Annotated in this window: 43 protein-coding genes, 1 tRNA gene and 1 pseudogene (1 of these 45 running past the window's edge); 17 read left to right on the plus strand and 28 right to left on the minus strand. The window is 61.3% G+C overall.

Features of this window, described 5'->3' with window-relative positions; all coding sequences use genetic code 11:
• Together HU762_RS24680 and HU762_RS24685 are read left to right on the plus strand one after the other, a co-directional pair.
• Positions 1-7,984 (plus strand): annotated as a pseudogene (locus tag HU762_RS24680) (LapA family giant adhesin); the annotation flags it as partial.
• A 117-nt stretch (positions 7,985-8,101) separates the two neighbouring features.
• Positions 8,102-8,440, plus strand: a complete 339-nt coding sequence (locus HU762_RS24685) for a tryptophan synthase subunit beta (RefSeq protein WP_186614004.1) — start codon at positions 8,102-8,104, stop codon at positions 8,438-8,440.
• A 174-nt stretch (positions 8,441-8,614) separates the two neighbouring features.
• On the opposite strand, the gene HU762_RS24690 is transcribed toward HU762_RS24685, so the two are convergent.
• From HU762_RS24690 to lapG, 3 genes are all read right to left on the minus strand, one after another.
• Positions 8,615-8,986: a DUF6124 family protein gene (locus tag HU762_RS24690; RefSeq protein WP_186641335.1), complete on the minus strand. Its 372-nt coding sequence runs from the start codon at positions 8,984-8,986 to the stop codon at positions 8,615-8,617.
• Positions 8,987-9,453: 467 nt separating this feature from the next.
• On the minus strand, positions 9,454-11,400 hold the full coding sequence (gene lapD / locus HU762_RS24695) for a cyclic di-GMP receptor LapD (protein WP_186641336.1): 1,947 nt from the start codon (positions 11,398-11,400) through the stop codon (positions 9,454-9,456).
• Positions 11,401-11,414: 14 nt separating this feature from the next.
• Complete coding sequence (gene lapG, locus HU762_RS24700; RefSeq protein ID WP_186613998.1) at positions 11,415-12,107, minus strand: cysteine protease LapG; 693 nt, start codon at positions 12,105-12,107, stop codon at positions 11,415-11,417.
• Positions 12,108-12,309: 202 nt separating this feature from the next.
• On the opposite strand from lapG, the gene HU762_RS24705 reads away from it, so the two are divergent.
• From HU762_RS24705 to HU762_RS24725, 5 genes are all read left to right on the plus strand, one after another.
• Positions 12,310-12,990 (plus strand): GntR family transcriptional regulator, encoded by a 681-nt coding sequence (locus HU762_RS24705; RefSeq protein ID WP_186641337.1) that lies wholly within the window; start codon positions 12,310-12,312, stop codon positions 12,988-12,990.
• 689 nt (positions 12,991-13,679) lie between these two features.
• Positions 13,680-14,456 carry a DUF3050 domain-containing protein gene (locus HU762_RS24710; RefSeq protein WP_186641339.1) on the plus strand — a complete coding sequence of 259 codons (777 nt, stop codon included), beginning with the start codon at positions 13,680-13,682 and terminating at the stop codon, positions 14,454-14,456.
• On the plus strand, positions 14,453-15,385 hold the full coding sequence (locus tag HU762_RS24715) for a diiron oxygenase (RefSeq protein ID WP_186641341.1): 933 nt from the start codon (positions 14,453-14,455) through the stop codon (positions 15,383-15,385). Before HU762_RS24710 ends, HU762_RS24715 begins: the two co-directional genes overlap by 4 nt.
• A 10-nt stretch (positions 15,386-15,395) precedes the next feature.
• The gene (locus HU762_RS24720) at positions 15,396-18,821 is read left to right on the plus strand and encodes a non-ribosomal peptide synthetase (protein WP_186641343.1); all 3,426 of its coding nucleotides are present in this window, start codon (positions 15,396-15,398) and stop codon (positions 18,819-18,821) included.
• A gap of 31 nt (positions 18,822-18,852) precedes the next feature.
• Complete coding sequence (locus tag HU762_RS24725) at positions 18,853-19,317, plus strand: SRPBCC family protein (RefSeq protein WP_186641344.1); 465 nt, start codon at positions 18,853-18,855, stop codon at positions 19,315-19,317.
• A 156-nt stretch (positions 19,318-19,473) separates the two neighbouring features.
• Here the strand turns inward: HU762_RS24725 and HU762_RS24730 are convergent, their stop codons facing one another.
• Positions 19,474-21,354, minus strand: coding sequence for a methyl-accepting chemotaxis protein (locus HU762_RS24730; protein ID WP_186641346.1), 1,881 nt, complete (start codon positions 21,352-21,354; stop codon positions 19,474-19,476).
• A gap of 265 nt (positions 21,355-21,619) precedes the next feature.
• Here HU762_RS24730 and HU762_RS24735 point away from each other — a divergent pair, with 265 nt between their 5' ends.
• The 3 genes from HU762_RS24735 (at position 21,620) to HU762_RS24745 (ending at position 25,703) form a co-directional block, all read left to right on the plus strand.
• On the plus strand, positions 21,620-22,120 hold the full coding sequence (locus HU762_RS24735; protein WP_186641348.1) for a sigma-70 family RNA polymerase sigma factor: 501 nt from the start codon (positions 21,620-21,622) through the stop codon (positions 22,118-22,120).
• Positions 22,110-23,111, plus strand: a complete 1,002-nt coding sequence (locus HU762_RS24740) for a FecR family protein (RefSeq protein ID WP_186641350.1) — start codon at positions 22,110-22,112, stop codon at positions 23,109-23,111. Before HU762_RS24735 ends, HU762_RS24740 begins: the two co-directional genes overlap by 11 nt.
• Positions 23,112-23,198: 87 nt before the next feature.
• The gene (locus HU762_RS24745) at positions 23,199-25,703 is read left to right on the plus strand and encodes a TonB-dependent siderophore receptor (RefSeq protein ID WP_186641351.1); all 2,505 of its coding nucleotides are present in this window, start codon (positions 23,199-23,201) and stop codon (positions 25,701-25,703) included.
• A gap of 136 nt (positions 25,704-25,839) precedes the next feature.
• On the opposite strand, the gene HU762_RS24750 is transcribed toward HU762_RS24745, so the two are convergent.
• The gene (locus HU762_RS24750; RefSeq protein WP_186641352.1) at positions 25,840-26,913 is read right to left on the minus strand and encodes a fatty acid desaturase; all 1,074 of its coding nucleotides are present in this window, start codon (positions 26,911-26,913) and stop codon (positions 25,840-25,842) included.
• A gap of 100 nt (positions 26,914-27,013) precedes the next feature.
• Here HU762_RS24750 and HU762_RS24755 point away from each other — a divergent pair, with 100 nt between their 5' ends.
• The gene (locus HU762_RS24755; RefSeq protein ID WP_186641353.1) at positions 27,014-28,018 is read left to right on the plus strand and encodes an AraC family transcriptional regulator; all 1,005 of its coding nucleotides are present in this window, start codon (positions 27,014-27,016) and stop codon (positions 28,016-28,018) included.
• A gap of 223 nt (positions 28,019-28,241) precedes the next feature.
• Here the strand turns inward: HU762_RS24755 and HU762_RS24760 are convergent, their stop codons facing one another.
• Positions 28,242-28,490 (minus strand): helix-turn-helix transcriptional regulator, encoded by a 249-nt coding sequence (locus tag HU762_RS24760; protein ID WP_186641354.1) that lies wholly within the window; start codon positions 28,488-28,490, stop codon positions 28,242-28,244.
• 176 nt (positions 28,491-28,666) lie between these two features.
• The gene (locus HU762_RS24765; RefSeq protein ID WP_186641355.1) at positions 28,667-29,353 is read right to left on the minus strand and encodes a Crp/Fnr family transcriptional regulator; all 687 of its coding nucleotides are present in this window, start codon (positions 29,351-29,353) and stop codon (positions 28,667-28,669) included.
• A gap of 87 nt (positions 29,354-29,440) precedes the next feature.
• On the opposite strand from HU762_RS24765, the gene HU762_RS24770 reads away from it, so the two are divergent.
• Positions 29,441-29,965, plus strand: a complete 525-nt coding sequence (locus HU762_RS24770; RefSeq protein ID WP_186641356.1) for an Mpo1-like protein — start codon at positions 29,441-29,443, stop codon at positions 29,963-29,965.
• 37 nt (positions 29,966-30,002) lie between these two features.
• Here the strand turns inward: HU762_RS24770 and HU762_RS24775 are convergent, their stop codons facing one another.
• From HU762_RS24775 to oscA, 5 genes are all read right to left on the minus strand, one after another.
• Positions 30,003-30,992: a sulfate ABC transporter ATP-binding protein gene (locus HU762_RS24775; RefSeq protein ID WP_186641358.1), complete on the minus strand. Its 990-nt coding sequence runs from the start codon at positions 30,990-30,992 to the stop codon at positions 30,003-30,005.
• Positions 30,993-30,995: 3 nt separating this feature from the next.
• On the minus strand, positions 30,996-31,865 hold the full coding sequence (gene cysW, locus HU762_RS24780; RefSeq protein ID WP_186613959.1) for a sulfate ABC transporter permease subunit CysW: 870 nt from the start codon (positions 31,863-31,865) through the stop codon (positions 30,996-30,998).
• 13 nt (positions 31,866-31,878) lie between these two features.
• Positions 31,879-32,697, minus strand: coding sequence for a sulfate ABC transporter permease subunit CysT (gene cysT, locus HU762_RS24785; RefSeq protein ID WP_186641360.1), 819 nt, complete (start codon positions 32,695-32,697; stop codon positions 31,879-31,881).
• A gap of 80 nt (positions 32,698-32,777) precedes the next feature.
• A complete protein-coding gene (locus tag HU762_RS24790; RefSeq protein ID WP_186641361.1) occupies positions 32,778-33,791 on the minus strand; it encodes a sulfate ABC transporter substrate-binding protein in 1,014 nt (337 codons plus the stop codon).
• Positions 33,792-33,914: 123 nt separating this feature from the next.
• Positions 33,915-34,097 carry a sulfur starvation response protein OscA gene (oscA, locus tag HU762_RS24795; protein ID WP_003186967.1) on the minus strand — a complete coding sequence of 61 codons (183 nt, stop codon included), beginning with the start codon at positions 34,095-34,097 and terminating at the stop codon, positions 33,915-33,917.
• 490 nt (positions 34,098-34,587) lie between these two features.
• Between oscA and HU762_RS24800 the strand changes: the two genes are divergently transcribed.
• Positions 34,588-34,971: a DUF6124 family protein gene (locus tag HU762_RS24800; RefSeq protein ID WP_186641362.1), complete on the plus strand. Its 384-nt coding sequence runs from the start codon at positions 34,588-34,590 to the stop codon at positions 34,969-34,971.
• Between the two features lie 436 nt (positions 34,972-35,407).
• On the opposite strand, the gene dibA is transcribed toward HU762_RS24800, so the two are convergent.
• A complete protein-coding gene (dibA, locus tag HU762_RS24805) occupies positions 35,408-37,315 on the minus strand; it encodes a phosphodiesterase DibA (protein WP_186641363.1) in 1,908 nt (635 codons plus the stop codon).
• A 145-nt stretch (positions 37,316-37,460) separates the two neighbouring features.
• On the opposite strand from dibA, the gene desA reads away from it, so the two are divergent.
• Both desA and HU762_RS24815 read left to right on the plus strand, forming a co-directional pair.
• On the plus strand, positions 37,461-38,645 hold the full coding sequence (desA, locus tag HU762_RS24810) for a delta-9 fatty acid desaturase DesA (RefSeq protein WP_186613951.1): 1,185 nt from the start codon (positions 37,461-37,463) through the stop codon (positions 38,643-38,645).
• Between the two features lie 290 nt (positions 38,646-38,935).
• Positions 38,936-39,925, plus strand: coding sequence for a sensor domain-containing diguanylate cyclase (locus HU762_RS24815; RefSeq protein ID WP_186641395.1), 990 nt, complete (start codon positions 38,936-38,938; stop codon positions 39,923-39,925).
• Positions 39,926-39,960: 35 nt separating this feature from the next.
• Here the strand turns inward: HU762_RS24815 and HU762_RS24820 are convergent, their stop codons facing one another.
• The 3 genes from HU762_RS24820 to gabD all read right to left on the minus strand — a co-directional run bounded on the left by HU762_RS24820 (position 39,961) and on the right by gabD (position 44,232).
• Positions 39,961-41,175 (minus strand): HDOD domain-containing protein, encoded by a 1,215-nt coding sequence (locus HU762_RS24820; protein ID WP_186641364.1) that lies wholly within the window; start codon positions 41,173-41,175, stop codon positions 39,961-39,963.
• 165 nt (positions 41,176-41,340) lie between these two features.
• Complete coding sequence (gene gabT, locus HU762_RS24825) at positions 41,341-42,618, minus strand: 4-aminobutyrate--2-oxoglutarate transaminase (RefSeq protein ID WP_186641365.1); 1,278 nt, start codon at positions 42,616-42,618, stop codon at positions 41,341-41,343.
• A gap of 171 nt (positions 42,619-42,789) precedes the next feature.
• Entirely contained in the window at positions 42,790-44,232 is a 1,443-nt protein-coding gene (gene gabD / locus HU762_RS24830) for an NADP-dependent succinate-semialdehyde dehydrogenase (RefSeq protein WP_186641367.1), read from the minus strand.
• Positions 44,233-44,581: 349 nt separating this feature from the next.
• Here gabD and HU762_RS24835 point away from each other — a divergent pair.
• Positions 44,582-44,658 (plus strand) — tRNA-Arg (locus tag HU762_RS24835).
• A gap of 62 nt (positions 44,659-44,720) precedes the next feature.
• Here the strand turns inward: HU762_RS24835 and HU762_RS24840 are convergent.
• From HU762_RS24840 to HU762_RS24875, 8 genes are all read right to left on the minus strand, one after another.
• Positions 44,721-45,314 carry a hypothetical protein gene (locus HU762_RS24840; RefSeq protein ID WP_186641369.1) on the minus strand — a complete coding sequence of 198 codons (594 nt, stop codon included), beginning with the start codon at positions 45,312-45,314 and terminating at the stop codon, positions 44,721-44,723.
• Positions 45,311-45,883, minus strand: a complete 573-nt coding sequence (locus HU762_RS24845) for an RNA polymerase sigma factor (protein ID WP_186641370.1) — start codon at positions 45,881-45,883, stop codon at positions 45,311-45,313. The genes HU762_RS24840 and HU762_RS24845 overlap by 4 nt, the downstream gene beginning before the upstream one ends.
• A gap of 25 nt (positions 45,884-45,908) precedes the next feature.
• Complete coding sequence (locus tag HU762_RS24850) at positions 45,909-47,570, minus strand: VWA domain-containing protein (RefSeq protein ID WP_186641372.1); 1,662 nt, start codon at positions 47,568-47,570, stop codon at positions 45,909-45,911.
• 157 nt (positions 47,571-47,727) lie between these two features.
• A complete protein-coding gene (locus tag HU762_RS24855) occupies positions 47,728-48,309 on the minus strand; it encodes a hypothetical protein (protein WP_186641374.1) in 582 nt (193 codons plus the stop codon).
• 199 nt (positions 48,310-48,508) lie between these two features.
• On the minus strand, positions 48,509-48,802 hold the full coding sequence (locus tag HU762_RS24860; RefSeq protein WP_202883650.1) for a death-on-curing protein: 294 nt from the start codon (positions 48,800-48,802) through the stop codon (positions 48,509-48,511).
• Positions 48,803-49,029: 227 nt separating this feature from the next.
• The gene (locus HU762_RS24865; protein ID WP_186641376.1) at positions 49,030-50,343 is read right to left on the minus strand and encodes an MFS transporter; all 1,314 of its coding nucleotides are present in this window, start codon (positions 50,341-50,343) and stop codon (positions 49,030-49,032) included.
• 31 nt (positions 50,344-50,374) lie between these two features.
• The gene (locus HU762_RS24870) at positions 50,375-50,548 is read right to left on the minus strand and encodes a hypothetical protein (RefSeq protein WP_186641377.1); all 174 of its coding nucleotides are present in this window, start codon (positions 50,546-50,548) and stop codon (positions 50,375-50,377) included.
• A gap of 138 nt (positions 50,549-50,686) precedes the next feature.
• Positions 50,687-51,247, minus strand: a complete 561-nt coding sequence (locus HU762_RS24875) for a YbhB/YbcL family Raf kinase inhibitor-like protein (protein ID WP_186641379.1) — start codon at positions 51,245-51,247, stop codon at positions 50,687-50,689.
• 140 nt (positions 51,248-51,387) lie between these two features.
• Between HU762_RS24875 and HU762_RS24880 the strand changes: the two genes are divergently transcribed.
• Complete coding sequence (locus HU762_RS24880) at positions 51,388-52,920, plus strand: apoptosis inducing factor family protein (RefSeq protein WP_186641381.1); 1,533 nt, start codon at positions 51,388-51,390, stop codon at positions 52,918-52,920.
• A gap of 19 nt (positions 52,921-52,939) precedes the next feature.
• On the opposite strand, the gene pgaD is transcribed toward HU762_RS24880, so the two are convergent.
• The 4 genes in view from pgaD to pgaA are tightly spaced (at most 12 nt apart) and all read right to left on the minus strand, a layout consistent with a single transcriptional unit that may run on beyond the window.
• On the minus strand, positions 52,940-53,443 hold the full coding sequence (gene pgaD, locus HU762_RS24885; protein ID WP_186641383.1) for a poly-beta-1,6-N-acetyl-D-glucosamine biosynthesis protein PgaD: 504 nt from the start codon (positions 53,441-53,443) through the stop codon (positions 52,940-52,942).
• The gene (gene pgaC, locus HU762_RS24890) at positions 53,440-54,795 is read right to left on the minus strand and encodes a poly-beta-1,6-N-acetyl-D-glucosamine synthase (protein ID WP_186641385.1); all 1,356 of its coding nucleotides are present in this window, start codon (positions 54,793-54,795) and stop codon (positions 53,440-53,442) included. The genes pgaD and pgaC overlap by 4 nt, the downstream gene beginning before the upstream one ends.
• A 1-nt stretch (position 54,796) precedes the next feature.
• On the minus strand, positions 54,797-56,794 hold the full coding sequence (pgaB, locus tag HU762_RS24895; RefSeq protein ID WP_186641387.1) for a poly-beta-1,6-N-acetyl-D-glucosamine N-deacetylase PgaB: 1,998 nt from the start codon (positions 56,792-56,794) through the stop codon (positions 54,797-54,799).
• 12 nt (positions 56,795-56,806) lie between these two features.
• On the minus strand, positions 56,807-57,671 hold the 3' portion of the coding sequence (pgaA, locus tag HU762_RS24900; protein WP_186641389.1) for a poly-beta-1,6 N-acetyl-D-glucosamine export porin PgaA. Its footprint extends 1,619 nt past the window's final position; the window shows 865 of its 2,484 coding nt (coding positions 1,620-2,484); the start codon falls outside the window, past its right edge; it ends in the stop codon at positions 56,807-56,809.

Below are 57,671 nucleotides of genomic sequence, written 5' to 3' on the forward strand. Positions count from 1 at the left end.
CGCGGTCGGCAACGATGTGTACCAAGGCCCAACCACCGTCACCGAAAGCATCAGTACCGCCACTGGTGGCAACCTCGAGGCTATCGCTCCGAACACGACTCCGGTCAGCACTATCGTCAGCGATGTCGACGACACCACTACCGTGACGTTGACCGCCACACCGACCGTGAACGAAAACGGCACCATCACCTACACCGCAACCCTGACCGGTGCCGACGGCAAACCCGTCACCGCACAAAACGGTCCGGTCACCGTGACGCTGGAAAGCGGTAAAACCATCACCATCGCAGCCGGTGCAAGCTCGGGTGCGTTGGATGTCGCGGTCGGCAACGATGTGTACCAAGGCCCAACCACCGTCACCGAAAGCATCAGTACCGCCACTGGTGGCAACCTCGAGGCTATCGCTCCGAACACGACTCCGGTCAGCACTATCGTCAGCGATGTCGACGACACCACTACCGTGACGTTGACCGCCACACCGACCGTGAACGAAAACGGCACCATCACCTACACCGCGACCCTGACCGGTGCCGACGGCAAACCCGTCACCGCACAAAACGGTCCGGTGACCGTTACCCTGGACAGCGGCAAGACCATCACCATCGCAGCCGGTGCAAGTTCCGGCGTCTTGGACGTAGCCGTCGGCAACGACGTGTACCAAGGCCCGACGACAGTTACCGAGTCGATCAAAGATGCATCCGGTGGCAACCTCGAAGCCATCGCACCGAACACCGCTCCGGTCAGCACCGTCGTTAGTGATGTCGATGACACCACCACGGTGACCTTGACTGCGACTCCGACCGTGAATGAAAACGGCACCATTACCTACACTGCGACCCTGACCGGTGCCGACGGCAAACCCGTCACCGCGCAAAACGGTCCGGTGACCGTGACGCTGGAAAGCGGCAAGACCATCACCATCGCCGCCGGTGCAAGCTCGGGGGCGTTGGATGTCGCGGTCGGCAACGATGTGTACCAAGGCCCAACCACCGTCACTGAGTCGATTGCCTCGGCATCGGGCGGTAATTTGGAAGCCATCGCTCCAAACACCGCGCCAGTCAGCACCGTGGTCAGCGATGTCGATGACACCACCACGGTGACGTTGACCGCCACTCCGACCGTGAACGAAAACGGCACCATCACTTACACCGCCACCCTGACCGGTGCCGACGGCAAACCGGTCACCGCACAGAACGGTCCGGTGACTGTGACGCTGGACAGCGGCAAGACCATCACCATCGCTGCCGGCGCAAGCTCGGGCGTGCTGGATGTGGCTGTCGGCAACGACGTATACCAAGGCCCAACGACGGTTACCGAATCGATTGCCTCGGCATCAGGCGGCAACCTCGAAGCCATCGCACCAAACACCGCTCCGGTCAGCACCATCGTCAGCGATGTCGACGACACCACTACCGTGACGTTGACCGCTACACCGACCGTGAACGAAAACGGCACCATCACCTACACCGCAACCCTGACCGGTGCCGATGGCAAACCGGTCACCGCGCAAAACGGTCCGGTTACCGTCACGCTCGAAAGCGGCAAGACCATCACCATCGCCGCCGGTGCAAGCTCGGGTGCGTTGGATGTCGCGGTCGGCAACGATGTTTACCAAGGCCCAACCACCGTCACTGAGTCGATTGCCTCGGCATCGGGCGGTAATTTGGAAGCCATCGCTCCAAACACCGCTCCGGTCAGCACTGTTGTTAGCGATGTCGATGACACCACCACGGTGACATTGACCGCCACTCCGACCGTGAACGAAAACGGCACCATCACCTACACCGCCACCCTGACCGGTGCCGACGGCAAACCGGTCACCGCACAGAACGGTCCGGTGACTGTGACGCTGGACAGCGGCAAGACCATCACCATCGCTGCCGGCGCAAGCTCGGGCGTGCTGGATGTGGCTGTCGGCAACGACGTATACCAAGGCCCAACGACGGTTACCGAATCGATTGCCTCGGCATCAGGCGGCAACCTCGAAGCCATCGCACCAAACACCGCTCCGGTCAGCACCATCGTCAGCGATGTCGACGACACCACTACCGTGACGTTGACCGCCACACCGACCGTGAACGAAAACGGCACCATCACCTACACCGCGACCCTGACCGGTGCCGACGGCAAACCCGTCACCGCACAAAACGGTCCGGTGACCGTTACCCTGGACAGCGGCAAGACCATCACCATCGCAGCCGGTGCAAGTTCCGGCGTCTTGGACGTAGCCGTCGGCAACGACGTGTACCAAGGCCCGACGACAGTTACCGAGTCGATCAAAGATGCATCCGGTGGCAACCTCGAAGCCATCGCACCGAACACCGCTCCGGTCAGCACCGTCGTTAGTGATGTCGATGACACCACCACGGTGACCTTGACTGCGACTCCGACCGTGAATGAAAACGGCACCATTACCTACACCGCCACCCTGACCGGTGCCGGCGGCAAGCCGGTCACCGCACAAAACGGTCCGGTCACCGTGACGCTGGAAAGCGGTAAAACCATCACCATCGCAGCCGGTGCAAGCTCGGGTGCGTTGGATGTCGCGGTCGGCAACGACGTGTACCAAGGCCCAACCACCGTCACCGAAAGCATCAGTACCGCCACTGGTGGCAACCTCGAGGCTATCGCTCCGAACACGACTCCGGTCAGCACTATCGTCAGCGATGTCGACGACACCACTACCGTGACGTTGACCGCCACACCGACCGTGAACGAAAACGGCACCATCACCTACACCGCGACCCTGACCGGTGCCGACGGCAAACCCGTCACCGCACAAAACGGTCCGGTGACCGTTACCCTGGACAGCGGCAAGACCATCACCATCGCAGCCGGTGCAAGTTCCGGCGTCTTGGACGTAGCCGTCGGCAACGACGTGTACCAAGGCCCGACGACAGTTACCGAGTCGATCAAAGATGCATCCGGTGGCAACCTCGAGGCTATCGCTCCGAACACCGCGCCAGTCAGCACCGTGGTCAGCGATGTTGACGACACCACTACCGTGACGTTGACCGCTACGCCGACCGTGAATGAAAACGGCACCATTACCTACACCGCGACCCTGACCGGTGCCGACGGCAAACCCGTCACCGCGCAGAATGGTCCGGTGACCGTCACGCTCGACAGCGGCAAAACGATCACCATTGCTGCGGGCGCAAGCTCGGGGGCGTTGGATGTCGCGGTCGGCAACGATGCTTACCAAGGCCCAACCACCGTCACTGAGTCGATCAAAGATGCATCCGGTGGCAACCTCGAAGCCATCGCGCCAAACACCGCTCCGGTCAGCACTGTGGTTAGCGATGTCGACGACACCACCACGGTAACGTTGACCGCTACGCCAACTGTGAATGAAAACGGCACCATCACCTACACCGCAACCCTGACCGGTGCCGACGGCAAGCCCGTCACCGCACAAAACGGTCCGGTGACCGTTACCCTGGACAGCGGCAAGACCATCACCATCGCTGCCGGCGCAAGCTCGGGTGTGTTGGATGTCGCGGTTGGCAATGACGTGTACCAAGGCCCAACCACCGTCACCGAGTCGATCAAAGATGCATCCGGTGGCAACCTCGAAGCCATTGCTTCGAACACCGCCCCAGTTAGCACCATCGTCAGCGATGTCGACGACACCACTACCGTGACGTTGACCGCTACACCGACCGTGAACGAAAACGGCACCATCACCTACACCGCAACCCTGACCGGTGCCGACGGCAAACCCGTCACCGCGCAAAACGGTCCGGTGACGGTCACGCTCGAAAGCGGCAAGACGATCACCATCGCCGCCGGTGCAAGCTCGGGTGCGTTGGATGTCGCGGTCGGCAACGATGTTTACCAAGGCCCAACCACCGTCACTGAGTCGATTGCCTCGGCATCGGGCGGTAATTTGGAAGCCATCGCACCAAACACCGCTCCGGTCAGCACTGTCGTCAGCGATGTCGACGACACCACCAGCGTGACGCTGACCGCCACACCGACCGTGAACGAAAACGGCACCATCACTTACACTGCCACCCTAACCGGTGCCGACGGGAAACCCGTCACCGCACAGAACGGCCCGGTGACCGTGACGCTGGACAGCGGCAAGACCATCATCATCGCAGCCGGCGCAAGCTCGGGGGCGTTGGATGTCGCGGTTGGCAACGATGTCTACACCGGCGCGCCGTCCATCACCGAGACGATCAAATCGGCATCCGGCGGCAATCTCGAAGCCATCGGTATCGACAAGACCGGCGCGTCGACGGCCGTGGGTGACACGGTCGACAACACCACCGTCAGCATCACCGGCAGCACGTCGGTCACCGAAGGCCAGGCGGCCACGTACACCGTCAGCCTGACGAACCCGGCGCAAACCGAGGTGACGCTCAAGATCGTCTACAGCGGCACCGCCGCCGACGGCACGGACTTCACCGGCGTCTACACCGTGAAGATCCCGGCCAGCGCCACCAGCGCGACCTTCAACGTGGCGACGCTGGACGACAAGATCACCGAAGGCACGGAAAACTTCGTGGTCAAGATTGACTCGGCTACCGGTGGCAACTTCGAGCACTTGGCGGTCAGCGGCACCAACGGCAGCGTCAGCACCTCGATCATCGACAACGATGCGCCGCCGGTACTCGACCTGGACGCCAACAACTCCAGCGGCAAGACCGGCGCCGATTATCAAGTGACGTTCACTGAAGGCACCACCGGCCCGGGCGTATCGATTGCCGACACCGACCTGAAAATCACCGACCCGGACAGCACCATGCTGACCGGCGCCACCATCGTGCTGACCAACCGTCAGCCTGGCGATCATCTGAACCTGGGCAATAGCGTCAACGGCATCAGCATCAACGCCAACAGCACCGACGGCAAAGTCGTCCTGACGCTGACAGGCAATGCAACGCTGGCCGACTACATGCAGCAGATCAAGAACATCAGTTTCATCAACAACAGCGAAGATCCGAGCACCGTACCGCGCGTCATCACCGTGACAGTGACCGACGGCGCAAGCTACTCCAACACCGCCACCACCACCGTGAACGTGGTCGGGGTCAACGACGCACCCGTAGCCACCGGTGGCGCGGTGACCGGTACCGAAGACACTTCACTGGTCCTCGGCTGGTCGACGTTCGGCATCAGCGACGTGGACAGCGCCGCCACCAGCCAGGGCGTGAAAATCACCGGGCTGCCGGGTGACGGCAAATTGCAGTACCTGGACGGCGCAACCTGGAAGGACGTGGCCAACAACCAGACCTTCAGCAAGGCGGACATCGACGCTGGCAAGCTGCGCTTCACCCCCGATGCCAACGAATCCGGTGCCAATGGCAACCCGGCCGGCGTGGGTAATCAAAAGGCCGACTACGCGCAAATCAGCTTCCAGCCAACCGACGGCCAGACGCTAGGCAATACCGGCACTGTGAAGATCGACATCACCCCGGTCGCCGACGCACCGAGCCTCAACGTGGCCGGCAACAACGTGACCTCCACCGGTTTGATCAAGGAAGTCTGGACCGGCCTGTCCGGCCTGGGCACCGACGGCAACGGCGCGCCGTCCGGCACGCTCAAGTCGGTGATCGATGCCGCCGGCACGCCGAACAGCAGCACCAATGTGAGCAACGTTCAGAACGACAGCAACGTCAACGCAGGCACCGCGTCGAAAACCTCGGGCCTGATTTTCCTGGAGGCCGGCAAGACCTACACCTTCAGCGGCACCGGTGATGACAGCCTGCTGGTGACGATTGGCGGCAAGGACGTGGCGGGTATCACCTGGGGCGCGGGTGGCAAGTTGAACGGTTCGTTCACGCCGACCACCAGCGGCTACTACACCCTGGACATCTACCACCACAACCAGACCGGCCCGGGCAGCTATGACGTGAACCTGTCGGTCAACGGCAGCACGCCCGTGGACCTGAGCAGCGCCGGCGTACCGCTCTATACCGGCGTGACCGACCTGGTGAATGCCGGCGTGTCCGTCTCCGACCTGCACGGCACCAATGGCGAAGGCTACTACGACGGCTTCAAGCTCAACGAAGGCGCCGAAGGCGGCAGCGTGAACCTGTCGAAGATCACCACCGCCCTGACCGACACCGACGGCTCCGAAAGCCTGAGCGTGAAGATTGGCGGCATGCCGGAAGGCAGCGTGCTGAGCGACGGCGCAGGCCACACCGCGACCGTGGGCGCCAACGGCGAAGCCTCGGTCTCTGGCTGGAACCTGGGCAGCCTCAACCTGACGCCACCGACCTACTTCAATGGCCAGATCAACCTGACCGTGACCTCGACCTCCACCGAAGCCCTCGGCGGATCGGCCGTGACCACCGCGCAAATCCCGGTGACGGTGCACCCGGCGGTCTACAACGCCACCACCGCCACTTCCGGCAGCGACAACGTCACCGGTACCGACGGCAACGACATCGTGGTCGCCGACATCGGTGGGCTGACCGTGGTGCCAGGGGTCAACTACAACATCGCCTTCATGGTCGACAGCTCCGGCAGCATGAGCGACTCGTCCATTGCAGCGGCGAAGGCCTCGCTGACTTCGGTGTTCAGCACCCTCAAGCAGAGCCTGGGCAGTAACTCCGGGACGGTGAATATTTTCCTGGCGGACTTCGACAGCCAGGTGAACAGCACGGTCTCGGTCAACCTCAAAGACTCGAACGCCTTGACCTTGCTCAAGGGCCTGCTCGATTCGATGGTGTCCGGTGGCGGTACCAACTATGAAGACGTGTTCAAGACCACGGCGAACTTCTTCAAGAGTACCGAAGCCCTGAACAATACCGGGGCGAAGAACCTCACGTATTTCATTACCGACGGCAAGCCGACCTACTACCAGACCGAAGAACAGGGCAACCCAACGCTCTACGGCACCGTCAAGCTTGATGACGTCCTGAGCGCGGCCAACTACAGCGCTGGCAAGTACTACACCCAGACGATCGACAGCACGCACAAGTACACCATCTACGAAAACGGCGAGATGTATCTGTCGACCAAAAGCGGCAAGAAATGGATCGACAGCTATGTGGGCACGGTGCATGCCGAGGGCAATGGCACCTTCGAAGTGTCGAAACAGGGCGGCACCGGTTATGGCGACTACTGGAACTATGTAGATTCAGCGGCGGGCTCGACCGATAGCTTCACGCTGCTCAAGGGTTTGAGCACCGTCGAAGCCATCGGCCTGAACAGTGATGTGACCCTGAACGATCTCAAGCCGTACGATTCGGACTCGTCACCACAGACCAACATCGACCCGAACAACCTGGCCAATTCGATCATTGGCCACACCGAAGCGACCCTGCCAGGTGCCGACACGGTCAATGGCGCGGATGGCAACGACATTCTGTTCGGCGACCTGGTGAGTTTCAACGGCATTGCCGGTGAGGGTTACCAGGCCATCCAGTCGTTCGTGGCCCAGCAAAGCGGCGTGGACGTCAGCAAGGTCACCACCAGCAATGTGCATCAGTACATCACCGAGCACTACACCGCGTTCGATGTGTCCGGCGCACATGACGGCAACGACACCCTGCTGGGCGGCGCCGGTAACGACATCATTTTCGGCCAGGGCGGCAACGACCTGCTGGATGGCGGCAAGGGCAATGACATCCTGCTCGGTGGCAGCGGCAACGACATCCTGGGCGGCGGCAAGGGCAACGACACCCTGATCGGTGGCCTGGGCGGCGATACCTTTGTCTGGAAGTCCGGCGACACCGGCAATGATGTGATCAAGGACTTCAAGGCCGCCGACGGTGACCGGATTGACCTGCGGGACCTGTTGCAGGGCGAAACCGGCAGCACCATCGACCACTTCCTGAAAATCAGCACGGTCGATGGCGTGTCTTCTCTGCAAGTCAGCACCACCGGCCAGTTCAACGCGGCCAACGGTGCGGCAGCGACGCCAGACGTGACGATCAAGCTGGAAGGCAACAACTGGTCGAACATCAACCTGAACTCGCTCATCGCCGGCAGTGATCCGACCATCAAGATCGATCACAACAACAGCTGAACCTGACAGCGTCCCATGCGAGAGAGCCAGCTCCCTCGCATGGGATAAGTGTTCATAATCCCCACAGTTGGCCTATGCTGCCCAGCATGACGCCGCTTCATACATGAGGGATGCCCGATGTTTTATGTGCAACGCGATGCACAAGGCCTGCTGGTGCGCGTCGAAGCCACCGCTTATGCCGAGGCCACCGAGACCTTGCCGGCCGACAACCACGAGATTCAGGACTGGTTCGCCAACCAGGCCGTAGAGAACAGCCTCAAGCAACTCAAGCAAAGCGACCTGGAGATGATCCGGGTACTCGACGACTTGATCCAGGTCCTGACCGCTAAAGGCGTCATCCGCGTCACCGACCTGCCAGCAGCGGCCCAGGCCAAGCTGATGGACCGCAACCAGGCGCGGGAAGCGCTGGGTGGGTTGAGTCGGTTGATCGATGATGACGAGAAAGGGTTGATCTAGCCTGTCACCCGGGCTGACGCCATTCCAAGCAGTACACAGCACCTGTGGCGAGGGAGCTTGCTCCCGCTGGCCTGCAAAGCAGGCCCCTGCATTTCTCCAGGTTGACCACATTGCCCGGTTCTGCGACTGCTGCGCAGCCGAGCGGGAGCAAGCTCCCTCGCCACAGGTTCTGCGTCAGCCCGACGCTTGAACCTCCAGCCGATCCATCGCCCGCTCCACCAACAGGTGCACCCCGTCGGCCATTCGACTGATCGCCAGGATCACGCTGCGGCGTGAGCCGTCGACGTCATCCGCCAGGTCGGCCGCGATGGCGCTGATGGACAACAAGTCTTCGGAGGCATTGGCCAGGAGGGTTTCGGTGTCGATGTCTGGAGAGACCATGAAAAGCTGGGCGGTTTGGGGTTTCCCCGAGGCTTTATCGGTTGGTTTGGGATTGAGGTAGTAGTCGAGGGCGCGTTCGGCGGCTTCGTCGAGTTTTTTGGACTTCGCTGATTTGCTAGAGGTTTTGCCAGGGTTTCCTGGCGGATTTGGAGTTATTTTGAACATGTCGTGAAGCTCCATCTGTAGAAGTGGAACCGACACCGTTCGCTTGCACGCAAATGAGGTGGCAGCTGTACGCAGGTGTGCAAGACCGGGCAGACGGAACCCCGGCAGACTCCTTCTTGCGAAGAAATCTCCCACGCACAACCGCCATAAAGCGCTTGCGCGTCGTCTTTTAACCGGCTTGCACGCCAGTGTCACCGTTTTTTCGGTGACAAGCTCAGACTAGCCATGAGACAGACGCCGGACAAGTTCACCAAGTTCGCTACAACTTGAAGGAAATCTCCTAGGATTTTGCTTTCAGAAAAGGGTGTATATCCGTTTCTGCGGTAACGGCTACTGGCGGTTCCGCTCTTACAGCGGGTCACTTTTGGAAGAGCGCCAAAAAAAGTGAGTCGCCGTCAGGGCGAAACCCTAAGTCGCCGTTACCGCAGCAATGGATATGTACTCAGTCAGAAGGATAAAAGACCGCCTCACCCCCAACGCTTAGGCTCCCCAACCAACTGCCCCTGCACCCCAAACAACCCCATCTCCCGAATCACCGCCAACTCCCCCTCCGTCTCAACCCGCTCAGCAATCAACGGCAGATCAATACTGTGAGCAGCCCGCTGAATAGCCTCGATAAACAGACGTTTGTCACTTTCCTGATCAATGGCACGAATATAACTGCCATCGATCTTCAGGTAAGCCAACCCCAGTCGTGACAGGTTGCCGATCATGCTGAAGCGCCCACCAAAACGCTGCAGGCTCAGGGAGAAACCGAGCTCGCGCAACTGCCGGGTCAATTGCTCCAGCACCGCTTGCTCCGGCAGTTGCTCTTCACCAATCTCCAGGGTCAGGCGCGACCCAAGGTTGGAATGCGCCCGCAGGATCTCAAAGATCTTGTTCAGCGCCTGCGGATCGGCCAAGGTCGCCGAAGACAGGTTCAACGCCAGGGACTGCTCATGCCCGGCCATTTGCTTGAGCACCTGTTCGAGCATCAGACGGTCCAGGCGCGCGGTCCAGCCAAAGCGCTCTAGCCACGGCAGGAAACGTCCGGCGGGAATGGTCTGGCCTTGTTCATCCAACAACCGCGACAGCACTTTGTAATGCAACACCACATCGGTGTCCTGGGTAGCCACCACCGGTTGGAAATACAGCTCGAAGCGCTGGTTGCCCAAGGCCTGGTCGAGCAGGTTGTGCCAGGCATGGTGATCATCGCCGACACTCGCCGAGGCGCTGTGATCCAGGCAAGCCCAGCCCGGTTCGCCCTGGCTTTCGGCCTGGGCCAGGGCCTGGTCGCCGAGCTGGAGCACCGCTTGCGGCGAGTCGCCATGAACGAACGGCGCCAGGCCGATGGAAGCCACCGAGGCCACGTCGGTCGCGCCGGTGGCGTGCAGGCTCGCCAACGCGCTTTCCAGGTTTTGCGCCAGTTGCAGCGCCTCCTCGCGCACCAGCCCCGGCGCCAGCACCGCGAACTCACCGCCGCGGATGCGTGTCACCAGGTTATGGGTTTCCGGATAGCGGGCGCATTCACGCAACAGCTGCTCGCCCACGGCCTTCAGCAATTGGTCAGTGCGCTGCCCGCCCAGCCGCTGGTTCAAACCGGCCAGGTCCTTGACCCGTAGCAACAGCAGATAGCCGGAACTGGCCTGCTCCGGATTGCTCACCCGGGCATGCAATTGCATTTCGAAATACCGTCGATTGGCCAGCCCAGTGAGGTTGTCCTGGTAGGACTCGACCCGCAGCTTCTCGCTGCGCTCAGCCTGTTCCTGGAACAGTGCCTTGAGCTTCTCGACCATCTGGTTCATTGCTTGCACCACCCGACGCAGCTCTGGGGTGCGCGGCAGCTCCGGCAGGCTGAGGAATTCACGACGGGCGATGGCGTGGGACTGGTGCACCATGTAATCCAACGGCTTGAGCTGACGACGCAACAGCAAGGCGCCGAGCACCGCGCTCACGGCGCCGCACAGCAGCAACCAACCCAGGCTGCCCAGCGCGCTCTGCCACAGCTTGGCAAGGGCGAACATCGGATGGCTGACCACCTCGACCCGCGCCGCCTGCTCCCAACCACGGCTGACGATCGCATCGCCGCCAGCCGGTTCAAGGCCAATAAGCCTGATGAACCATTGCGGGACGCTGCCGGCGTCCGGCGTGCCAGTGCGCTCGGCCAGGGTCCTGTCGGTGGCCACGTCGATCACGCGGATGCTCGCGTAGTAACCGCTGTCGAAGATCGAGCTGACCATCAACTCGACCATCGCCGGATCGTCGATGTTCGGCGTCAGCGACAGTGCGAGCGCCGTGGCCGCGTCCTGGGCATGGGAGCGCAACTGATTGACGTACTGGGTCCGCGAGCTCTCCAGGCTGACCATGAAGCTGCCGCTGAAGGCAACCACCAGGAACAGACAAATAGCGATCAACAGCTGTTTGAACAAGGACATCTGAGCGCGCGCTCCTAGTTAGTCGTCTCGACCGGAAAACCTTCGGCCTGCATTTTTTTCAACACATCCTGCCACCGGGACAGGCGCTTGGTGTCACCCACTTTCTTGTTGCCCTTGGCGCCCGGCAGCCACAGCCCTTCGGCATTGAAAGAGTAGACCGGGAGCAAGTCGGTTCGCTGGCTGGCCGGCTGGATGCCGTCGATCAGGCTGTCGAGCACCAGCGGCATGGCGTCGGGGGTGGCGTAATACGTGAGCACCATGTGCGCACGGTTCTGCCGCAACGCCTTGACGTAGGTGATACGCAGCTTGTCACTGGACACCCCGAGGTGACGCAGGCTGAAATACTTGGCGATGGCGTAGTCTTCACAATCGCCGGCGCCCTTCCACAGGGCCTGGATCGGCGTTTCCCAATAGTCGACCTCACGCCACAGGTCGATGTCCTCCACGTAGCGCACCTGTTTGTTGAAAAACAGGTTCACCACCTTGAGCTGTTCCAGCTCCGGGATCTGTTTCTGGGTCGCCAGCAATTGCTGCCACGCGTCGATCCGCTGCTGCCCTTCGCCCAACGGTCCATATAACGCTTGCGCCCGCCGGCTGATCTGCGCAAAGTCCCAGTCGGCTCGCAAGCCGCCCAGCATCAGGCCGGCCAGCAGCAATGCCGTACACAGCCAGCGCAAGGACCTGAGGACCGGGAAAGGTGCAGCCAAGGGAAATAAGTCCGAAAAGGGCCGTTGGAAAATTCGTTGGATGGTGAAGCCTGGCCCGGCAAAAGACAATGGCAGGTTGCAATCACCACAAGCAGACTAAACTTTAGTTCAGGAACCGGGGCCGCGAGATTTTGACGGCTTGGCAATCTGTAACTAATGTTGGCTTGGATCCAATTTCGTTACTACCAGTCAGGGTGTTGTCGTGACGCAGAAGCCCAAACCGTTAAGCACAATCCAGGTCAACGGACCTATTCCCGCTGCGCAGGCCCGCGCCGTCATCGAAAGCTCCCTGCGCGAAGCCATTCTCGACGGCCGCCTGCCCAGCGGCACCGCGTTGCGCCAGCAGGAGCTGGCCGACCTGTTCGGCGTCAGCCGCATGCCGGTGCGCGAGGCATTGCGTCAGCTTGAGGCGCAATCGTTGCTCAACGTGGTCCAGCACAAGGGCGCGGTGGTGGCTCCGCTGATCACCAGCAGTGCGGTCGAGACCTACGCCTTGCGTTCGGTCCTGGAGAGCTTCGCCCTGCGCCTTTCCATTCCGCTGCTCGATGACAACGACTTGGCAATGGCCGCCCACTACATCGAGCAGCTGGAAACCCAGGCCGATCACGCCGAGATCGCCAGGCTCAATCGGCTGTTCCATATGTCGCTTTACCACCGGGCGCCCAACGCCAAGCTGCTTGACCTGGTCGAGCACGAGCTCAATGAAGAAGAGCGCTTCCTGCGCTTTCATCTGTCGTCCATGGGCCTGGGCAAGCTGACCCAGGACGACCATCATGCAATGCTCGCCGCTGCGGCAGCCAAAGACATCGCTCAAGCGGTTTACCTGCTGGAGCAGCATCTGGAAAAAGCGTCCATCACGATGCGCCAATACCTGAATCAGTAAGCGAAACGCTCCCCTATGCGCCGGCCCCGAGCCGGCGTAGCACTTTCTTACACATCCTTCCTACAGCTCAGATTGCCCGCCCGGCACGGCCTCACCGCGGCGGCGATCCGTCTCGACATCAGTTCAATGGAACTGCTATCGATTTGGGCTCACTCTTGCGTTTATCGATTCGAAAAAAGACCTGAAGAAGTCAGCGCCTGGCTGCAAGCCAAGCGAATCGAAACCACCTCGCAAGGAGCGTCGCCCACTGGCGGAAAGACCCGGAAGTCCGACCGGTCTCCCGCCCATAAAACACCAACTTCTTTATTCCCCCGATCCCTGAAGTGCTCCGAGCGAGGCATTCGTTCGAACCATTCGATTCTGATAGTTATAAATCGGAAGGAGCAACTTCGCCCCAATAAAACTTACAGCAAGAGTTTTAATTAGCCTCTTCGCGCCGAATAAATACCCAACTTCAAATAATTAAAAAATAACTTGCAGAGCGTTTGATACATGCACTAACTTTTTATTTGTCGAGTTGCTATCGACCGCTCCAGCGCTTGGCAAACCACGCCCGACACGGCACAACAGAGCGAATCGCGCGCCAAAAAGCATTATCAAGAAAACATGGATTCCGGTTCAGGCCCCTGCTCGCCCTGGTAAACAAGGCGAGCAACTTCCGGACAAATATCATTGATGAGGACGTTTCAATGCAGCCAACCAAAGAGCAACTTTCCCTGAAAAAGCACGAACTTGGCCAGCACCCGGTCTTTTCTGAAATAACATCAATCGACCTGTTGCGCCGTTTTATGGAAAGTCATGTTTTTGCCGTGTGGGATTTCATGTCACTGACCAAACGCCTGCAACGGGAACTGACCTGCACTCATCTACCGTGGCTGCCGCCGGCCGACCCGCATGCGGCGCGCTTGATCAACGAAATCGTCTTGGGTGAAGAGTCCGACGACCGTCCCGGCGCGGGCTATTGCAGCCATTTCGAACTGTACCTGGACGCCATGCGCGAGGTCGGCGCGGACACCCGGGCGATTGAGCAATTTATCGCCCTGCAACAAGAAGGCGTCAGCCCGGAAACCGCGCTGGACAGCGTCGAGGTAGAACCCGCCGCGGCGCGCTTCGTGCGCCAGACCCTGCACACCGCGCTTCATGCTCCGGCCCACAGCGTGGCCGCCGCATTCGTGCATGGTCGCGAAAGCGTCATCCCGCAGATGTTCCAGCGGATGCTGGACGCTTGGGGCATTGGCCTGGACCAGGCACCGACGTTTCGTTATTACCTGCAGCGGCATATCGAGGTGGACTCCGAAGACCACGGCCCGGCGGCGGAAAAACTGCTGGCACGGCTGATCGATGGCGACCCGCAGCGCGAGCACGAAGTCCTGGCCGCCGCCCTCGCTGCCGTCCACAGTCGCACGGCGCTGTGGGATGGCCTACGCCTGAGCATGACCCAGGCCGTTGCGCAGGTGACGCCATGAACGCCATTCAATATCAGTCCTTCGCCGATGCCTGGGAGAGCCGCGCCACGATCCGCACCCGTCCGCGGCGCCGGGTCGAAGACGACGACAAGCTGATCTTTCCCATGAGCCGCCAACCCATGGTGCACAGCCAGACCTTCCTGAGCCATTGCCCGCAGCTGCGTGATTTTGTCCTGGTGCAAAGCCTCTACAAATTTATCAACGACGTGGTGATTTTTGAAACGGAGCTGGTGGACCACACCGCCCGGCGCATCGCCAAGAACCGCTTCGGTATCGAGTTTCCGTTTGCCTGTCGCTACGACGCGATGACCGTGGTGGTGGATGAGGATTACCACGCACTGGTGGCGATGGACTTCATGCAGCAGACCATCGACATGACCGGCATCACGCCGATCCCGTTGCCCCAGCAGATCGAACTCAGCCGGGCGATTCCGGCCACGCTGGCGCGGGCGCCGGAGCATCTGCTCAGCGCTGTGGAACTGATTTGCATCGCCATCGCCGAGAACACCGTGACCAATGAGGTGGCGGCGTTTGCCCGGGACGATTCGGTCAAGGCCTCGATCAAGGGATTGATGGCCGACCACCTGCTGGACGAGGGCCGGCACTCGGGCTTCTGGACGCGGCTGGTGCAGATCTACTGGCGCACCGCGCCCGAAGAGGACCGCGAGGCGATTGCCCGCTTGATGCCTGGTTTCATCGCCGAGTACCTGGCCAGCGATCTGCAACAGGCGTTCGATTTCGAGTTGATCACGCACCTGCCCATCGACGAATCGGCGCGCCAGTCGCTGCGTGAAGACGCTGCCGCACTGGCCTATCCCATCAATCGTTTTCACCCACTGGTGGGCAACATCACGCGTTTCTTTCGCGGCAGCTCGATGCTGGCGTCACCGTGTGTGCGCGATGCCCTGGCTGATTACCTGACCCCATGAGGACCTTCCAATGAGACGCCTCGAAATTGCTGTGTCTGGCAAGAGCCAGGCCATGGCCGAACTGGCCCGGGAACTGGAACTGCACGGCCACGGTGTCGCGGATGCGCAAGCACTGACCGGCCACGGCGCGATCGACTTGTTGATCGACGACGGTACGGTGCCGTGCGCCCTTGAGGTCCGGTTTTGCCTTCAAGTGCGCGTGCTGCTCCAGGCCGTGCCCGGCCAGGCCTTGCCGCAGCCGGTGGTGCTGTTTCGCGACGGTGCGCAACGGCTGTTGGCCCAGGAACGAATCACAGCGCATTGCGACGGCAACGGCCAGTCTTTGCGCCTGCACGCCACGGCAGCGGTGGTGGAGCATGGCGCGCGGCTGGTCAGCCGGTTATCCCGTGAGGAAGCCGGCTTCGATCAATGGCCGACGGAACCGAGCGACCTTATCGACCAACCGCTTCACGGGCTCGACGCGCTGGAGCCGCTGGCCTTCGAGCACCGTCTCAATCAGCCCGCGGTGCCTTGGCTGCTGGCGGCCTCGGAGGTGCCGGTGATGCACAACATCGAGCAGCGCATGCTCGATGACGCGAAGCACCCCGCGTTGTGGGTCAACGGCCACGTCATCGACTACAAAGCCTTACGCAACACCGTGCTGCAGCTGCAGCAATCGATACTCGCCAGCCTGCCAAAGACAATCGGCCGCCCACAGGTGATCGGCGTGTGCCTGCCCAAGTCGGCGCAGCTGTATGCCGCGATCCTGGCGGTGCTGGGTTGCGGGGCGGTGTACCTGCCACTCGACCCGCAACATCCAGTGCAACGTCGGCGCTTCATCCTGGAAAACGCCAAGGCCGACCTGTTGCTGCACGACGGTGACGACGAACCGGGTGAGTCTGCAATACCGACGCTGGATGTCCGCCGACTGCCTTCGGCCAAGCCGGGCTTGCCGGCCTCGACAATCCGCCGCGTGGTGAATGCCGATGAACCGGCTGTGGCGATCTACACCTCCGGCACCACCGGCCAGCCCAAAGGCGTGCTGCTCAGCCACCGCAACCTCAGTCATTTCTGCGCCTGGTACGCCGACCATGTCGGGTTGCGACGCGACAGCCGTGCGTTGCAGTTTTCCACCATCAACTTCGACGCCTCATTGCTGGACCTCTTGCCGACCTTCATCCAGGGCGCGCTGCTGGTGGTGCCCAGCGAAGATCAGCGCCGCGATCCGCAACAGCTGGTGGCGTTGATTCGTGAGCAGCGCATCAGCCATGCCTTCCTGCCGCCCGCGCTGCTGAGCGTCATGCCCCTGGGCGCACCGTTGGGGCTGACACACTTGGTCACCGGCGGCGATGTCTGCGAACCCTTCGTCATCGAGCAGTTGGCGCCGCAGTGCCGGTTCCACAACATCTACGGCCCGACCGAAACCACCGTGCTGGCGACCACTCGGCAATTCGCCGTGGGGGATAACAACCGCAACCTGGGCGCACCCATCACCAACGCGCGGATGCTGATTCTGGATGAACATCTGCAACCGGTCGCACAAGGCACGCCCGGCGAACTGTATATCGCTGGGCCGGGGGTCGGCCTGGGGTACCTGAACGATCCGGCGCTGACCGCCAGCCGCTACCTCGACCTGACGCTGCCCACCGGACAAGCGTTGCGGGTCTATCGTACTGGCGACGTCGGCCAGTGGACCGGCGACGGGATCGAGCTGTGCGGTCGCCGCGACAACCAAGTGAAGATTCGCGGCTTTCGGGTCGAGCCCGAGGAGATCGAACATTGCTTGCGCGACAGTCAGCTGTTCCGTCAGGTGGCGGTGGGGGTCGATGAGCGCCGGCGAGTCCTGGCGTTCCTGGTCAACCCGGTGGACACAGCGCCCGGCGCGGCGCTCCAGGCCTTGCGCGAGCATGTGCAGGACACGCTGCCCAGCTACATGCACCCGGCGGCTTACATCGAACTGCCCAGCCTGCCCTACACCAGCAATGGCAAAGTCGATCGTCGGGCGCTGCTGGCAACGGCGGGCTCCGTCCAGGTCGGCAGCCAAGGGCGCCAGCCGCAAAACCCAGTGGAAACCCAGCTCCAGCAGCTGTGGGCCGAGCTGTTGGAATTGCCGGCCGAGGACATCGCCACTGACGAGAGCTTTTTCAACCTTGGCGGGCATTCGATCCTGCTGTCGCAATTGCTGCTGAGCATTCGCCAATCGTTCGGCCGCAGCCTGTCGATCAATCGCTTCATCGAAGCGCCGACGTTGATCACCCTGGCGAAGTTGCTCGACGGCCCGGAGCAAAGCGGCACCGCCACCCTCAGCCCCCAAGCGTTCATCGATGCCGAGGCCGAACTCAACCTCGATCCGCTGCCCATCAGCCAATGCGGTGACGTGCACAAAGTGCTGGTGACGGGCGCCAACAGTTTTCTCGGCGTGCACATCGTCGAGGCCTTGCTGGCATGGGGCGCCACCGAGGTGGCGTGTCTGGTGCGCGAATCCGGCGGGCAAAGCGCCGCCGAACGTTTCGCCCAGGCCCTGCGCGACAACCAGTTGGAGCATCTGGACCTGAGCCGGGTCAGCGTCTATGCCGCCGACATCACCCAGCCGCAACTGGGCTTGCCGGACGACATCTACCTGCGCATCGACAGCACGTTCGGCGCGTTGGTGCACAACGCCGCCCACGTCAACCATGTGCTCGACTACGAGTCCCTGGCGCGAGACAACGTTGAGCCAATCTTCGAATGCCTGCGCCTGTGCGAAGGGCGCAGCAAGAAGATCTTCAATTTCGTCTCGACGCTGTCGGCTTCCAGCGCACTGGATGCCGATGGCCAAGTCTTGGAGCAGCCGGCGGCCAAGACCCCTCCGATCTACATCAAGAATGGCTACAACCTGTCCAAATGGGTCGGCGAACGGATCCTGCAACGGGCGCGGGATCGCGGCGTGTGGGTCAATCTGTTCCGGCCTGGCAACATCAGTTTCAACAGCCAGACCGGGGTCTGCCAGCCCCACAAGAACCGGCTGATGCTGATGCTCAAGGGCTCGATCCAGCTCGGCCAGGTGCCGGACCTGTCGCTCAATTTCGACTTGATGCCGGTGGACTTCCTGGCTCGCTTCATCGCCTTCCACGCCAGCCGCTACCAGCCAACGCAAGCGGTGTTCAACCTGCACAACCCCGAACCCCTGAGCTGGGACGCGTATGTGGCGTCGTTCCGAGACAGTGGCCGGGAGTTTTCCCTGGTAAGCGTCGCCGACTGGCAGCAGCAGCTGGCGCGGGTCGATGCCGACAACGCGCTATTTGGCGTGCTGGGTTTTTACCTCAACGGTTTCGAGGAAGACATCGGCGACATCTCGCTCATTCGCCACGACAACGCCCGCTCCGGTGTGCGGCAGATGGGCGCGCGCTACCCGGAAAAGTCCCCGGCCCTCCTACGCCGTGGCGCTAATTATCTCAAAGCTATCGACTTCATCTGAAACATCCCAACCCAACGCAAGGAGCAAGACCATGAATGCATTCCAACCCGACACCCTGATCAAGAACCCCCACGCCTGCCACGTTGAAAGCACGATAGAAATACCGGCCGATGCGGCTCGCGTGTGGGACGTGGTGGGCGATTTCGGCGGGTTCAACCGTTTCATCCCCGCGCTGGCGCGCATCGAAATGACCGGAGAAGGCGTGAGATCGCTGCGCAAGAAGTTTTTCGTCGACGGACAGAACCTGGTCGTCGAACAACTCAACAGCCGCGACGACCAGGCCATGCACATGACCTGGACGCTGATCTACAACACCCTGGGCATCGACAACCTCTGGGCAGCGATGCGCGTCGAGCCTTTGGCGGACAACCGCTGCCGCGCCACCTGGACCATCATCGCCGACCACACCGACGCTCACACTCCGTCGGGCTTCAGGGATTTCCTGCAAGGGTTCGCCGATGAGGCGATGGGGAATGTGATGAAGATGTTCGCCTGATCATCCTCCTGGCTGATCGTCCCCACGCTCTGCGTCACATTCCAGAAGCGGAACGCGGAGCGTCCCTGGCGGCATTCCCACGCAGGAGCGCGGGAACGATCGAGCGAGGGAGCAAGCTCCCTCGCCACAGCGGATTGGGCTGGCTTGCGCCTGGGTTCAGATCTTGAAGCTGTCCACCAACTGCTTCAACCGGTTGGCCTGTTGTGACAAGGCGTCGCAATCCTTCAGGGTTTCGTTGAGGTTGGCGACGCTCTGCTGGTTCAGCAGGTTGATGTGGCTGACGTCCATGTTGAGGGTTTCCACCACGGCGGTCTGTTCTTCAGTCGCGGCGGCCACGGATTGGTTCATGCCGTCGATTTCGCCAATGCGCTGGGTCACGCTGACCAGGCGCAGGCCGGCCTGGTTGGCGACTTCCACGCTTTCTTCGCTGGAGACCTGGCTGGCGTTCATGGTGGTCACGGCTTCGCGAGAACCGACCTGCAGCGAGGTGATCATCTTGTGAATCTCTTCGGCGGATTCCTGGGTGCGGTGCGCCAGGTTGCGCACCTCATCGGCCACCACCGCAAACCCACGCCCGGCTTCACCGGCACGGGCCGCTTCGATGGCGGCGTTCAGGGCCAGCAGATTGGTTTGCTGGGAGATGCCCTTGATCACGTCCAAGATGTGGCCGATGTTGTCGGTGCTGGCGTTCAGGGTTTCGATCTGGGTGCACGACAAGCTGATTTGCTGCGACAGCTCGGTCATGGCCTGGATGGTTTTTTCCACCACCTGGCGACCGTCATCCGCCTGCTCGCTGGCGCCGCTGGCTTGTTGCGAGGCATCGGCGGCATTGCGGGCGATTTCCTGGGTCGCGGCGCCGAGCTGGTTGATCGCCGCAGCCACGCTGTTGGTCCGGGCGCTTTGCTCATCCGAGCCGACAAGCGAGGCGTTGGACGAAGTCATGACCCGTTGCGACAGATCATGCACTTGGCGGGTAGCGGAAGACACTTCGGCAATCGAGGCGTGGATACGCTCCACGAACTGATTGAACGAACTGCCCAACACGGCGAACTCATCCTTGCCCTGCACGACCAGGCGCCGGGTCAGGTCGCCTTCGCCCTGGGCGATGTCCTGCATGGCACGGCCCATGGTGGTCAGCGGACGCATCAACACCTGGATCAACAAGCTCAGCAGCAACGCAATCGCCGCCACCGCGACAAACATCGCGATCAGCGCGGACGTGCGGAAGTGGCTCAGCGGCGCGTAGGCCTTGGCCTTGTCGATCGACAGGCCGATGTACCACTCGGCGTTCGGCAAACCGGCGACCGGGGTGAACGACAGGATGCGGTCCTGCCCGTTCAGCTCGACTTCCTGGACGCCCTTGCCGATGCGCACTGGCGTGCCGGGGTAGATGTCCTTGAGGTTTTTCATCACTTGGTCTTTGTCCGGGCTGACGATGACTTGGCCATCGCCGCTGACCAGGAAGGCATGACCAATGCCGCCGAAATCCACGGAATTGATGATCTTCACCAAGGTTTCCAGGCTCAGGTCACCGCCCACCACGCCGAGCAGTTCACCGTTGTGCTTGACCGGCAGGGCGATGGTCACCACAAGGCCACCCACTGCCGCCAGGTAAGGCGGGGTCAGCATGGTTTTATCGGCGGCCACCGCCTGTTTGTACCAAGGACGCTGACGCGGATCGTAGCCGTCGGGCATCTTGGCGTCCGGACGCTGGGTGAAGACGCCAGTGTTCTGGCCTACATAAGTGAACTGGAAATTCGAGGTTAACGCCGGTTGATCGACCAGTCCTGGCAAATCGGCGGCAGCGCCCTGATGGGCAATGTTCTGCGCCAGGTTTTCCAGCACCAGGACCCGGCCAGTCATCCAGTTCTGGACGCTGCTGGCGGTCAGGTCACCGGATTGCTCGATAGAAGATTCGAGGCTGCGGCCGATGGTGTTGCGCTGCAGATAATCGTTGTAGAGCGTGAACAGAGCAAAAGCCAGAACCACCACACCAGAGGCGGCCAGGAGGATTTTGTGGCTGAATTTTAGATTCATGGACGGGGCTTCTTATGCAAAAAGTGAGGGTGCATTCCGTTGTGCAACTTCCCTGTAAATGATGGGCAGGATATTGGATCCGCTCCATTTTGGTGCACGCATACCTCTCTGTCGGCCAGCCCGGGGAAAAAATTAGCCCCTTGTACAATTGTCCGACGAGATGGCACTCCACGCTGCTTGGGGCAGGCGAACGGTGGTTGCAAATTTGACTGGCCCTGATGACAATGCGACCTATTATCATTTGTGATACCAGGCCGGCGCGTTCATGTCATCTCCCCAGTTTGCAGTACAGGCGCTCTACAGCAGCCATCACGGCTGGCTCCACACATGGTTGCGCAGCCGATTGGGCAATGCCGCCGATGCGGCGGACCTGGCCCAGGACACCTTCGTGCGCCTGCTGCAACGTAGCGAACGCCTGGAACTCAAGACCCCTCGCGCCTTTCTGCGCACCATCGCCCAAGGCCTGGTGATCGACCATTGGCGTCGGGAAGAAATCGAACGTGCCTACCTGGAAACCATCGCGCATTTGCCGGAAGCACAAACGCCCAGCGCCGAAGCCCAGGCGTTGATCCTGGAACTGCTGGAAGCGATTGCCAGGATGCTCGAAGGGCTCAAGCCCAAAGTGCGCAGGGCGTTCCTGCTCGCCCAGTGTGAAGGCCTGACCTACAAGCAGATTGCTGAACAAATGGGCGTCTCGCTGCGGTCGGTGGAGCGTTACGTCGCCGATGCGCTGTACCACTGCTACGTGCTGCGCTATGCAGACTGAGCCAGTGCAGACTCCGCTGGGCCGAGGTCGCGGCCCCTCACAGCAAGTGGTCAAGCAAGCGATCCATTGGCTGCTGCGCCTGCGCAACCATGCCGCCAACCCGGCCCTGCGCCAACAGTGCGAGGCTTGGCGCATCGCTCATCACGATCACGAATTGGCTTGGCAACGGGTGCAATCGCTACACAGTGAATTGACCGCCAACCTGCGAGCCGTGCCCGGCGCCCACGTCGCCCTCGAAACGCTGGAAACCAGCGCCCAGCGCCTCGGCCGGCGCCAGGCCCTGAAGCTGCTGTCTGGCGTGGCCGTGCTGGGCTGCGCCGCCTGGCTGGGCAAAGACCTCGGCTGGCAGCCATGGAACGCCGACTTCGCCACCGCCACGGGCGAGCGACGCGGCTTCCAACTGCCGGACGGCACACGGCTTGAACTCAATACCAACAGCGCCGCCGACCTCGACTACACCGCCACGCAACGCCTGATCACGTTGGCGCGCGGCGAAATAATGGTCACCTGCGGTCGCGATCCCGCGCGCCCATTGTTGGTGAAAAGTCGGCATGGCGAGTTCGAGGGGCTGGAAGGACGCTTCGTCGTGCGCCAAGACAACGATTGCACACGCCTGAGCGTCACCAGTGGTCGGGTCGCCATTGCCTCGCACCGGGACAGCGAGGGTGAGCCGATCCAGGTCAATGCCGGCCAAAGCTATTTGATCACCGCATCGGCAGCGACCCTGGCGCCGCCATTGGACATGGACGCCGGCGCTTGGGCGGACGGATTGATCGTGACGCGAAACATGCGCCTGGAAGATTTTCTCAACGAGGTCAGCCGCTACCGTCGCGGCTACCTGAAATGCGCCGCAGCGGTGGCGGACCTGCGCCTGTCCGGGGTGTTCCGCCTGGACGATATCGACAAGATGCTGGCCGTGCTTCCACGCACGCTGCCGGTGCAATTGCGTTATCGGACCCGCTGGTGGGTCACGGTGGAACGTCCGGCCTGATTTTTTTTTGGCGGGTTTTGCCAAGGCGTCCGGCTAGGACAGTAAGCAACGCTTATCTGCCTTCAGCGACTCCAACGGAAATCCATAATGACTGAGCGCGTAATCCCCAAGACCCCCTTTGGCTGTTCCTCGCAAACAAGCCTGCTGCGCCAGGCCATTCGTGCCACGCTGTTGAGCACCGCGCTGGGCGTCGGCGCCGTGCCGATGCTCGCCGTCGCGGCACAGGATGGCGTCAGCGCCAGTCACCAGAGCTACAACATCCCCGCCGGCCCATTGAGCGAGGTGCTCAACCAGTTCGCCCGCCAGGCCGGCATTACCCTAGCGAGCACGCCCGAGCAAACGGCTGGCATCCAGTCCCCGGGCCTTAAGGGCGAATACTCGGCGGACCAAGCCCTGAACCGACTGCTCAGCGGCTCAGGGTTGGTAGCGGTCGGCCAAGAGGGCAGTGGCTACGTGCTGCAAGCCGAAGCCGCGGACAGCACACTCGCGCTGCCGACTACCGACGTCAAAGGATTTGCCTTGGGCAACGCCCTGGGCAGCATGCAAGGCTACAACGCCACCCACAGCCAGGTCGCGACCAAAACCAGTACCGCGCTGCGCGACACTTCGCAAAGCGTGTCCGTGGTGACCCGCGAGCAAATGGACGACCAAGGCGCGCAAACCGTGTCCCAGGCGATGCGCTATACCCCCGGCGTGTTGACCAACCCCTACGGCGCGACCCACCGCTACGACTACGTGGCGATGCGCGGCTTCAACGACGGCTCGGTGGACAACATCTACCTCGACGGCCTCAAGTCCATGGGCGACAGCGGTACCTACAGTTCCATGCAGGTCGATCCGTATTTCCTCGAGCGGGTGGACATTCTCAAGGGCCCGTCCTCGGTGCTCTATGGTCGCAGTTCACCGGGTGGCCTGGTGGCGCTGACCAGCAAAAAGCCGCTGTACGAGGCTTATCACCAGGTCCAGGCGACCGTCGGCACTCAAGGCCAGCGCGGCATGGGCTTCGATTTCAGCGGGCCGGTGGATGAGGACAAACGCATTGCCTATCGGCTGATTGGCCTGGCGGATACGTCCGATACCCAGTTCGATCACAACAAGGAAAAGCGTTTCGCCCTGGCGCCTACGGTGAGCATCGACTTCACCGAGGACACCTCGCTGACGCTGCAAGCCTACCTGCAACATGATCCCGACGGCGGCTACCACGGGGGCCTGCCGGCCGACGGCATGTTGCATCAACGCAACGGTCGCCGGATCTCGGAGCACTTCTTCGAAGGCGAGCCTGGGGTCGACGGCTACGAGCGCGACCAACAGTCGTTCGGTTATCAATTCGAACACCGTTTCAACGACGTCTTCACCGCCCGGCAGAACTTCCGCTACCTGGATTCGCAGGTCACCAACGATCAGGTCTACGCCTTCGGCTGGACCAGCCCCACCAGCAACGAGCTGAACCGTTATTACACCGGTGCCGAAGAGAAGGTGCATTCGTTCATCGTCGATAACATGCTGCAGGCAGAGTTCTTCACCGGGGCGTCCAAGCACACCCTGCTGATGGGCACCGACTACCAGCGGCGCAAAACCGTGGTGGACTGGACCAGCGGCACCCTGGCCCCGGTCCACGCCTTCGACCCGGTCTATGGCAACTCGGCTATCGATAATCGCAATGACACCAGCTATTTGCGGCGTCTGGAGCAGACCGGTGTCTATCTGCAAGACTTGATCGAAATGGACAAGTGGCGCTTCTCCCTCGGCCTGCGCCAGGATTGGGTCGAGACTTCGGACGAAAACCGCATCGCCGAATTCGGTCGCCCGCAAGGCACTGAGATCAATGACAAGCGCACCAAGCTCACCGGCCGCGTCGGGGCGCTTTACCTGTTCGATAACGGCCTGGCGCCGTACATCAGCTATTCCGAGTCGTTCAACCCCAACTCCTACGCCGACAGCGCCGGCAATCCGCTGCCGCCGACCGACGGCAAGCAATGGGAAGTGGGCCTGAAATACCAGCCGCCAGGCACGGATGATTTGTATACCGCCTCGCTGTTTCGCATCGACCAGGAGAACCTCGCGACCAAGCAGCCCCAGGACGACTTCTATCGAGCAGTCGGTGCCGTGCGTTCCCAGGGCCTGGAGCTGGAAGCGCACATGCAACTGACCGAGCAATTCAAGGTGTTGGGCAGCTATACCTTCACTGACATTGAATATTCGAAGTCGATGGTCAGCGACCTGAGCACGCCCACCAACATCATCGAAAACAAAGGCAACTCACCGACCCAAGCCCCGCGTCACATGGCCTCGGTGTGGGCCGACTACAAGTTCGACAGCGGCGCTCTCGACGGCCTGCGACTGGGCGGCGGCGTGCGTTATGTCGGCTACAGCTGGGTCGACGCGGAGAACACCATGAAGGTGCCGTCGTATACGCTGTTCGATGCCTCGGTTGGGTATGACTTGGGCAAGGTCGGCTTGAAAGGCGTGGATGTACGCCTGAACGCCAACAACCTGACCAACGAAACCTACGTCGCTTCGTGCGCCAGCCTGAATTTCTGCTACATGGGTGAAGAGCGCAACGTGGCGGCCACGGTGAGTTATCAGTTCTGACCTATTCCCTGGCTTAACTCATTCTCCGTGGCGAGGGAGCTTGCTCCCGCTCGGTTGCGTAGCGACCGCAAGATCTTGGGGCTGCTACGCAGCCCAGCGGGAGCAAGCTCCCTCGCCACAAAGGCTTGTCTTTGCCTTAGGCCTGAACCGCCTTCGCCTCCTCCCTCGCAACGCCTTCCTTGCCCACAAACCGATTCGCCCGCCCAAACGTGCCGAAATCATTGAACCGCACGCCCATCTCGCGCATCACCTTGTGCGCCACCGGCACCGTCATCTGGCGGATGTAGAACGGCTCCTTCACCACAAAATGGTGAATGCCGTGGCTGCTGCCGAAATTGAAGCAGAACGCCTGCAACGGCCATAGCCACCACGGGTTGAGCACCTGGGTTTGCTGGATGACATTGCCTGCCTCGATGTCGCCGTAGTAGTGCATGTTCGAGCTGATGAAGTGCAGGCAAAAGGTGCGCAGCACGTTTGGCCCGATGATCACCACCGCCGCGATATCGATCACGTGCATCACCGCCAAGGTGTTCGCCGACCAGTCGATGGAGGTGCCCAGCAACCCGGCAACTGCGTTGGCGCCATGGAAACCGAGAAACACATACCAGGCGCCCCAGTGCAGCAACGCCAGCGGAAAATAAACCTTCAGCGTGCGCTTGAGGATGCTGCGCTTGTGCGCCCAGGTCTTGGCTCGCAACAGGCGAATGAACGCCGACATCACGTTGTCGCCGACCATCAGCAAGCGTGCCAGCCCCCACGGCTCGCCATTGGTAATGGCGCGCTCTTCCAAGTCCGCTTCGCTGCCGGAAACCTTGTGATGGTTGAGATGCAAATGGCGGCGAATCCACGGATTGATCGTGCTCGGCCGCGCGAGCCACACCAGGCCCATCATCAGGTTGTGAGGCGCGCGCTGCTTGCGAAAATACATGCTGTGGATCAGGTCATGTTCCAACTCATGGGTCAGGGAGGCGAAAAATGCGTTGAGCAGCAGGCAGGCCCAACCGGCTAGATAACCCGCGATATAGAGCCACGCAGCCCCCATCATTCCCGCCAGGGCAAAGATCAGGATGCCCGCGCCAAGGGCGTCCTGGTGCCGCAAGATCGGGTAGCGCTGGCGCAACGCTTCGCCTCGGGCCAGGACCACTTGGCGAATATGGGCGGCTCGTTGTTGTGCATTCAATCGGTCGGGGCTTGCGCATGTGCCGTGCATGGCTTACATCCTCTGTTATCGATGTGCTCATCCTGCCGGGCGTTGTCTCACAGGGTGGTAGCCGTAAACGCCAACCTGTTGACCGCAAGCGCCAATCGCCATGACGGAACCGACCTCTCTCGCCAGCTGGACCCGCGCCCTGCGCAAACAGCTCGATGCACTGGGCCTGGACAGCCACGCCCTGTGCCTGGAGGCGGGCCTGGATCCGCAATTGATGGACGACCCCAATGCCCGTTATCCGCTCTCGGGCACTACCCGCTTGTGGGCGCTGGCCGTGCAAGCGAGCGGGGACCCGGCGATCGGCCTGCGGGTGTCGCGCTTCGTCAGCCCCACCACCTTTCACGCCCTGGGTTATGCCCTGGTGGCCAGCGGCAGCCTGCGGGAAGTGTTCGAGCGGATTGTCAGGTATCACGCGGTGGTCAGCGACGCGCTGATCCTGCACCTGAGCCGTGGCGAAGACCGCTACCGCTTCAGCCTCGATGTGCCGCCGCATGGCCCGGCGCCGGCCTTCGAGGCCATCGATGCGTTCGCGGCGATCTACGTGCGCACCTGCCGCAACCGCCTCGGCCGCGATTACGCACCGCTGGCGGTGTATCTGCGGCGCCCGGAACCGGCAGACCCGGCCCCTTGGCATAAAGTCTTCCGCTCACCGGTGCATTTCGACGCTGCGCAGGATTGCCTGGAATTCAGCTTCATCGACTTCGACAGTCACCTGGACGACGCCAACCCGGAGCTGGCCGAACACAACGAAACCGTGCTCAAGCGCACCCTCGCCCAACTTCAGCCGCTGACCTGGGAGCGCAAGGTCCGCGCCGCCATCGAAGCCCAACTGCCCGAAGGCGAACCCAGCGCCGAACGCATCGCCCAAGCCATGCACCTGAGTCTGCGCAGCCTGCAGCGACACCTGGCCGACGAAGGCTGCCGCTTCGACGCCTTGCTCAACGAATGCAGGGAAAATCTCGCGCTGCTGCACCTGCGAGATCCGCAATGCTCATTGAGCGAAGTCAGCTATCTGCTGGGCTTTGCCGACACCAGCAGTTTCAGCCGCGCGTTCAAGCGCTGGACGGGGATGACGCCGGGGCAGTTTCGGGATGGGTTGCGGTAGAGCCTTGCAGTTGCCTGGGTTGACCCAATCGCGAGCAAGCTCGCTCTCACATTGGAAGCGGCATGACCGCGATATCTGCGCCAACACCGGTCCTGTGGGAGCTTCGCGATAGCGGTGGATCAGTTGACAGTGGGTTTAAGGCTGCGTGCAAGCCCTGCGGTCCAAACCTCGATCATGGCCCGTCCAGTCAAACCGTTGATTAGCGCCCATGTAATGGCGTATTTCAGCCATGGAATGGGTGCTTCCTCAAGAAGTCGAGCGTAGGACGCTCCAATGGTCGGGCAACCGCTGTTAGCTCGTAGCCAAAACCATTGAGGATCGCTTCGACCTTACGGATCCCGACTTCAGCAATGGTGTTGTTTTCGATGCCGGAAATCGTGGCACGGCTCATGCCGTACCGTGCAACCAATGCCTGCTGGGAGAGGCGGTGTTCTTTACGCAGTCGCCTGATCAATTCGCCAAGAGTTTTCATGTTTGGACTCCGCATCGTATGCAGTGCATAAATTAAAAAAAACTAAATATGCACAGTATTTGATTCAAATTTGGGAGCGGGCTTGCTCGCGAAGAGGACTGCACAGGCAACATCCCAACCAACAGACTCACCGCTTTCGCGAGCAAGCCCGCACCCACAGACGCTGTGGCCGGACCTCAGACCGAAGTCAACGCCCGCAACCGCTCGATGTCCAGGATCTCGATCTCGCCATAGCCAAGATGAAGAATGCCCTGCCCCTGCAAATCCTTGAGGATGTGATTGGTGGTCTGGCGCGACAGCGACAGCATCGACGCGAGCTGTTCCTGGGGCAATTGCAAGACCCGGCGCGCCGATTCGATTTCGCCGTAGCCTTCGGCGATCAGCAGCAGGCGATGGGCCAGTCGCGCCGCGGCGGGCATCACACTCAAATGTTCGAGATTGATAAACGTCAGGCGCAGCTTGTGGCTCATCAGCAGCGCCAGGTGCCGCCAATGGACGGGTTGCTCTTGCAGGAAAGCCAACAGTGCGGTTTGAGGCAAATGCAGCAATGTGCACGGTCCCACGCCCACCGCATCGTGCGTGCGCGCCTGGCCATCGAACAGGCAGATTTCACCGAACCAATGCGGCGACTCCACTACGCTCAGCAACGCTTCCTTGCCCTGCTCGCTGACAGCGCCGATCCGCACCGCGCCCTCGAGCACGGCGTACAGGCCGCACGGCGGATCGCCGCGCTTGAACAACCGCTGCCCTGGCGACAAGTGACGCTCCCGCGCCATGCCCAGCAGACTATTCTGTAACTCAGCGGGCAAATGACTGTACCAATGGCCGGTCAGCAGATGCGTGTGCCAGGGGTGCGAATTCATGGAAACTCCGGGACAAGTGTCGGCTAGCTGACAGAGCGCCTTGTGAAACCTGGGCATCATGCAGGCATCACCTCAGGAGGAACAACAATGAAAAGCCTCGTCGATCATCTCAGTCAATACGCGGCGTACCACCGCGATCCGCGCAACATCGCCAGCCACTTCATCGGCATACCGCTGATATTCGTCGCCGTCGCGGTGCTGTTGTCACGGCCGGGATGGCCGGTTGGCGCGGTCCTGGTCTCTCCCGCGCTGCTCGTGGCGATGGCAAGTGCCTGGTTTTATCTGCGCCTGGAGCTGCGCCTGGGTGTGCTGATGGCCGTGCTGCTGGGGCTTTCCGTCTGGCTGGGCCAAGTGCTCGCGGCGCAAAGCACCACCGTATGGCTGGGCAGTGGCCTGGGCATGTTCCTGGTGGGCTGGGTGATCCAGTTTGTCGGCCACTATTACGAAGGCCGCAAACCGGCGTTCGTCGATGACCTGACCGGGCTGATTGTCGGGCCGTTGTTTGTCGTGGTCGAAGCGGCTTTCCTGCTGGGCATGCGCCACGATCTCAAACAGCAGATCGAGACGCAGGCCGGGCCAGTAAGAGTCAATCCGAAGCGGGCTGCCGCCTGAGGAAGCATCGCGAGCACGCTCGCGATGGCTTTTGCTGTTAAAGATTGGCGACTTTTTGCCAGACCTTCGGCTTGAAGAACAGTGTCTCGCCCTTCGCCAGGCCCACGAGGCTGTCGTGGTCCTTCACCACTTCGGCCTCGATCAGTTCGCTCTGGCCTTCCACCTTCAACGTTACCCGGGTGGTCGCGCCTAGCGGGCGAATGTCGCGCACTTCGGCGGCGTGATGATCTTCCAGCTCCGAGCGCGACAGCGACACTTCATGCGGGCGGAACAGCACATGGCGGTCTTCGCCCAGGTGCAGCCGGTTCGAGTCACCGAGGAAGTGGTACACGAAATCGCTGGCCGGGTTCTCGTATACATCGCCCGGTGAGCCGATCTGCTCGATCACGCCCTTGTTCATCACCACGATCCGGTCGGCGACTTCCATGGCCTCTTCCTGGTCGTGGGTCACGAACACCGAGGTCAGGTTGATGTCCTCGTGCAGCCGCGCCAACCAGCGGCGCAGTTCCTTGCGGACCTTGGCGTCGAGGGCGCCGAACGGTTCGTCCAGCAGCAATACCTTCGGCTCCACCGCCAGGGCGCGGGCCAGGGCGATGCGCTGGCGCTGGCCGCCGGACAGCTGCTCCGGGTAGCGGTCAGCGAGCCAATCCAATTGCACCATATTCAATAGCTCGTGGACCTTGGTCGCGATCTCGCTTTCGTTCGGACGCTGGTTCTTGGGCTTCATGCGCAAGCCAAAGGCGACGTTATCGAACACGGTCATGTGGCGGAACAAGGCGTAGTGCTGGAACACGAAACCGACGTTGCGATCACGCACGTCATGGCCGGACACGTCCTCGCCATGGAAGACAATGTTGCCTTGGTCGGGCGTTTCGAGGCCGGCGATGATTCGCAGCAGCGTGGTCTTGCCACAGCCCGACGGGCCGAGCAGCGCCACCAGCTCGCCGCTCTGGATGTCCAGGCTGATATCGTCGAGGGCCTTGAAGGCGTTGAAATTCTTGCTGACGTTACGGACTTCGATCGACATGACTTATTCCTCCGCGGCGCTGGCGCGCAGGCGGTTGATTCGGTTTTCGCTCCACTGCTTGAGCAGCAGGATGAAGAGCGCCAGGATCAGCAACAGGCTCGCCACGGCGAACGCGGCCACGTGGTTGTATTCGTTGTAGAGGATCTCGACGTGCAGCGGCAGGGTGTTGGTCACCCCGCGAATGTGCCCGGACACCACCGACACCGCGCCGAATTCGCCCATGGCCCGGGCGGTACACAGCACCACGCCATAGATCAGGCCCCACTTGATGTTCGGCACGGTGACATGCCAGAACATCTGCCAGCCATTGGCGCCCAATAGACGCGCGGCCTCTTCTTCCTGGGTGCCCTGCTCTTGCATCAGCGGGATCAGCTCACGGGCCACGAACGGCACCGTGACGAAAATCGTCGCCAGCACGATGCCCGGCAGCGCAAACACGATCTGGATGTCGTGATCCGACAGCCACGGACCGAACAGGCCCTGGGCGCCGAACATCAGCACATAGACCAGGCCAGCGATCACCGGCGACACCGAGAACGGCAGGTCGATCAGCGTCACCAGCATGCTTTTGCCGCGGAACGAGTATTTGCTCACGCACCACGCAGCGCTGACCCCGAACACCAGATTCAACGGCACCGAGATCAACACCGCGAACACCGTGAGCTTGAGCGCCGACAACGCATCGGGTTCGAAGATCGCTGCGAAGAACGTCCCCAGGCCCGACTTCAAGCCCTGGGACACGACGATGAACAGCGGCAACAACAGAAACAGTGCAAAAATCAGCCAGCCGAGGCCGATCAGGATGCGCCGCGAAACCGCGCTGCCGCGACGGGCAGCGTTGGTGGAGGCGGCGGAAATAGACGATTGGGACATGGTTCGCGCCTCCTTATGGGGTTTCGATGCGCCGCTGCAGCAAATTGATCAGCAGCAACAGGACGAAGGAAACCACCAGCATCAGCACGCCGATGGAGGTGGCGCCGGTGTAGTCGTATTGGTCGAGCTTGACCATGATCAGCAACGGCAGGATCTCGGTTTTCATCGGCATGTTGCCGGCGATGAAAATCACCGAACCGTACTCACCCACGCCACGGGCAAAGGCCAGGGCGAAACCGGTCAACCAGGCCGGCAACAACGCCGGCACGAGGATGTGGCGGAACACCTGCCACGGCTTGGCACCCAGGCAGGCGGCGGCTTCTTCGACTTCACGGGGAATATCAGCCAGCACCGGCTGCACCGTGCGCACCACGAACGGCAGCGTCACGAACGTCAGCGCCAGGGTGATACCCAGCGGGGTGTAGGCGATTTTGAAACCCAGGTCGGTGGCGAACTGTCCGACCAGGCCGGTCGGCGCGTACAGCGCGGTCAGGGCAATACCGGCCACCGCGGTGGGCAGGGCGAACGGCAGGTCGATCATCGCATCGATGATCTTGCGACCCGGGAAGGTGTAGCGCACCAGCACCCAGGCCAGCAACGTACCGATCACGCCGTTGATGATGGCGGCGCAGAGCGCGGTGCCGAAACTGAGTTTCAGGGCTGCCAGCACCCGCGGCGCCGAAATGATCGTCCAGAACTGATCCCAGGTGAGTTGGGCGGCATGCACGAACATCGCCGCCAGCGGAATGAGCACAATCAGACTGAGGTACACCAGGGTGTAACCCAGCGTCAGCCCGAAGCCGGGTATGACGGGGGATATGCGACGCGACATAAAGGTCCTTGGTTGAGAACGCGCTTACCGTGGCGAGGGAGCTTGCTCCCTCGCCACAATGGATCCGGGGTCTATTCAGCTTACTGCGCCTGATAGATCTGGTCGAACACGCCGCCATCGTTGAAGAATTTCGGCTGGGCAGTTTTCCAGCCGCCGAAGTCCTTGTCGATGGTCACCAGGTCCAGTTTCGGGAATTGCCGTGAATACTTGGCGGCCACGTCCTTGTCCCGTGGGCGATAAAAATTCTTCGCGGCGATTTCCTGACCGGCCGGGCTGTACAGGTGCTTGAGGTACGCTTCGGCGATTTCGGCATTACCCTTCTTCTCGGCGTTCTTGTCCACCACCGCCACTGGCGGTTCGGCGAGAATCGACAGCGACGGCACGACGATGTCGAACTTGTCGGCGCCGCCATCTTCTTTCAACGCCAGGAACGCTTCGTTTTCCCACGCGAGCAACACGTCGCCCTGACCGTTGTTCACGAACGTGATGGTCGAGCCACGGGCGCCGGTGTCGAGGATCGGCACGTGCTTGAACAGCGCCTGCACATATTCCTTGGCCTTGGCCTCGTCGCCACCGTTGGCTTTCAAGCCATAGGCCCACGCGGCGAGGAAGTTCCAGCGTGCGCCGCCGGAGGTTTTCGGGTTCGGCGTGATGACCGACACGTCGTTTTTAATCAGGTCTCCCCAATCCTTGATGCCCTTGGGATTGCCCTTGCGCACCAGGAACACAATGGTCGAGGTGTAAGGCGTGCTGGCGTCCGGCAGGCGTTTTTGCCAATCCACCGGCAGGGATTTGCCCAGCTTGGCGATTTCATCGATGTCTCCGGCCAGGGCCAGGGTCACCACGTCGGCGCGCAGGCCATCGATCACCGCCCGGCCTTGCTTGCCCGAGCCACCGTGGGACTGTTGGATCTTCACGGTGTCGTCCGGGTGGGCTTTTTTCCAGAAGCTGGCGAATTCGGCGTTGTAGTCCTGGTACAGCTCGCGGGTCGGGTCGTAGGACACGTTGAGCAGCTCGTAATCCTTGGCAACCGCGGAACCTGCAAAAACAGCGCTGGCCAGGGCGGCCAAGGCATAACGGCGAATCGACGACATGGTGAAAGCTCCTGGAATTCTGGTTTTTATGGCTTCTGGAAATCGGGTGACCCGCACAAGATCGCAGCCTGCGGCAGCTCCTACACCAAACCCCCGGTAGCGGCGGCCACAGGCTGCGATCCTTCAGCTCGGTTTATGACTCGGCTGCTGCAAGCGGAATTTTTCCTTGCGCTCGATCTGGACCACTTGGGCGTTGTGCACGGTGATCTCCACCGCGCCAAAGCGCAGGTCACGCAAGGCACTCTGGATCTCGCGCAAAATGGTTGCTTCGTCCTGGCCGTCAACGCTACGTAGAGATGCGCTCATGCTGCTGCTCCTTTGAATGAATGCCTGGCAGTGGGCGGCACTGCTTGCGGCGTGGGAGCAATACTAGATAAAGCGGGATATTCTTAAAAAGACTATTTAAGAATTTTTATATAACCAAAATCTCAACTCGAATTTGGCGTCCTACGGCAGGAGTGATTGCCGGCCATTCCCCTGCAATGTCGTCGGAGATTTCCTTCAAAACGTGGCGCTTTGCGTGAACTAGGCAGCCCGGTCATGCACCGCTAACCTCTGTTCGTCATCGCAAAAAACGGTGACACGGACGTGCAAGTCCGGTACATATCGGCGCGCAACTGCCAAGCCAAACGGCCTACGCTCGTATTGGCATGTTTATGGCGGCTGCGCGCGGGAGACTCTCGCAGTCTGCCGGGTCCGATATGCCCGGTCTTGCACACCCGCGCACAGCTGCCACCTTCTTCGGTGCAACGAGAGGTGCCAGTTTTCCAATCAATTACATATCGGGTAATTAATCATGTTCAAAGTCACTCCAAATCCGCCAGAAAATAGCCACAAATCCCGCGTCGAAATCCTCGAAGAACAGAGGCTCGAAGACGCCACCAACCGCGCCCTCGACTATTACCTCAAACCCAAACCCGCCTCACCGCCAGAGCCCGACAAAGACCAACTCTTCATCGTCTCCCCCCACATCGACACCGAAACCCTGCTCGCCAACGCCTCCGAAGACCTGCTCTCCATCAGCACCATCGCCGCCGACCTGGCCGACGACATCGACGAATCACGCCGCTGCGTAGCGCTGGCAATCAGCCGCATGGCCGATGGGGTTAAGTTGCTGGTTGAGCGAGCGTTGGATCATTTGGAAACGAAGGAGATGGCGGCGCACAGCGCCAAGGGATAACGCATACATTGGGGCAAGCTGAGCCGGCGCGAGCAGGCCCGCTCCCAAAGAAGATACGCGGTCCCATTAAGAACCAGGTCGGCTCTAAGGCCGCCTCGCGGCGGACGTTGATCTCGGCGCCCCGTTAACCACGCTGGCCAAACGCAGGTCTTGCGTAGTGGGCATCCCGGCATGGATGCCGGGATAGCTGCGCTGGGCCATGGATGGCCCTTCGCAGCGGGCCCACGGAGCAAGGCCTGCGTTTGGGCACACCGAGCCTAGGCGAGGTGCCGAGTGGTGGGGCAAAGCCTTTTTGGTTACTTTTTTGGCGTCTGAAAAAAGTGACCCGCCGTAAGGGCGGAACCCTAAGCAGCCGTTACCGCAGCAACGGATATGTACCCGCCCGCTTTGCGGTGACTAAGGGATCGTTCAAGGCCAACATCAATCCCACTGACAATCAAGCAATAACCGGCGCCCGATCCCAGTCCAAATGCTGCGCCGCCACCGGCCGACCAAACCAGTACCCCTGCCCCAACTCACAGGCTTGGCCCAGCAAAAACGCCGCCTGCTCACGCTGCTCAATGCCTTCAGCGTGCACCTGCATGCCCATGCTGCGGGCCAGCGCAATAATCACCCGGACGATCGCCGCATCATCCTCATCCCACGGCAAGCCGGCGACAAAACCCTGGTCGATCTTCAGCTTCTGCACCGGCAAGCGCTTGAGCCGCAGCAGCGACGAATAACCCGTGCCGAAATCATCGATGGCCAGCCGCACGCCCAGCTCACGCAGGCGGTGCATCTGTTCCAGCGCCACTTCGGGATCCTCCATGACCGCGCTTTCGGTCACTTCCAATTCCAGAAAAGCCGGATCCAAGCCCGTGTCATGCAGTACGCGGGCGACCTGCTCGTACAATTCCCGACGGGCGAACAAGCGGCTGGAGACATTGACCGCGACGAACGACAGGACCACGCCGGCCTGCTGCCACCGACACATCTGCCGGCAGGCCTGGTCCATGACCCAGGCGTCGATCTGGGCGATCAACCCCGTGCGCTCGGCAATGGGTATGAACTCTGCCGGCGAAACCAGCCCGCGCGTGGGATGCTCCCAGCGCACCAGCGCCTCGACACCGACCAGACGGCTGGTGCCCAGGTCGTGCACCGGTTGGTAATGAACCCGCAATTCCTGCCGCTCCAATGCACGGCGCAGTTCGGAGGCGATCTCCACCCGTTGCTGGGCATGGGCGGTGAGCTCTTCGGTGTACAAGGCATAACCGTCACGTCCGCTGCTCTTGGCCTTGAACAGTGCCGAATCAGCGTTACGCAGCAATTGCCCGGCGCTGAGGGCATCGCCGGGAAACAGGCTGATGCCGATGCTCGCGTTGATAAACAGCGACTGGTTGCCGAGTTGCAGCGGCTCTTTCAGCGCATCGAGAATACGCCGGGCCAAGGCCGCCGCCTGACCGGGTTGCGAGCAGTTCTCCACCAGCACCGCGAATTCGTCACCGCCCAACCGGGCCAAGGTAACGCCCGGCGCAAACAACCCAAGAAAACGCTTGGCCACGCCTTTGAGCAACTCGTCACCCACGTTGTGCCCGAGGCTGTCGTTGATGTTCTTGAAATGATCCAGGTCCAGCAGCAACAGCGCACAACCACGCTTGTGTAGCTGCGCTGATGTAACGGCCTGCTCCGTACGATCGGAAAACAGCAGGCGATTGGGCAGGCCAGTCAACGGATCGTGATGGGCCAGGTGCGCCAGCTCATGCTCCGAGTCCTTGATTGCGCTGATGTCGGAAAAGACCGCGACGTAGTGGCTGACTTGGCCTTGTTCGTCGGCAACGGCGCGAATGGTTTGCCATTGCGGGTAGATCTCGCCACTTTTGCGTCGGTTCCAGATCTCACCGCTCCATTCGCCACGGCTGGACAGGGAAGCGAACATGTCCTGGTAGAAAGCCGGGCCATGACGACCGGACTTGAACAGATTGGGTCGCCGGCCCAGCACCTCCTCCCGACCATACCCGGTGATAGCCATGAATGCCCGGTTGACATGGACGATCAAGCCATGTCGATCCGTCACCAACACGCCCTCTCGCGTGCAATCGAACACTGCGGCAGCCTGGCGTAATCGCTCGCGATCAGCGCTGCGTTCGCCTTTGGCGAACAAACGCGAGCCGCGCACCCGCGCCAGGAAAATCAACCCGGCGCTGACCAGCACCCAGGCATAACCGTTGATCAGTTGCCAGCGAAGCCGGTCGGTTGAATGATCGAAGATACTGTTCAATAAATAACCAACCAGCTGCAACCAGGCGACTGATAGCACGAGGTAAAGCAATGCCCCACGCATGGCAGTGCGGTGATAAACAGTCATGCGGTCGTCCATGTCCCTGTAATGTGCGGGGATTATAGAGTAAGAAACATCCTGCCACTCTTATCTGAAAGGCCGACTGGTTTTATCGCTGAGGGTGGTGATAATGCAACGGCAGTTTCTATCTTTATCGAGGGCCCAACAGCCTATGTGGTACGAAGGTTTTCTTGGCTTGTCGGCCTGGTCGCTGGTGGCAGTCACCCTGCTGATGACCCACGTCACGATCATCAGCGTCACGGTCTACCTGCACCGTTATTCGGCTCACCGTTCCCTGGAACTCAACGCCGGCCTCAAGCATTTCTTCCGCTTCTGGCTGTGGCTGACCACGGCGCAGAATACTCGCGAGTGGACTGCCATCCACCGCAAGCATCACGCCAAATGCGAAACCGAGGATGACCCTCACAGTCCGGTCATCAAGGGTTTGTCTACCGTGTTGCGCAAAGGCGCCGAGTTGTATCGCGCCGAGGCGGAAAATCCGGAAACCCTGCGCATCTACGGCAAGAACTGCCCCGAGGACTGGATCGAGCGCAACCTCTATAGCCGCTATCCGCTGCTGGGCGTCGCCATCATGGGCGTGATCGATCTCCTGCTGTTCGGCACCATCGGCATCACCATCTGGGCCATCCAGATGATGTGGATCCCGGTCTGGGCTGCCGGCGTGGTCAATGGCCTGGGTCATGCCGTGGGCTATCGCAACTTCGAATGCCGCGACGCGGCGACCAACCTCGTGCCTTGGGGCATCCTGATCGGTGGCGAAGAGCTGCACAACAACCACCACACCTACCCCAATTCGGCCAAGCTCTCGGTGCGCAAATGGGAGTTCGACATGGGCTGGGCCTGGATCAAGGTCTTCAGTTTCCTGCGCCTGGCGAAAGTCCAGCGCGTAGCGCCGATTGCCCACCGGGTCGAAGGCAAGGGCCACCTGGACATGGATACCGCCATGGCCATCCTCAACAACCGTTTCCAGATCATGGCCCAGTACCGCCGGCTGGTCATCGCGCCGTTGGTCAAGCAGGAGCTGGAGAAAGTCGATCACTCGGTTCGTCACCAGTTCCATCGAGCCAAACGCCTGCTGTCGCGGGAAACCAGCTTGCTGGACGACCGTCACCACGTGCGTATCCAGAATATGCTGGAGCACAGCCAGGCACTGAAAGTGATCTATGAAAAACGCCTGGCCTTGCAGCAGATCTGGGTCAAGACCAGCAGCAACGGCCACGACATGCTCGCCGCGATCAAGGAGTGGGTCCACGAAGCCGAGGCCAGTGGCATTCAGTCCCTGCGCGACTTCGCCGATCAGCTCAAGACCTACTCGCTGCGACCTGCCACGGCCTGACCCGGCAACGCCATTTGAAGAAGGGCTTTCTGTGGCGAGGGAGCTTGCTCCCGCTGGGCTGCGCAGCAGCCCTTCTTTTTCTTGTGAGCGCTTCGCACTGGAGCGCCAGCAAGCTCCGTCGCCATAAGTTCAGCCCCCACAGTCAGGGCCGCCAATCTCCCCGCCCTTCGTCGCCTGCAAAGGAACTTCGCCCGTAATCCCCTATCTCAAGAGCACTTCGCCATCCTGGCGGGCTCTGGAGCAAGCGCGTGCAAATCCATAGCAATGCACGTTCTTTGAGATTGGTACCGATGGTCGACAAGAACCTACAGGATTCATCCCAACCGCATTGGCCCGAAGCGGCCCAGACACTCATGGCGCTGATGCACGCCCAAGGCGAAGTGGCGCGCTTGAGCGAGCGTGAGCAGCTGTTCAGTTCCTTGCTGGTCAGCGTCAACGCGGTGCTGTGGGCGTTCAACTGGGAAACCCGGCAGGTGCTCTACGTCAGCCCCGCTTACGAGCGGATTTTCGGCCGCCCCGCTGGCCTGGTATTGGCCGACTACAACGAATGGCGTGACGCAATCTACCCGGATGACCTGGATTACGCCGAGCGCAGCCTCGCTGAAGTATTGGTCAAGGGTGCCGTGGAAGACCGCGAGTATCGCATCATCGCCGCCGATGGCCAGATCCGCTGGCTCAGCGACAAGTGTTTCATCAACCGTCAAGCTGACCCGGGGCAACCGGTGATTGTGGTGGGCATCGCCGAGGACATCACCGAAAAGAAGTTGCTCGAAAGCGAGCTGCAGCGGCTGGCGACCACCGATGTGCTGACCCAGAGCAGCAACCGTCGGCACTTCTTCGAATGTGCCCACCGCGAGTTCGAGCAAGCACGGTTGCAAGGCACGCCAATGGCGTTCCTGCTGCTGGACATCGATGATTTCAAATTGATCAACGACACTTACGGTCACCAGGAAGGCGATACGGTGTTGCAGAAAATTGCCGAAAGCGGACGGAGCGTGCTTAGACGCGGAGACTTGTTCGGACGGATCGGCGGCGAAGAGTTTGCCGCCGTGTTTCCAGGTTGCGCCCCGGACATGGCCTTGCAGGTCGCCGAACGCTTGCAAAGGGAAATCCAGCGCCTGGCGTTCCGCTGCGGCGACCAAAACTTCGGCATCACCGTCAGCCAGGGCATCACCAGCATCATCGCCGAGGACCAAACCCTCGATAGCCTGTTCGCCCGAGCCGATGCCGCCATGTACGAAGCCAAGCGCCAGGGTAAGAACCGCATAATCGCAGCTTGAGTGAACGTCGTGCCGCGCCGGGTTATGCGGGGATATTACTTGCGACGCAACCGCATCAACTCCGGCAGCCCGATTTTCAGCAGACGCGCCGTGCGCCCACGGGCCAACTCTTCAAGGCCTTCGTGCGCGGGTAGATGAGCCATTTGCGCGGCCATGTTCATCACCAACGCTTCACGGGAATAAACCCCACCGCCGAGGCCGTAGACCGCCGCGATCAGCTCTCGCAGTTCCAATGGCAAACGCCAGCGTGCGCGCAGCGCCGAACCGAACCCGGCGCCGAACTGGTCGAGCGAATCCCCTACTTCCTCCGGCTCATCCAGTTCGCCACCGGCCTGCTTCCATTCTTCCAGGCAACGCAGCAGCGCCAGATCGCCCAGACGATGCAGCAGGCCGGCGCAATAACAACGTTCCTGCTCCAGATCGAGCATCCGCGCCATCGTCCGAGCGTACTCGGCGGTGTGCAGCGACAATTCCCAATAGCGCTCTGCATAGTCGGCCAGGCAAGGGACACTCAGTCGGGCACAGCGCTTGAGTGTCAGGCCAAGAATCAGGTTCATGCTCTGCCCGGTGCCGAGCTGGCGCAGCGCTTGGGCCACGGTTTGTAGCGGGCCGGCGCCCTGATGCTGGGCTGCGCTGTTGGCTGCGGCGATCAACACGGCGGTGATCTGCGGGTCGGTGCGGATTTCTTCTTCCAGCCGCTTCAGATCCAGGCCGCCGGGATTGAGGGCGCGTTTGACGGCCACCTGCACATCGGTCATCAACGGTGCACCTTCGGCCAAGTCCCGTCGATGTTCCAGGAACGTGGCCAACGTCAGCCCTGGCCCCGGGATTGGCGCGGTATTGGAAGTGTCTTCGCCGCTCAGGAGCAACCCTTGCAAACGCTGGGTCAGGTTTTCCCGGTTAAAGGGTTTGGTCAGATAGGCCGTCGGCGCCAACGGCAAGACTTCACGCACGCTGGCGCTGTCGTTGCGACAACTCACCAGAATGAACGGCAACGCCGGCGTACGATGCTGTTGGCGTACGCCACGCAGGATACTCAGGCCGTCGACACCCGGCAGTTCCCAATCGGCGATCACCAGATCGTAAGGGTTTTGCGCCAGCAGCTCCAAGGCCTGCTTCCCCTCGTCACACGTGTCCACCCGGGCATCGCAGCGCACACTTGATAACACCTGCTCAATCAGCTCCCTGGACGCCGGGTCGGCCTCGGCAATCAATATCCGCGGTACAGCCGGTAAATGCACAGCAGTCATGCCGCATCGCTCCCTTGCAATACATGCACCTTAGACAATAGCGGCCGTTCCAGACAGCTCAAAAACGCCGGGGATCTGCTCGTGAATATGAAAAAACCCGCCGAAGCGGGTTTTTTGTGGATCAGCGCACAGCTCAGGGCTCGTAAATATCAGAGCCCGTAAATATCAAAGCTCGGAGAAGCACTCTTCAATGATTGCCAAGCCTTTGTCCAACTGCTCATCCGGCGAGGTCAGCGGCACCAGTACCCGCAAGACGTTGCCGTAAGTACCGCAAGACAGCAGGATCAGGCCTTTGTCGCGAGCCTTTGCCACGACCTGCGCAACAGCGGCCGCGTTCGGCTTGTGGCTGTCGCCATCTTCGAACAGCTCCACGGCGATCATCGCGCCCAGCGCACGCACTTCGCCAATGACCGGGTATTTCTTCTGGATAGCCTTGAGGCCGGTCACCAGGCGTTCGCCCACGGCTTTGCAGCGATCCAGCAAGTGTTCTTCTTCGAACACTTCCATCACCGCCAGCGCCGCCGCGCACGCGATCGGGCTACCGGCGTAAGTGCCGCCCAGGCCACCTGGCGCAATGGCGTCCATGTATTCAGCCTTGCCGCACACGCCGGCGAGCGGGAAGCCGCCTGCGATGGATTTGGCGAAGGTGGTCAGGTCAGCTGCAACGCCCATCTGTTCCATGGCGAAGAAGGTACCGGTACGGCCGGCGCCGGTCTGCACTTCGTCAGCGATCAGCAGGATGCCGTGCTGGTCGCACAGGGCGCGCAGGCGCTGCATGAAGGCCTTCGGTGCCACATAGAAACCGCCTTCGCCCTGGACCGGTTCGATGATGATCGCAGCGATGTCACGCGGCTCGGCGTCGTTCTTGAAGATGCGTTCGATGCTGGCGATGGAATCGTCGATGCTCACGCCATGCAGTTCATTCGGGTACAGCGCGCGGAAGATGCCACCGGGCATCAGGCCCATGCCGGCCGAGTAAGGCACGACTTTGCCGGTCAGGCCCAGGGTCATCATGGTGCGGCCGTGGTAGGCGCCGGTGAAGGCGATCACACCGGCACGGCCCGTGGCGGCGCGGGCGATCTTAACGGCGTTTTCCACCGCTTCGGAACCGGTGGTGACCAGCAGGGTTTTCTTGGCGAAATCACCCGGGACCTTGGCGTTGATTTTTTCGCACAGTTCCACGTACGGCTCGTAGGCCAGGACCTGGAAGCAGGTGTGGGTCAGCTTGTTCAGCTGTGCGGTCACTGCGGCGATGATTTTCGGGTGCAGGTGGCCGGTGTTCAGCACAGCGATACCGCCGGCGAAATCGATGAATTCACGACCTTCAACGTCGGTCACCGTGGCGTTCTTCGCCGACTCGGCAAAGATCGGGTGAATCTGGCCGACACCACGGGGAACAGCGGCGATACGGCGGGCCATCAGGTCTGCGTTGGTCTTGCTCATTAAAATGTCCTCATTCGCAGCTCAGGGCGGCGTGGATCAAGGAATACATGGCGGGGAGGCAACTGCGACAGCATGCGATGATCGACTGCCGCAGCGTTCCGGCCACAAGAAACAGAACAGGTGAAACGCGCAAAGGGACAGCGCTCTCGTGCCCTTTGCGCTTGAAGCAGATCAGATACCCAGGCAGAGGTATTTGATTTCCAGGTAATCCTCGATGCCGTACTTGGAGCCTTCACGGCCCAGGCCCGACGCCTTGATGCCGCCGAACGGCGCGACTTCGTTGGAAATCAACCCGGTGTTGACGCCGACCATGCCGTATTCCAAGGCTTCGGCCACACGGAACACACGGCCCAGGTCGCGGGCATAGAAGTACGAGGCCAGGCCGAACTCGGTGTCGTTGGACATCGCGATCACTTCGGCTTCGTCTTTGAAGCGGAACAGCGGCGCCAGCGGGCCGAAGGTTTCTTCCTTCGCCACGGCGGCGCTCGATGGGACGTTGGTGAGGATGGTCGGCTCGAAGAAGTTGCCTTCCATCGCCTTGCCGCCCGCCAGCACGGTCGCGCCTTTGCTGACCGCGTCGGCGATGTGCTCTTGCACCTTGGCGACGGCTTTTTCGTCGATCAACGGACCGGTGGTGGTGCCGTCTTCCAGACCGTTGCCAATCTTGAGCTTGGCCACCGCCACTTTGAGTTTTTCAGCGAACGCGTCGTACACCGAATCCTGGATGTACAGGCGGTTGGCGCAGACGCAGGTCTGGCCGTTGTTACGGTATTTGGAGATGATCGCGCCTTCGACGGCCTTATCCAGGTCCGCGTCGTCGAACACGATGAACGGCGCGTTGCCGCCCAGTTCCAGGGAAACCTTCTTGATGTCCTTGGCGCATTCGGCCATCAGCTGGCGACCGATCTCGGTCGAGCCGGTGAAGGACAGCTTGCGCACGATCGGGTTGCTGGTCAGCTCGCCACCGATGTCGCCGGCGCTGCCGGTGACTACGCTCAGTACGCCTTGCGGGATGCCGGCACGGTGCGCCAGTTCCACCAGCGCAAGGGCCGAGAACGGGGTTTGCGAAGCGGGCTTGATGACCATCGTGCAACCGGCAGCCAGCGCTGGGCCAGCCTTACGGGTGATCATCGCAGCTGGGAAGTTCCACGGCGTAATGGCAGCGGTAACGCCGATCGGCTGCTTGATCACGATCAGGCGCTTGTCGGGCTGATGGCCGGGAATCACGTCGCCGTAGATGCGCTTGGCTTCTTCGGCGAACCACTCGATGAACGAGGCGGCGTAGACGATTTCGCCCTTGGACTCGGCCAGCGGCTTGCCCTGCTCCAAGGTCATCAGGCGACCGAGGTCGTCCTGGTTTTCGATCAGCAATTCGTACCAGCGGCGCAGCTTGTTGGCGCGTTCCTTGGCGGTCAGCGCACGCCAAGCCGGCAGTGCCTTGTCGGCGGCTTCAATCGCCCGGCGGGTTTCGGCAGCGCCCATTTTTGGCACGGTGCCCAGCACTTCGCCCGTCGCCGGGTTGGTGACCTTGATCGTCTGACCATTGTCCGCATCGACCCAAGCGCCATCGATAAAGGCTTGCTGGCGGAACAACTGGGTGTCTTTAAGCTGCATGTCGGCTTTCCTTAACAGCACCGCGCGCACGCGGAGCGAATTAGAGTTGTAGAAAGGCGCCTCGGGGGCTGCCGTCAGGGAAATCATTCACCGGGCTGAAGCACGGAAATATCGCACATAAGCACAGACGTGCGGTTCAGCACCTAGACAAGAGCGTTTGAAATCTCAAACGAATCCTAGGGCCGATGGGGTCGTAGGACAATAGGCTGTTCGAAAAAAAGAACGAAAAAGCTGGTTTTGCCTGTTTTTTCTGATCAGCGTAGTCAATGGCCGGCGAGCTGCCCAAAAACGCAGGCGATTCAGCAGCATGGACGCCCGCCATGCATATGAGTATCATGGCGCCCGCGTTGCACCAGTAGCTCAGCTGGATAGAGTACTGCCCTCCGAAGGCAGGGGTCGTGGGTTCGAATCCCGCCTGGTGCACCATCTTCAGATTCAAAAGCCCCTGGTCGCAAGACCTGGGGCTTTTTTGTGGACACGGATCTTACTCAACGCGTCTGCAACGCCTCCAACCGCGCCGGCAAGTCTTCCTTGGGAAAACGCTTGTGCAGCGCCAGCAGCTTCTCATCAGCAGCCTTGGTGTCCCCCGCCTGGCGCAGGCGCAGGATTTCCATCAAGCCTTGCTCAAGCGATGGCAGTGCAGCCGGCGCCGGTTTGCTGATTTTTTTTGCAGTCGTATCCGCCAAGGATTGCATTGGGATGGCCGGGGCTCGCGTCAGCTCGCCTTGCGGCGCCATGTGGGTGATCGGCGCGGGGGCGGGCATGGCGGGCGCTTGCCGCTCGGCGGAAAACTCCACCGAGGCAGGCGCGGACAGAGGCTCCTCGGGCACTGGGGAACGCAGCACCAAGCCGATCATCAGCGCCACGCCGGCGACCGTGGCGAAGGCCATTTGCCCGCGCGGCCGCTGACAGGTCTGAAGCCAGCGCTTCCACAAGCTCGGTGCAGGCGTCGGGGCTTCACGGCGGGCGGCGGCCAGGATGAAATTGTCGAGGGAGGCCGGCGGTTCACCGCTGGCGTGTTCGCGAAAATGCTTGATCAACATCTCGTCATCGGAATTCGGCGCGTGTTTGCGGTCGATCATGCGGGTACCTCCTCGGCCAACAGTCGATGCAATTTCTGCTGGGCGTAACGCAAGCGGCTCTTGACCGTTTCCAGCGGGACGCCGGTCAGGGCCGCAATTTGTGGCAGTTCCAAATCGCCGTGCAGGCGCAGCAGGAAAACTTCCCGCTGGTCCTCGGGCAATGCCTGCAGCGCTGCGTCCAGGCGCGCCTGATCACGACTCAGGCTCAACTGTTGCTCGGGGCCGCTGCTGTCGTCGGGTTGGACGTGAAGTTGTTCGTCATAACTGTCATGCAGTGGATTATGAACGCCATGCCTGCGCCAGTGATCGATCAAGCGGTTGCGGGCGATCTGGAACAACCATGTACGAAAACTCGCCCGGCCTTGTGGCTGGGTGGTGCTGCGGATCAAGCTGAGCCAAGTGTCCTGGAAGATTTCCTCAGCCAGTTCGGCTTTGTTGCTCAAGGACACGAGGAAACGATAAAGCCCGAGGCGATGGCGCGCATACAGGGCTTCGAAAGAAGCCCCGTCGCCATCGCGGTAACGGGCCAGCAGCGATTCGTCGCTGGGAGAATCAAGCACAACGGCCATGTCGGTGACGAACTCCTTTCGCTGATCAGGGTGCAGGCTTGAGGCTCTGCGCAAGCTCCACTAACTGCACAAACTCCGCTCGCAGCCCGAACGGGTCTTCGCCGCGGGCCGAACGCGCCAATCGCGCGGTGTCCTTGAAACTCATCGCCCCAGTGTAGCGCCCATCACCCTTGAGCTGCTGGGCGAAGGCAGCCACGGCGGCGGCGAAACGCAAATCATCGCTGGGCTTGTCATTCTGCTGAGCGACGGCGATGGGGTGCTCGATCAAGCGACTGTTACCGCCTTCAGCCGGTTTGTAGCGTACGCGCAACATCGCCAGTTCACCTGGCGTGCCGTCCGACTTGGGCACGCTGGCATAGCGCAGCGGGTCCAGCCAGCCCTTCTCACCCCTCGCGACAATTTCATACAACGCCGTGACTGTATGTCCGGCGCCGATCTCACCTGCATCAACCTTGTCATTATTGAAATCCTCACGCTTTAGCGCGCGGTTTTCGTAGCCCAGCAGGCGATATTCGCTGACTTGGGCGGGGTTGAATTCCACTTGCAATTTCACATCCCGCGCGACCACCGCCAGGGTGGAGCTGAGCTGGTCCACAAGGACTTTGCGCGCTTCGAGAAGGTTGTCGATGTAGGCATAGTTGCCGTCGCCGGCGTCGGCCAGTTGCTCCATCAGATGCTCGTTGTAGTTATCCACACCGAAGCCCAGCGTGGTGAGGGATACGCCGCTTTTGCGCTGGTCCGTTGCCATCTGCTTGAGGCTGTCGAAGTCGCTGATGCCGACGTTGAAATCGCCATCGGTGGCCAGCAGGATGCGGTTGATGCCTTTGTCGATAAAACTCTCCCGTGCCATTTGGTAGGCCAATTCGATGCCCGAGGCGCCAGCAGTGGAACCGCCTGCGCTCAGTTGATCGATGGCGTTGCGGATCTTCGCCTTTTCGCGGCCCGAGGTAGGCTTGAGCACTACACGTGATTCGCCGGCATAGACCACCAGAGACACTCGGTCCTGGTCGCGCAATTTGTCCACCAGCAATTTCAGGGTGCTTTTGACCAGCGGCAGGCCTTCGCGACGATCCATGGAGCCGGAAACGTCCACCAAAAAAACCAGGTTGGCTGGGGCCAGGTCCGCCACGGCGCGGTCGGACGCCTTGATGCCGATGCGCAGCAAACGGGTGTGGGGGTTCCATGGCGATGGGGCGATTTCGGTGGTCACGCCAAAAGGCGAACCATCGGCAGGCAGCGCGTAGTGGTAAGGGAAGTAATTGACCATTTCCTCAAGTCGTACGGCGCCGTCGGGCGGCAGGCTGCCTTGATTGAGGAAACGTCGCACATTGGCGTAGCTGCCGGTATCGACATCAACGCTGAAGGTCGAGACCGGTGTTTCGGCGACGCTGTGGATCGGATTGTCCGGCAGTTTTTCGTACTGCTCCCGCGGCTCGACGCGGTAACCCCCGACGACGGCATCGTTCGCCACGCCAGGGGCGGGCATCGATGCGGGCTTCGTGAGCATGCGCTTGACGGTCGACTGGCGCAGTTCGCCTTGCGGTACGACGCTAGGCGCCACGGGCACCGGCTCGGACGGCTTGGCCGACTCACGGGACGAAGACAACCCACAACCGGCCAATGCCACCAGCAGGGTGACAGCAAAGCCCTGTGCAGCGGGACGCATATAGGAAAGCGGACGGGACATGGGCTGAACCTCGTGAGTGAATGATCCGTTCACAGGGTCAGACGCAGGGCACGCGCGGTTCGGGTTAACGACCAGAATATTTTTTTGATGCACTGAAAAGACAGCGCCGGCCACCCCAGAGTGGCCAGCCCGTTACTACGCGTTGCAGCAGTCAGCACTAGCGGGACGGAATGCCCCGCAGGTCATCGGCGATGAATCCGCTCAACTGGCCGGTGTAATAGTCTTCGACATCGGAGTTGCCTCTGTTCGTCAGGGCGCCCGCAATGCCCCTCATGGCTTCAAGTTGCCCGATCGCCCCACCCGGCATCAGCCCTTGGCGGGCCTGGGCAAAGTGCAACACCTCGGCGCCAGCCTTTTTCACCTTGACCTGATAATTGAAATCGACACTGGCCAGATACGTCCCGTCGGCAACGATCTTGTTCATGAAGCCGCCTTGGGTGTCTTGAATACGGCGCGCATAGACGGCGTTGACGTCCAGCAGGTAGTCAGCGGTTTCCTTGCTGGAGGCATAGCGATTGCCGTCGAGCAGGCGGACGATCAGGTCAGTATGCAACCGGTCACGGACTTTTTCGTCAGGCAGAAAGCGTTCGTTTTTGCCTACGACCTCAACGTTGAACGTGTCGATCCAATAGGTGGCGGTCTCGGGGATCGCCACCGGCGCAGGGGAAATGTAACAATCGGGCTTGGAAGCGCAGCCTGCCATAAGGCAGAGGGCAAGCAACAGGGTAAACACTCGCATGTTTGAATTCGTCCTTGAGAGGTAGCGGCATAATGGCGGCAGCATTCTACGGGGTTTGAACGAGCGCTCAACTCGTCTGGCCCTACTTTGCGCCGTTCCGTCTCACTCAAACCCAATATCCACCACCGTTTCCTCCGCCCCGCGCCCTTCGGCTACCTGGGCAAACGCCAGCCACCTGTCGCAGATTGGATTCTCGCAGTCAAGGGCTAGATTGGGTCTTGCTCGAGTGCTTGAGCTTGCGCTTTACCTGGCGCGTACCTTCCTGACGAACTACTAAGAAATCCTTAGTGGTTGCGTTTTGATCAAGCTCCCCCTCGCTGAAGATGTTCTTCAGATGCATCAACACGTTCTCTGGCGTGGTGCTGAATAACTCTCCCATCAAGGCTTGGGTCAACCATACGGTTTCATCGACAAAGCGCACGTCCAACCGGGTTCGCCCGTCTTCACTCTGGTAGATGATGAGCTGCGAGGTATTGGCGTTATCCGTGTTCATATCTCAACGACTCCCCAGGGTCAGCGGCCCATGATCGGAGGCCAACAACCGGCACAAAGACTGGGTCCGCAACCGACGAAACGTAGCAATGGCTGTACTGGCTTTCATGCAAGGCTCCCCAACAGAAGAGACGCCCATGGTAAACACAATGTGTGTTGAATCTACCTCGAATCAGGTCGGCTCATACCGCTTCAGAAAAGGCCTACAACAAAATTTACGGATTGTAGTCAGGGCTCCGACGCCAACGCCGAACCATAAACACGCTCTCCCCGCCCCGGAAAATACGCCGCAGCCCCCACGCCCACCGCGCCCATCACCGCGCAATACCCCACGCACACCCAAGGGCTCCAAGGCACCAACGCGATCAACACCAACGGTGTCATGCTGGCCCAAAGCGCGTAGGCGATGTTGTAGGTGAACGAAATGCCGGACACGCGGATCTTCGGCGGAAACAGGCTGACCATCACTGAAGGCACCGCGCCGACCACGCCGCAACTCAGCCCGGCCACGGCGTAGGCCAGGCCCAGCCAGGCGCTGCCGCTGATCAGGCTGGCATAGAGCACGGCGATGCCCAGGGGCAGCAGCAGGCTGTAGAGCATGACCGTGCGCCAAGCGCCGATGCGGTCGACGATGAGTCCAGCCAGGACACAGCCGATGTTCAGGAACACGATACCCAGGCTACTCAGGGCAAAGGTGTGGCTAGGTGTCAGGCCGAAGCTTTTCTGCATCACGGTCGGGGTGATGACCACGAACACCACCACGGCGGAGGTCAGCACGCAGGTGAGGATCGCGGCGGGCAGCAAGGCGTGGCGATGGTCACGCAGGACGGTGCGCAACGGCAATTCAGGCGCGCCTTCGCGATTGGCTTGCAACGCCATGAAGATCGGCGTCTCGCTCAGCCAGCGACGCAGCCAGACGCCGATCACGCCAAATACCCCGCCCAGCAGGAACGGCAGGCGCCAGGCGTAATCGAGGATCTCCGCCGGCGTGTAGATCCGCGCCAGCGCCGTGGCCGTCAGGGCGCCCAGCAAGTAGCCGAAGGTCAGGCCGGCCTGGAGGAAACCCAGGGCATAGCCGCGATGATGCAGCGGCGCATGCTCAGCGACGAACACCCAGGCGCTGGGTACTTCGCCGCCCACCGCGGCGCCTTGCAGGATGCGCAGCGCCAGCAACAGCAACGGGGCGAAATAGCCGATTTGTGCATAGGTAGGCATCAGTCCGATGAGCAGGCAAGGCAACGCCATCATGAGGATGCTCAGGCTGAAGACGCGCTTGCGGCCCAGGCGATCGGCGAAGTGCGCCATGAGAATCCCGCCCAAGGGACGCGCCAGGTAGCCGGTGGCGAAAATTCCGAAGCTTTGCAGCAAGCGCAACCACTCGGGCATTTCCGGCGGGAAAAACAGTTGGCTCAAGGTCAGGGCGAAAAAAACGAAAATGATGAAGTCGTAGATTTCCAGCGCACCGCCGAGGGCGGCCAGGCCCAAGGTCTTGTAGTCGGATCGGCTGAATCGCGCGCCTGGTAAATGAGTGGTGGCAGTCATGGGCATCGTTGAAAAAGTTGAAGACAGTGGCTCAGGCAGCGGGATTCGTGTCCACCGGCTGAGTCAGCGGTTGGCCTGGCTCGGCGTCTGCGGCCTCGTCATCAGGCAGGAAATCCTTGCGGCTGCGGGCAATCGCCTGGCGTATCTCGTCGCCCTTGGTGGGGCAGTTCAAGAGGCGGGCGATGCCGTCCGGTTTCTGCGTCATCGCCATACTCCGGCATGAGTGAACAGGGGCTCGATAGTGCTCGCTTTTGGCCCGTGATGCCAACTTCCGTGACGATTGGCCGACTTCGCAGCCCAACGGGAGCAAGCTCGCTCATCACGGGGTTTTGTGCTGTTCGGGTCAGCGGTGGTAGCGGCGCACCACACTGCTGTTGCGCAATACGTGGCCCTTGAGTTTTTCCATCAGTTGGGCGCGCGTCAGGCCGGCCGGCAGGGCTTGCGGCGCAAGGTCCAGGGCGAATATCTGGATCAGGTAATGGTGCGCACTGTCGCCGACAGGCGGGCACGGGCCGATATAGCCAGGGGTGTTCTTGCTGTTTATCCCGCTCATGCCCTCCAGCGTGGATTTGGTGCCCGCACCCGTTGGAATCTGCCGCGTGGTGGCCTTGATCCCGTAATGGACCCAATGGTCCACACCCTGCCCTCGTTGGCCGTCGGGGTCGAGCATGACGATTGCATAGCTGAGGGTGCCAGGCGGGCCGGCGTTCCAGCTCAGGGCTGGGGAAATATTCTTGCCGCCGCAGGTGTTGGCGTCACTGGCGGCCGCGGCGGTGAAGAGGCGGTCGTCCGACACACCGGGAATGCTCAGGGTGAAACGCTCTTCGGCCTGGACAGCCCCTTGTGCGCACAGCACGAGGGTGACGGCCACGAGCCAGGAGGAAAGGGAGGTCAATCGGGTCATACCGGGCACCTTAAATGCGATTCAGGCCATGGACGGCCTGCGAACTATAGCCGCAGGGCCAGCCCGGTTGCAGTGACAATTATGCTGAACCTCATTCCAATCAACCGACTCCAACGGGAAATGCCTGTCGGAGAACGACCATGCCCATGCATCAAGTCGCCCGCCTCGCTGATGTGCGAGAAGACCGCGGCCTCGAAGTCACTCTCAACGACGCGCCTATCCTGCTGCTGCGAGCTGGCGGACAGGTGCGGGCGTTCCAAGGCAAGTGCCCGCATGCCGGGGCGCCGCTGGCCAAGGGTGCGGTGTGCCATGGACGGGTGATCTGCCCGTGGCACAAAGCGGCGTTCCGCGCCGAAGACGGCGCCCTGTGTGAACCGCCGGCCCTCGACAGCCTGGAGCGTTATCACGTCGAGGTGCGAGGCGATGACGTCTGGGTCGATGATCACCCCCTGCCGGCCGAAAAAATCCCCCCGGCCGACGACCCCCGCACGTTCGTCATCATTGGCGCCGGAGCGGCCGGCACCGCCTGTGCGGCGGCGCTGCGGGAAAAAGGTTTCGGTGGCCAAATCCTGATGATCGACCGCGAAGCCGAGGCCGGCTATGACCGCACGGTGTTGAGCAAATACGTGCTGGCCGGCGACATGGCAGCGAAAGAAACCCCGTCCTTGCGCGATGAAAGTTATTTCACCCAGCAACGCATCGAACGACGCCATGGCGAAGTCGTCGGTCTTGAGGTTGCGGCGCGCCAAGTCCGCCTCGCCGACGGCACGTTGCTGGGCTATGACGCGGTGCTGATTGCAACCGGAGGGGAGCCCAGGAGGCCGGATCTGCCCGGCAGCGATTTGCCCCAAGTCCTGGTGTTGCGCTCGCTGGCCGACAGCCGGCAGATCCTCGAACAAGCCAAGCCAGGACAACGGGCGGTCATTATCGGCGACAGCTTTATCGCCATGGAAGTCGCCTCGTCCCTGCGCAAACGTGAGCTGAGCGTCACCGTCCTGGCCCGTCATCCGGTGCCGTTCGCGGCGCAGTTCGGCGACAGCATCGGCAAGGCGATCCTGGCCCGGCATCGGGCCAATGGCGTGGTCTATCACAGCGATGGCGAGGCGGCGCGAATCGAGGGCGCGGGCAGGGTTGAAGCCGTGCTGCTGGACAATGGGCAGCGCTTCGCGGCGGATCTGGTCATCATCGGCGTCGGCATACGCCCCGCGACGGAACCGTTCGCTGAGCTGCCACGGGCGGATGATCGCTCATTGATGGTCGACGACGGCATGCGCGCGGCCGATGGCGTATGGGCCGTCGGCGACATCGCTACCTTTGCGCTAAACGGCCAGCCTCGGCGTATCGAGCATTGGCGCCTGGCCCAGCAACAGGCACGCATCGCCGCGACGAACATGCTCGGCGGCGAAGAGCATTACCTGGATGTGCCATTCTTCTGGACCTACCACTTCGGCAAACGCTACGACTACCTCGGCCACGCCGAAGAATGGGACGAGGTGCAGTTCAAAGGCACGCCTGAGCATCCGCCTTTTATCGCATTGCTCGGCAAGGACGGCCTCGTCGCTGCTGCCGTGGCCTGCGATGAAGGCCGGGCGATGGCGGCGCTGGCCCAGCGGATGAAACAACCGCTGCCGGTGGATGAGGCTTGGCGGCTGGTTCGGGATTTTTCGGCGTAGTCCCTATGCAGAGTAGTGCCTATGCGGAATGGTCCGCCGGCAGATGGATTACCAGCGGCCGTTCCAGCGGCGCCAAGGGCGCAGGTTGCATGTCCGGACTCAACAGGTGGAAATGCGGCACCACGTGGCTGATGTCGCCCTCCTGATTGTTGTGGATAATCTTGGAACCCGGCTGGCGCAAAGTGTCCAGACGCTCGTTGGTCAACTTGAAGCTGGCGCTCAAGCCCAAATCGTCCACCACCGGCGCCGGCAGCCGGCGCTGGGCGAAGCTGCGGCTCTTGCGCTGCTGGTAACGCGCCCAGGTGATCAGAATGATCGCGTTGACCAAAGCAATCCAACCGTAGATCTGCAAAGTCCCAAGGGTATCCAACAGCGAACCGCCCAGTCGCGGGCCGGCATGGCTGTCGAACAAAGGCCAGAGCCCATTCACCAGCAAATACAACAATCCGACCCACGCCAGTACGGTGAAAAGCACATCGATGACCACCAGAAAAGGCCGTTGCCGGGTCCTGATAATTTTCATCGGATCACTTCCTCTTCTTCGTCATCGATCGGTTTGATCCCGCGATCCGGGCTGACCCAGCGCGCGCGTTTCTGATGCTGACCGAACAGCACTTTGGGAAAACTCACCAACGTGGTGAACAGGCTGATCAACCAGAACACCAGCGGATACCAGACCACCCAGAACATGATGTGCCACAGGCCTTTCTCGTAGCGGCGGTCGATCAGGATGCTCACCGCGAACTGCATCAGGCACACCACCGCCAGCAACAGCCCGGTGAAGGCCGGCGGCATGAGATGGTCCACAGCAATGGCGGCGGGCATCTCGACGAATTTCCCGGCGCCCCAGAAGATCACCGACAGCAGGAAGGTGAACGCCCAACCGGTGGACAGGCAATATTCGAACAGCAACGGCCACAGGTAGCGGTGGCGGTATTGCCAGATGCCACGGATGTTCTTGAACAGCACTTCGGCACCGCCCTGGGCCCAACGCAGGCGCTGGCGCCACAGGCCGCGCAGGGTTTCGGGCATGAGGATCCAGCACAGCGCGCGCGGCTCGTAGAAAATGCTCCAGTGATCCAGTTGCAGCTTCCAACTGATGTCGATGTCTTCGGTGATCATGTCCGGGCTCCAGTAGCCGACCCGGTGCAGGGCCGTGCGACGGAACGCGACGATCACGCCGGACACGGTGAAAATCCGCCCGAAGACCCGCTGGGTACGCTTGATCAGGCCGATGATCGATGAGAACTCGCCGACTTGGACCCGGCCTATCAGGGTAGAGCGAGTGCGGATTCGCGGGTTGCCGGTCACCGCGCCGAGGCGGGCGTTGTCCAGCATCGGCGCCACCAGGTAAGCACAGGTGTTCGGCGCCAACAGCGCGTCACCGTCGATGCACACCAGGTATTCGCTGCGCGCGGCGATGGCGCCCATGCGCAGGGCCACCGCCTTGCCTTGGTTTTCCGCCAAGTGCAGCACCCGCAGGCGTGGGTCTTCAGCCGCCAATTGATCCAACACTTGGGCGGTGTTGTCCTTGGAGCCGTCGTTGATGGCGATGACTTCGATGTTCGGGTAATGCTGGCCCAGCGCCGCGTGAATAGTGTCGGCGACGTTATCGCCTTCGTTGAAGCACGGGATCAGGATGCTGATCAGCGGCTCGCCGGCCAGAGGCGGCGGCAAGGTGTCGTCTTTCCAAGGCCAGTGACGCTCCCAGTGCAGCCAGAAATACAGGCCGCCGGCGATCCATAGCCCGGACATGAACAGTGGGTAGAAGAACACGAAGTCCATCAGGAATTGCCCGGTGACCAGGAAGATCAGGCCCAGGGGCACCCCAAGGACGATCGCCAGCACCAGGACGGCGAGCAGTCTGTCGAGCATGTCAAGGATTCCACTTGTTGGAGAGCGCGGGCCGTACGGCTTTCACGGCGGGCTGGTCTTCGATGAAGTTGTCCGGGTAGTAGCCGAAACTGGTCACGCCCTGGCGCTTGAGGCGCCCCATCCAGTCGGCCAATTGTTCGCCTTCGATGTCGGCCACCGGCTTGCTGTGCCAGTCACGGGCCTGCAGTTCGAACACCGTGCGCTTGAGCGCGCCGGGACGAGCCTTGACGGTTTCCACCAGTCGTTCGAGCCAGGGACCGGATTGCTCGCGGGTCTGTTTTTCCATCAACGGCATGGCCATCGGTGCCGTCCAGTCGTAGGCGGCAAGGAAATCGTCGAGGTTCTGCGCAAACCAGGCTTCGCTTTGCGGGTTGAGCATCGGTTCGGCAAAGATGTTGCGCGCCGTGCGAACCTGCGGGCCTCGAATTGCCCGGACCTTGGCGGTCAGCTCTGCGGTGAAGTCGATCAGGTAGCGACTCTTGAAACGGGTCCAGCGCTGCATCGCCGCCGGGTCATCGCGCAAGGCGGCGACGGAGGTCGGCAAACCGTTGGCGGCATAGACTTTCATCGCGGCGGGGCCGGCGTCCTCGAAGTCGGAGAACACGGCGTCGTCATGGTACAGAACGCCGTCCACCGAGCTCATCCGCGCCATGTCTTCGTAGATCTCACCGATGACCTTGCGCACGTTCGGGTCGAACGGCGACAGGCGCACGTATTGGTCCGGAGCGACGCCCGTCTTGCCGGTTTCGGGATCCCAGCGCTGCACCCGGGGCAGTTTCGGGTCGAGGGCAAAACTCAGCACCGGCATCCAGGCATACACCTTGACGTTGGCCCGAGTCCGCAGTTGCCAGGCAACCCGGTCGAACAAGTCGGCGCGTACTGGCAAGTGTCGGTTGGGAAAGTACAGCGAGTGGACCAAACCGTCGCCTTTCGGGTCGGCGAACGCTTGCAAGAACACGGTGTTGGCGCCCAAGTCGTAAACGCGCTGGACCAATTTGCCAACGTTGGCTTCCTGCTGCACGGGGTCCGAGTCGTAGACATAATCCAAGTCGACATGGACCACCCGCATCGGGTCGAGTGTTTGTACGGAAGCGATGCTCTCGGCGAAGTGCGCGCCATCGGGGTCGGACGCCACCAGAAAACGTGGGCCGCTCATCAAGTTATCGAGGCTGTCGAGGCCGTCTTCCAGGGTCAGGGCCATTTGATAGCCCTGGTCGCCAATCACTTGCAATGCAGTGCCGTCGGCTTCCCCATAAGGCCAGACCCAAACGCGCGGGCTGTAACCAGTGACTTTGCGGATTTTCTCGGAAATGGCCGCCACGTCCTTGCGCAGGCGAGCCTGAAAATCGGCTTCGGTCTCGTAACGACCGGTGGCCGGGTCGTAGCGCCGGGTGGTCGCGGCGGGTTGCTGGTTGCCTTGTGGGTTGGCGAGGATACCTTTGTGGTTGGCATCGGTGTGGGCTGCGATTTCCACCAAGCCCGATTTGGACACCTCGCGAATCTGCTCCCAGGTCAAGAACTCCGAACGCTTGCGCGGCACTCCGGCAAAGTCCACCGGCTGATTCATCGGCGTATCGATCCAGCTCCCAACCGGGGCCAGGATAGCCGGCCAGTTATAGGCGCGCAGGATGGGCATGACCCGGGTGTAGAAGCTTGAGTAGCCATCGTCGAAACTCAGCAGCACCGCACGCGGCGGTAGCTGCGGACCGCCGTTGCGGGCGGCGATGATCTGGTCCACCGTCACCGGCTGATAGTTATTCTCCCGCAGCCATGCCAACTGCTCGATCAGGCGCTCGGTGCGCACGGCTACCAAGCCTTGGTCGGGGTCGAGGTCTTCGACATCGTGATAGGCAATGCCGAGCACGTGGTTTTTTGGCCACGGAGCATCGTTGGCGGCTACCGGCCGTTGCGACGGCGGAGCGAATGCCGGGGCTTGCTGGGCACAAGCGCTGATCAGCAAGGCTCCCAGCAGAAGGATGAATCGCGAAATGACGGGCATTTTCAAACTCTTCTAGAAGCGGTAGGTGAGATCGACAAGCAGGCGCAGATCGCTTTCACGATCGCCGTCGTAGGGGCGGTTGAGCCAGCTCAGTGCAGCGCCGGCCTCAAGCACGTCGTTCCAGATCACGCGCTGGCCGTAGCTGAGCAAACCCATGGCTGCGGTGCTGTAGTCGCGCTGGCTGTAGGTACCGGCACCGGCCTGGAATTGCTGGCTCCAGGTGGTTTCGTAACGGCGGTACAGCACGTGGTTGGCGCTGACAGTTGGCATGACGCTGAAGTCCGACTTCGGATTGAAGTACGGCACTTCATCGGAGCCGCTGTTGCGACTGGCACCGACCTCCAGGCCCAGCTCTACTTGCAATCTCGGGGCGCTATAGATGCCTTCGCGGCCCGTCAGCAATGTCTCGAGGCGGTTGTTGCCATCGCTGAAGTGGGACGGGCTGACATCCAGTCGCCATTCACGGCTTTCATTGGCTCGCCAGCGGACGAAGCCGCTCCCACCGTTAGCTCGAATGCCGCTGTTGAGCGCTCGAAGCGGAGTGTTGGCCGAGAGGTAATCCAGGCTGCCGCCGTACTGCCAATGGTCATTGATGTCCCGGGCCACGGCGACGCGCGCGCCTTGTTTGTCACCGGAGCCATACGAGTGGTTGGACACTTCGGCTTCGAGGGTCATGTCACGGGTGCGCCGCTCCACTCCCAGGCGCTGCCAGCGATGATGGCCTGTGCCCTCTTCGAAATCGCCGGTGGCGTAGCCGGCACCGCCGAACAGGCGCCAGTCCTCGTCAATGGGCGGGCTGTACAGCAACGTTTCAATACCAAAGTCCCGGCTGCCGGTGACTGCGCCGGCATCGCCATTACCGCCGCCGTAACTCTTG

The sequence above is a fragment of the Pseudomonas sp. SWRI92 genome, assembly GCF_014268685.1.
Lineage (GTDB): Bacteria > Pseudomonadota > Gammaproteobacteria > Pseudomonadales > Pseudomonadaceae > Aquipseudomonas > Aquipseudomonas marvdashtae.

Coding starts and splice junctions, on each gene's coding strand:
- HU762_RS24685 (WP_186614004.1), top strand. CDS start 8,102: ATGTTTTATGTGCAACGCGATGCACAAGGCCTGCTGGTGCGCGTCGAA.
- HU762_RS24690 (WP_186641335.1), bottom strand. CDS start 8,986: ATGTTCAAAATAACTCCAAATCCGCCAGGAAACCCTGGCAAAACCTCT.
- lapD (WP_186641336.1), bottom strand. CDS start 11,400: ATGTCCTTGTTCAAACAGCTGTTGATCGCTATTTGTCTGTTCCTGGTG.
- HU762_RS24710 (WP_186641339.1), top strand. CDS start 13,680: ATGCAGCCAACCAAAGAGCAACTTTCCCTGAAAAAGCACGAACTTGGC.
- HU762_RS24715 (WP_186641341.1), top strand. CDS start 14,453: ATGAACGCCATTCAATATCAGTCCTTCGCCGATGCCTGGGAGAGCCGC.
- HU762_RS24720 (WP_186641343.1), top strand. CDS start 15,396: ATGAGACGCCTCGAAATTGCTGTGTCTGGCAAGAGCCAGGCCATGGCC.
- HU762_RS24725 (WP_186641344.1), top strand. CDS start 18,853: ATGAATGCATTCCAACCCGACACCCTGATCAAGAACCCCCACGCCTGC.
- HU762_RS24730 (WP_186641346.1), bottom strand. CDS start 21,354: ATGAATCTAAAATTCAGCCACAAAATCCTCCTGGCCGCCTCTGGTGTG.
- HU762_RS24735 (WP_186641348.1), top strand. CDS start 21,620: ATGTCATCTCCCCAGTTTGCAGTACAGGCGCTCTACAGCAGCCATCAC.
- HU762_RS24740 (WP_186641350.1), top strand. CDS start 22,110: ATGCAGACTGAGCCAGTGCAGACTCCGCTGGGCCGAGGTCGCGGCCCC.
- HU762_RS24745 (WP_186641351.1), top strand. CDS start 23,199: ATGACTGAGCGCGTAATCCCCAAGACCCCCTTTGGCTGTTCCTCGCAA.
- HU762_RS24750 (WP_186641352.1), bottom strand. CDS start 26,913: ATGCACGGCACATGCGCAAGCCCCGACCGATTGAATGCACAACAACGA.
- HU762_RS24755 (WP_186641353.1), top strand. CDS start 27,014: ATGACGGAACCGACCTCTCTCGCCAGCTGGACCCGCGCCCTGCGCAAA.
- HU762_RS24760 (WP_186641354.1), bottom strand. CDS start 28,490: ATGAAAACTCTTGGCGAATTGATCAGGCGACTGCGTAAAGAACACCGC.
- HU762_RS24765 (WP_186641355.1), bottom strand. CDS start 29,353: ATGAATTCGCACCCCTGGCACACGCATCTGCTGACCGGCCATTGGTAC.
- HU762_RS24770 (WP_186641356.1), top strand. CDS start 29,441: ATGAAAAGCCTCGTCGATCATCTCAGTCAATACGCGGCGTACCACCGC.
- HU762_RS24775 (WP_186641358.1), bottom strand. CDS start 30,992: ATGTCGATCGAAGTCCGTAACGTCAGCAAGAATTTCAACGCCTTCAAG.
- cysW (WP_186613959.1), bottom strand. CDS start 31,865: ATGTCCCAATCGTCTATTTCCGCCGCCTCCACCAACGCTGCCCGTCGC.
- cysT (WP_186641360.1), bottom strand. CDS start 32,697: ATGTCGCGTCGCATATCCCCCGTCATACCCGGCTTCGGGCTGACGCTG.
- HU762_RS24790 (WP_186641361.1), bottom strand. CDS start 33,791: ATGTCGTCGATTCGCCGTTATGCCTTGGCCGCCCTGGCCAGCGCTGTT.
- oscA (WP_003186967.1), bottom strand. CDS start 34,097: ATGAGCGCATCTCTACGTAGCGTTGACGGCCAGGACGAAGCAACCATT.
- HU762_RS24800 (WP_186641362.1), top strand. CDS start 34,588: ATGTTCAAAGTCACTCCAAATCCGCCAGAAAATAGCCACAAATCCCGC.
- dibA (WP_186641363.1), bottom strand. CDS start 37,315: ATGACTGTTTATCACCGCACTGCCATGCGTGGGGCATTGCTTTACCTC.
- desA (WP_186613951.1), top strand. CDS start 37,461: ATGTGGTACGAAGGTTTTCTTGGCTTGTCGGCCTGGTCGCTGGTGGCA.
- HU762_RS24815 (WP_186641395.1), top strand. CDS start 38,936: ATGGTCGACAAGAACCTACAGGATTCATCCCAACCGCATTGGCCCGAA.
- HU762_RS24820 (WP_186641364.1), bottom strand. CDS start 41,175: ATGACTGCTGTGCATTTACCGGCTGTACCGCGGATATTGATTGCCGAG.
- gabT (WP_186641365.1), bottom strand. CDS start 42,618: ATGAGCAAGACCAACGCAGACCTGATGGCCCGCCGTATCGCCGCTGTT.
- gabD (WP_186641367.1), bottom strand. CDS start 44,232: ATGCAGCTTAAAGACACCCAGTTGTTCCGCCAGCAAGCCTTTATCGAT.
- HU762_RS24840 (WP_186641369.1), bottom strand. CDS start 45,314: ATGATCGACCGCAAACACGCGCCGAATTCCGATGACGAGATGTTGATC.
- HU762_RS24845 (WP_186641370.1), bottom strand. CDS start 45,883: ATGGCCGTTGTGCTTGATTCTCCCAGCGACGAATCGCTGCTGGCCCGT.
- HU762_RS24850 (WP_186641372.1), bottom strand. CDS start 47,570: ATGTCCCGTCCGCTTTCCTATATGCGTCCCGCTGCACAGGGCTTTGCT.
- HU762_RS24855 (WP_186641374.1), bottom strand. CDS start 48,309: ATGCGAGTGTTTACCCTGTTGCTTGCCCTCTGCCTTATGGCAGGCTGC.
- HU762_RS24860 (WP_202883650.1), bottom strand. CDS start 48,802: ATGAACACGGATAACGCCAATACCTCGCAGCTCATCATCTACCAGAGT.
- HU762_RS24865 (WP_186641376.1), bottom strand. CDS start 50,343: ATGACTGCCACCACTCATTTACCAGGCGCGCGATTCAGCCGATCCGAC.
- HU762_RS24870 (WP_186641377.1), bottom strand. CDS start 50,548: ATGACGCAGAAACCGGACGGCATCGCCCGCCTCTTGAACTGCCCCACC.
- HU762_RS24875 (WP_186641379.1), bottom strand. CDS start 51,247: ATGACCCGATTGACCTCCCTTTCCTCCTGGCTCGTGGCCGTCACCCTC.
- HU762_RS24880 (WP_186641381.1), top strand. CDS start 51,388: ATGCCCATGCATCAAGTCGCCCGCCTCGCTGATGTGCGAGAAGACCGC.
- pgaD (WP_186641383.1), bottom strand. CDS start 53,443: ATGAAAATTATCAGGACCCGGCAACGGCCTTTTCTGGTGGTCATCGAT.
- pgaC (WP_186641385.1), bottom strand. CDS start 54,795: ATGCTCGACAGACTGCTCGCCGTCCTGGTGCTGGCGATCGTCCTTGGG.
- pgaB (WP_186641387.1), bottom strand. CDS start 56,794: ATGCCCGTCATTTCGCGATTCATCCTTCTGCTGGGAGCCTTGCTGATC.